This window comes from Cytophagales bacterium (assembly GCA_033344775.1).
GTDB lineage: Bacteria > Bacteroidota > Bacteroidia > Cytophagales > Cyclobacteriaceae > JAWPMT01.
Window position 1 is genome coordinate 1038086 of sequence record JAWPMT010000001.1, and the last position, 57671, is coordinate 1095756.

General features: G+C 43.6%; 54 protein-coding genes (2 of these 54 running past the window's edge). 12 read left to right on the forward strand and 42 right to left on the reverse strand.

Translation table 11 applies throughout. The features are described 5' to 3' along the window. Positions 1–124, reverse strand: partial view of a LytTR family DNA-binding domain-containing protein gene (locus R8G66_04280; GenBank protein MDW3191551.1) — the 5' portion only. Its footprint begins 632 nt before the window's first position; the window shows 124 of its 756 coding nt (coding positions 1–124); the start codon lies at positions 122–124; the stop codon falls past the left edge of the window. Then, on the reverse strand, positions 121–1134 hold the full coding sequence (locus tag R8G66_04285; protein ID MDW3191552.1) for a histidine kinase: 1014 nt from the start codon (positions 1132–1134) through the stop codon (positions 121–123). The genes R8G66_04280 and R8G66_04285 overlap by 4 nt, the downstream gene beginning before the upstream one ends. A gap of 269 nt (positions 1135–1403) precedes the next feature. On the opposite strand from R8G66_04285, the gene R8G66_04290 reads away from it, so the two are divergent. Both R8G66_04290 and R8G66_04295 read left to right on the forward strand, forming a co-directional pair. Beyond that, entirely contained in the window at positions 1404–2084 is a 681-nt protein-coding gene (locus R8G66_04290) for a type II CAAX endopeptidase family protein (protein ID MDW3191553.1), read from the forward strand. Positions 2085–2239: 155 nt separating this feature from the next. After that, positions 2240–2680 (forward strand): hypothetical protein, encoded by a 441-nt coding sequence (locus R8G66_04295; protein ID MDW3191554.1) that lies wholly within the window; start codon positions 2240–2242, stop codon positions 2678–2680. Between the two features lie 331 nt (positions 2681–3011). On the opposite strand, the gene R8G66_04300 is transcribed toward R8G66_04295, so the two are convergent. Next, the gene (locus R8G66_04300; protein ID MDW3191555.1) at positions 3012–4202 is read right to left on the reverse strand and encodes a VOC family protein; all 1191 of its coding nucleotides are present in this window, start codon (positions 4200–4202) and stop codon (positions 3012–3014) included. A 41-nt stretch (positions 4203–4243) separates the two neighbouring features. Here R8G66_04300 and R8G66_04305 point away from each other — a divergent pair, with 41 nt between their 5' ends. From R8G66_04305 to R8G66_04320, 4 genes are all read left to right on the forward strand, one after another. Further along, complete coding sequence (locus R8G66_04305) at positions 4244–4951, forward strand: outer membrane beta-barrel protein (GenBank protein MDW3191556.1); 708 nt, start codon at positions 4244–4246, stop codon at positions 4949–4951. A 69-nt stretch (positions 4952–5020) separates the two neighbouring features. Beyond that, positions 5021–5437: a PaaI family thioesterase gene (locus R8G66_04310; GenBank protein MDW3191557.1), complete on the forward strand. Its 417-nt coding sequence runs from the start codon at positions 5021–5023 to the stop codon at positions 5435–5437. A 135-nt stretch (positions 5438–5572) separates the two neighbouring features. Next, positions 5573–6439, forward strand: coding sequence for a hypothetical protein (locus R8G66_04315; protein ID MDW3191558.1), 867 nt, complete (start codon positions 5573–5575; stop codon positions 6437–6439). Next, complete coding sequence (locus R8G66_04320; protein ID MDW3191559.1) at positions 6432–7277, forward strand: hypothetical protein; 846 nt, start codon at positions 6432–6434, stop codon at positions 7275–7277. Before R8G66_04315 ends, R8G66_04320 begins: the two co-directional genes overlap by 8 nt. A gap of 82 nt (positions 7278–7359) precedes the next feature. Here R8G66_04320 and R8G66_04325 read toward each other — a convergent pair whose 3' ends face one another. The 7 genes from R8G66_04325 to R8G66_04355 form a co-directional block, all read right to left on the reverse strand. Beyond that, on the reverse strand, positions 7360–7941 hold the full coding sequence (locus tag R8G66_04325) for a hypothetical protein (protein ID MDW3191560.1): 582 nt from the start codon (positions 7939–7941) through the stop codon (positions 7360–7362). A 280-nt stretch (positions 7942–8221) separates the two neighbouring features. Continuing rightward, positions 8222–11671, reverse strand: a complete 3450-nt coding sequence (locus tag R8G66_04330) for a pyruvate carboxylase (protein MDW3191561.1) — start codon at positions 11669–11671, stop codon at positions 8222–8224. Between the two features lie 402 nt (positions 11672–12073). Then, positions 12074–12457 carry an HU family DNA-binding protein gene (locus R8G66_04335; protein MDW3191562.1) on the reverse strand — a complete coding sequence of 128 codons (384 nt, stop codon included), beginning with the start codon at positions 12455–12457 and terminating at the stop codon, positions 12074–12076. A gap of 219 nt (positions 12458–12676) precedes the next feature. Further along, a complete protein-coding gene (locus R8G66_04340; GenBank protein ID MDW3191563.1) occupies positions 12677–13459 on the reverse strand; it encodes a DNA-formamidopyrimidine glycosylase family protein in 783 nt (260 codons plus the stop codon). Between the two features lie 588 nt (positions 13460–14047). Next, positions 14048–14692 (reverse strand): tetratricopeptide repeat protein, encoded by a 645-nt coding sequence (locus tag R8G66_04345; GenBank protein ID MDW3191564.1) that lies wholly within the window; start codon positions 14690–14692, stop codon positions 14048–14050. Positions 14693–14721: 29 nt separating this feature from the next. After that, positions 14722–16881 (reverse strand): TonB-dependent receptor, encoded by a 2160-nt coding sequence (locus R8G66_04350; protein ID MDW3191565.1) that lies wholly within the window; start codon positions 16879–16881, stop codon positions 14722–14724. A 335-nt stretch (positions 16882–17216) separates the two neighbouring features. After that, positions 17217–17453, reverse strand: coding sequence for a hypothetical protein (locus tag R8G66_04355; GenBank protein ID MDW3191566.1), 237 nt, complete (start codon positions 17451–17453; stop codon positions 17217–17219). Between the two features lie 133 nt (positions 17454–17586). On the opposite strand from R8G66_04355, the gene R8G66_04360 reads away from it, so the two are divergent. Further along, the gene (locus tag R8G66_04360) at positions 17587–18222 is read left to right on the forward strand and encodes a hypothetical protein (protein ID MDW3191567.1); all 636 of its coding nucleotides are present in this window, start codon (positions 17587–17589) and stop codon (positions 18220–18222) included. Between the two features lie 197 nt (positions 18223–18419). Here the strand turns inward: R8G66_04360 and azu are convergent, their stop codons facing one another. From azu to R8G66_04425, 13 genes are all read right to left on the reverse strand, one after another. Next, positions 18420–18914, reverse strand: coding sequence for an azurin (azu, locus tag R8G66_04365; GenBank protein ID MDW3191568.1), 495 nt, complete (start codon positions 18912–18914; stop codon positions 18420–18422). 237 nt (positions 18915–19151) lie between these two features. Beyond that, entirely contained in the window at positions 19152–19841 is a 690-nt protein-coding gene (locus tag R8G66_04370; protein MDW3191569.1) for an ABC transporter ATP-binding protein, read from the reverse strand. Beyond that, complete coding sequence (locus R8G66_04375) at positions 19838–21082, reverse strand: FtsX-like permease family protein (protein MDW3191570.1); 1245 nt, start codon at positions 21080–21082, stop codon at positions 19838–19840. The genes R8G66_04370 and R8G66_04375 overlap by 4 nt, the downstream gene beginning before the upstream one ends. Then, on the reverse strand, positions 21079–22185 hold the full coding sequence (locus R8G66_04380; GenBank protein ID MDW3191571.1) for an HlyD family efflux transporter periplasmic adaptor subunit: 1107 nt from the start codon (positions 22183–22185) through the stop codon (positions 21079–21081). The genes R8G66_04375 and R8G66_04380 overlap by 4 nt, the downstream gene beginning before the upstream one ends. Continuing rightward, positions 22182–23492 carry a TolC family protein gene (locus tag R8G66_04385; GenBank protein MDW3191572.1) on the reverse strand — a complete coding sequence of 437 codons (1311 nt, stop codon included), beginning with the start codon at positions 23490–23492 and terminating at the stop codon, positions 22182–22184. Before R8G66_04385 ends, R8G66_04380 begins: the two co-directional genes overlap by 4 nt. A gap of 20 nt (positions 23493–23512) precedes the next feature. Beyond that, complete coding sequence (locus R8G66_04390; protein MDW3191573.1) at positions 23513–24283, reverse strand: hypothetical protein; 771 nt, start codon at positions 24281–24283, stop codon at positions 23513–23515. Then, a complete protein-coding gene (locus tag R8G66_04395) occupies positions 24283–24702 on the reverse strand; it encodes a DUF2147 domain-containing protein (protein ID MDW3191574.1) in 420 nt (139 codons plus the stop codon). The genes R8G66_04390 and R8G66_04395 overlap by 1 nt, the downstream gene beginning before the upstream one ends. 251 nt (positions 24703–24953) lie before the next feature. Further along, positions 24954–27704 carry a TonB-dependent receptor gene (locus R8G66_04400; GenBank protein MDW3191575.1) on the reverse strand — a complete coding sequence of 917 codons (2751 nt, stop codon included), beginning with the start codon at positions 27702–27704 and terminating at the stop codon, positions 24954–24956. 170 nt (positions 27705–27874) lie between these two features. Further along, on the reverse strand, positions 27875–28663 hold the full coding sequence (locus R8G66_04405; protein ID MDW3191576.1) for a DUF3667 domain-containing protein: 789 nt from the start codon (positions 28661–28663) through the stop codon (positions 27875–27877). A gap of 175 nt (positions 28664–28838) precedes the next feature. Continuing rightward, the gene (locus tag R8G66_04410) at positions 28839–29615 is read right to left on the reverse strand and encodes a LytTR family DNA-binding domain-containing protein (GenBank protein ID MDW3191577.1); all 777 of its coding nucleotides are present in this window, start codon (positions 29613–29615) and stop codon (positions 28839–28841) included. Then, entirely contained in the window at positions 29615–30610 is a 996-nt protein-coding gene (locus R8G66_04415; GenBank protein ID MDW3191578.1) for a histidine kinase, read from the reverse strand. The genes R8G66_04410 and R8G66_04415 overlap by 1 nt, the downstream gene beginning before the upstream one ends. A 624-nt stretch (positions 30611–31234) precedes the next feature. Then, complete coding sequence (locus R8G66_04420) at positions 31235–31438, reverse strand: hypothetical protein (protein ID MDW3191579.1); 204 nt, start codon at positions 31436–31438, stop codon at positions 31235–31237. A gap of 20 nt (positions 31439–31458) precedes the next feature. Further along, complete coding sequence (locus R8G66_04425; protein MDW3191580.1) at positions 31459–32619, reverse strand: cytochrome P450; 1161 nt, start codon at positions 32617–32619, stop codon at positions 31459–31461. Between the two features lie 398 nt (positions 32620–33017). Between R8G66_04425 and R8G66_04430 the strand changes: the two genes are divergently transcribed. Beyond that, positions 33018–33194: a hypothetical protein gene (locus R8G66_04430; GenBank protein ID MDW3191581.1), complete on the forward strand. Its 177-nt coding sequence runs from the start codon at positions 33018–33020 to the stop codon at positions 33192–33194. A gap of 7 nt (positions 33195–33201) precedes the next feature. On the opposite strand, the gene R8G66_04435 is transcribed toward R8G66_04430, so the two are convergent. The 7 genes from R8G66_04435 to R8G66_04465 all read right to left on the reverse strand — a co-directional run bounded on the left by R8G66_04435 (position 33202) and on the right by R8G66_04465 (position 41448). Then, positions 33202–34257, reverse strand: a complete 1056-nt coding sequence (locus tag R8G66_04435; protein MDW3191582.1) for an alkaline phosphatase — start codon at positions 34255–34257, stop codon at positions 33202–33204. A 70-nt stretch (positions 34258–34327) separates the two neighbouring features. Further along, on the reverse strand, positions 34328–36925 hold the full coding sequence (locus tag R8G66_04440; protein ID MDW3191583.1) for an ABC transporter permease: 2598 nt from the start codon (positions 36923–36925) through the stop codon (positions 34328–34330). Further along, entirely contained in the window at positions 36922–37257 is a 336-nt protein-coding gene (locus tag R8G66_04445) for a helix-turn-helix transcriptional regulator (protein MDW3191584.1), read from the reverse strand. Before R8G66_04445 ends, R8G66_04440 begins: the two co-directional genes overlap by 4 nt. A 229-nt stretch (positions 37258–37486) precedes the next feature. After that, positions 37487–37774: a hypothetical protein gene (locus R8G66_04450; GenBank protein ID MDW3191585.1), complete on the reverse strand. Its 288-nt coding sequence runs from the start codon at positions 37772–37774 to the stop codon at positions 37487–37489. Positions 37775–38542: 768 nt separating this feature from the next. Next, a complete protein-coding gene (locus R8G66_04455) occupies positions 38543–39862 on the reverse strand; it encodes a cytochrome P450 (protein MDW3191586.1) in 1320 nt (439 codons plus the stop codon). A gap of 107 nt (positions 39863–39969) precedes the next feature. After that, on the reverse strand, positions 39970–40467 hold the full coding sequence (locus R8G66_04460) for a hypothetical protein (protein ID MDW3191587.1): 498 nt from the start codon (positions 40465–40467) through the stop codon (positions 39970–39972). Between the two features lie 264 nt (positions 40468–40731). Continuing rightward, positions 40732–41448, reverse strand: a complete 717-nt coding sequence (locus R8G66_04465) for a hypothetical protein (protein MDW3191588.1) — start codon at positions 41446–41448, stop codon at positions 40732–40734. A gap of 386 nt (positions 41449–41834) precedes the next feature. Here R8G66_04465 and era point away from each other — a divergent pair, with 386 nt between their 5' ends. Beyond that, on the forward strand, positions 41835–42716 hold the full coding sequence (gene era / locus R8G66_04470) for a GTPase Era (GenBank protein MDW3191589.1): 882 nt from the start codon (positions 41835–41837) through the stop codon (positions 42714–42716). A 131-nt stretch (positions 42717–42847) separates the two neighbouring features. On the opposite strand, the gene R8G66_04475 is transcribed toward era, so the two are convergent. The 4 genes from R8G66_04475 to R8G66_04490 all read right to left on the reverse strand — a co-directional run bounded on the left by R8G66_04475 (position 42848) and on the right by R8G66_04490 (position 45021). Beyond that, complete coding sequence (locus R8G66_04475) at positions 42848–43459, reverse strand: hypothetical protein (protein ID MDW3191590.1); 612 nt, start codon at positions 43457–43459, stop codon at positions 42848–42850. Positions 43460–43570: 111 nt separating this feature from the next. Continuing rightward, complete coding sequence (locus tag R8G66_04480; protein ID MDW3191591.1) at positions 43571–44164, reverse strand: hypothetical protein; 594 nt, start codon at positions 44162–44164, stop codon at positions 43571–43573. A gap of 42 nt (positions 44165–44206) precedes the next feature. Beyond that, positions 44207–44809, reverse strand: coding sequence for a hypothetical protein (locus R8G66_04485; GenBank protein MDW3191592.1), 603 nt, complete (start codon positions 44807–44809; stop codon positions 44207–44209). 44 nt (positions 44810–44853) lie between these two features. Then, positions 44854–45021 (reverse strand): hypothetical protein, encoded by a 168-nt coding sequence (locus R8G66_04490; GenBank protein ID MDW3191593.1) that lies wholly within the window; start codon positions 45019–45021, stop codon positions 44854–44856. Positions 45022–45352: 331 nt separating this feature from the next. On the opposite strand from R8G66_04490, the gene der reads away from it, so the two are divergent. Next, positions 45353–46660, forward strand: coding sequence for a ribosome biogenesis GTPase Der (gene der / locus R8G66_04495; GenBank protein MDW3191594.1), 1308 nt, complete (start codon positions 45353–45355; stop codon positions 46658–46660). Positions 46661–46801: 141 nt separating this feature from the next. Continuing rightward, on the forward strand, positions 46802–47413 hold the full coding sequence (locus tag R8G66_04500) for a SprT-like domain-containing protein (protein MDW3191595.1): 612 nt from the start codon (positions 46802–46804) through the stop codon (positions 47411–47413). 79 nt (positions 47414–47492) lie between these two features. Here the strand turns inward: R8G66_04500 and R8G66_04505 are convergent, their stop codons facing one another. The 8 genes from R8G66_04505 to R8G66_04540 all read right to left on the reverse strand — a co-directional run bounded on the left by R8G66_04505 (position 47493) and on the right by R8G66_04540 (position 57013). After that, the gene (locus R8G66_04505) at positions 47493–48062 is read right to left on the reverse strand and encodes a hypothetical protein (protein ID MDW3191596.1); all 570 of its coding nucleotides are present in this window, start codon (positions 48060–48062) and stop codon (positions 47493–47495) included. Positions 48063–48119: 57 nt separating this feature from the next. Continuing rightward, positions 48120–48821, reverse strand: a complete 702-nt coding sequence (locus tag R8G66_04510) for a helix-hairpin-helix domain-containing protein (protein MDW3191597.1) — start codon at positions 48819–48821, stop codon at positions 48120–48122. Between the two features lie 15 nt (positions 48822–48836). After that, entirely contained in the window at positions 48837–49238 is a 402-nt protein-coding gene (locus tag R8G66_04515; protein ID MDW3191598.1) for a hypothetical protein, read from the reverse strand. A 147-nt stretch (positions 49239–49385) separates the two neighbouring features. After that, positions 49386–52745 (reverse strand): carboxypeptidase regulatory-like domain-containing protein, encoded by a 3360-nt coding sequence (locus R8G66_04520; protein MDW3191599.1) that lies wholly within the window; start codon positions 52743–52745, stop codon positions 49386–49388. A 224-nt stretch (positions 52746–52969) separates the two neighbouring features. Beyond that, the gene (locus tag R8G66_04525; GenBank protein ID MDW3191600.1) at positions 52970–53800 is read right to left on the reverse strand and encodes a hypothetical protein; all 831 of its coding nucleotides are present in this window, start codon (positions 53798–53800) and stop codon (positions 52970–52972) included. Between the two features lie 230 nt (positions 53801–54030). Further along, a complete protein-coding gene (locus tag R8G66_04530; GenBank protein MDW3191601.1) occupies positions 54031–54258 on the reverse strand; it encodes a cytochrome b5 domain-containing protein in 228 nt (75 codons plus the stop codon). Continuing rightward, on the reverse strand, positions 54255–56663 hold the full coding sequence (locus R8G66_04535) for an endonuclease MutS2 (GenBank protein MDW3191602.1): 2409 nt from the start codon (positions 56661–56663) through the stop codon (positions 54255–54257). Before R8G66_04535 ends, R8G66_04530 begins: the two co-directional genes overlap by 4 nt. After that, positions 56663–57013, reverse strand: coding sequence for a DUF4296 domain-containing protein (locus tag R8G66_04540; GenBank protein ID MDW3191603.1), 351 nt, complete (start codon positions 57011–57013; stop codon positions 56663–56665). Before R8G66_04540 ends, R8G66_04535 begins: the two co-directional genes overlap by 1 nt. Positions 57014–57135: 122 nt before the next feature. Here R8G66_04540 and R8G66_04545 point away from each other — a divergent pair, with 122 nt between their 5' ends. Further along, a protein-coding gene (locus tag R8G66_04545) for a DUF58 domain-containing protein (protein MDW3191604.1) crosses the window boundary here: on the forward strand, positions 57136–57671 show its 5' portion. It continues 349 nt past the right edge of the window; the window shows 536 of its 885 coding nt (coding positions 1–536); it begins with the start codon at positions 57136–57138; its stop codon lies off the right edge, out of view.

Sequence of the window (57671 nt, forward strand, 5' to 3'; positions counted from 1 at the left end):
GATTCAGGGTTTCCTTGACAGACCTGAACTTTCCCTGGATCTGAATACGGTTGTCTACCTTCCTCACTTCCGAGGCTAACTCCTCGGCCATTAATGGCTCGTCTTCAATGATGATCACGTTCATGGATGTATGACTTTAAGTTTGACATTGAATGCTTGTTGGTGTTGATCAATGGAAATATCCTGTCCACTCAGTATCCTGAATCGCTCCGATAAATTGACCAGACCAATTCCGGTAGAGGATGATTTACGATGGAAGGGAATCAAATTGTTGACAAAATGGATCTCCTCTCCCTTCTCCATAATATTGATGTGCAAGGGATGGTTTTGATCCAAAGCATTGTGTTTCAAGGCATTTTCAGCAAGTGCCTGAAAAGTGAATGCAGGTAAAAAACCTCGATTGATGGTCATTGGAGACAGGTTGATTTCATAAGTAATCGCATCAGGAAATCGGACCCGCTGCAATTCCATAAAGTCCTTGAATATCGAGAGTTCTTGTTGGATACACATTTTGTCTTCTAATCCCTGTGTCAGAGAAGCACGCAAAAACCGGGAAAGCCTTACGGTATATGTACTTGCTTCTACTTGACGTGACTTGATCAGCAATTTGAGCGTATTCAAGGCATTGAATAAAAAGTGCGGATGAATCTGCTGCTTGAGTTGTTCGTGTCTTGCTTTCAAGTTTGCGGCGACCAGGCCTGTTTTTTCGAGCTCGAGAGCGGCGCGTTTGCCCTGACTCTGGATCAGATCGATCATGATCAGAATAAAAACCGTATTGGCTACCATGCCCACAAAAGGATAGTATCTGAAATTTTCTAATTGTGCCGGAACTGGACGTAGCCATGCACTGAGAGAAGTCAAAGCGAATACTAGTATCACCGTAAACAATAAGGCTAAAACATAGCGCATACTTGATGTCAGGTTTCTTTTGGTCGATTCTCGTGCCAACCAGATATTGAAGTACCACAAGATGAGGGCATTGAAGGTAATCAAGCCAATTGGGATCAATATCTTAATGGAATGTTCGATTTCCCGAAAAGGTATTGACTCATACTCCAATACCCCCGAACTCATAAAAATCGAGATCGGTGCCACATTATAGATCGCTAATAAGGGAGACGTGATCCAGGCCATCCTGATTAATTTTTGCTTGTCTTTCTGCATGTTGAAGTATCAGCAATTCAAAATTGAAAGACCCTGAATGCAATTAGGCAGTCTTAAGAGATTTTAACCTTGGTTATAACATTTTTTAGGAAAAACAGGACCGATTGAGCGGAAATCGAACCCAATGAATCCTTTTGGTCCTCTACGATTGAGAGTAACTGATGATGAGTAATTACGAACCTGTGGATGGAATTCTGATTCCCATATTTTAACTTTATCTAAGCTTCAATGGTCAAGTCATGAAGAGGTTTACACGTGAACTCTTATTCTTGATAGTCATTAGTTTATTGCTGCAATGGCTGGTACCGACCTATATCTATCCGTTGATCGGTTTACCGTCGAATGGACCTGTTCCCATTCGTACCATCGTCCTTGTCGTAGTTATCTCTACTTACCTAAAACACTCAGGTGAAAAATGGTCCCAATTTGGTCTTTCCTGGCCATTTAAATGGTGGTGGTTGATTGTGGCGGTTGTTGGTTTATTCGCCTGCAAATTATTCATTATTCAACCCACTCAGGATTTGATACGATCAGGACTTGACTTACCTCGAAGTGATCATCGCTTTTTTGCGCACATTGAGGGGAATAGTCTGGCACTAACTATCTGGTTGTTGATCGCCTGGTTATCTGGTGGATTTGGAGAGGAAATGATCTTTCGGGGATATTTGATCGGTCGCATTTCACCCTTATTTCATAACGAGACCGTCGGATTTGCTATAGCCATCACGTTTCAGGCGGTCATCTTTGGTTTAGGACATGCGTATGCTGGATGGGGTACGGCATTGATGTCGATGACGAATGCCTTCCTTCTAGGACTCTTCCTGATTTTGGTAAAGAGAAGCATCTGGCCATTGATCATCGTTCATGGAATATGGGATACTTTAGGTGTATTGAATTTCTATCTGGAAGGCACACAATGACCAGAATAAAACTTAGAACAGATCAGCTGCTAAGATTAATCCTAGCCTGTCAGTTTGAATCTTGCATCCCATCTTATTTCGTAGATCTTTTGACTACAGCCGCGCAACCCTTTCACGATAACAAACATCTTTTCTAAAAAGGTCAAAAACTCATCATGAACACTACCCTAAACCACTCCACTGGCCAGGTGCCAAATTGGAGACAACACTTATTGCGAGTCGTTTTTGTACTCAACTTTATAGGACTGGCATTTGATAACTGGTCTACCGTATTGTATCCCGGAGAACAGCTCGATCCCTGGTCTGGAGTGGCCATCAGCTTCTACGCCGCCTTTTCGTTGTTGTGTCTACTTGGCATCCGCTTTCCGCTAAAATTCCTGCCCTTATTAATGATCCAATTGATCTATAAATCTGCCTGGATGGTGAGCACTTACTTACCTGCTTATCAGCTGAATCAAATGGATGAAAGCCTAAGTTCCTGGTTTTGGGTAATGGTGCCGGGTATCATCATCGATTTACTGGTGATTCCATGGGGCTTTGTCTACAGAGAATATCTGAAATACTTTTTTCGGAAAGAGGCACAGTCCTTCGGTTAGAGGAACGCTAATCCTCGTTTCCCAATGTTCTTAAGTTAAGGGAAATAGAACGTCATTGCGATGGCACCGCAGCGGCGGACCGTCGGCAACCGGCTTGCGAAGCAATCTCAATCATGGTTTCGAAGTAGAATTCTAGATTAGACTGCCGCTTCGGTCCGATTCATTTCATCGCTGTGACGAATCTTAACTTAAGAACATTGTCTTCGTTTCCGAACGAGGATTCTCAAATCAACATGTTTTGAACGTGTACTACATCCGAAACCAGGGCTTCATCAGGATAAACCTTATAGGTTTACTCCTATTGCATCAATAAAATCCTATAAGGTTTGCATCACCTTAACAAATACCGATATTTTTCCGGACCTTCAATCCAGCGACCCCCGCTTGCCCATCCACCTTGTTGCGAAAAGTAGCGCTCCGCTCCTTCCTGATCTTCCAAGCGCCACTCGATCTCGATGGCTTTGTCATCAGCATAATCCATCATACCACGGCGCTCATCCACCAGACCAATAAAGCCCGAAGGTGAAGTCTGGAAGATCTTGGTCCAACCCTGATCAGCTACCATCACATAGCCCAACGTCTCTTCATAGAAACTTTGCATTTTCAAAAGGTCATTGTGATAAGTCCAGGTAATGGAGCCAAAGAAATTCAGATCGTCTACAGCCGTATTTACCCGAGGCGCATTTTCCAATACCGCCATGAAAAGTTCATTCTCTGGATGTTGTTTGAACTGTTCAAATTCCAGTAAATACCCTCCCGGGTCAATGGCTACAAAACCATCGTGAGGCCCACCTACCCTTGGTTTATAGGTGTATTTGATTGGTACACCCAAGCCTTGAACATAAGTATACCATTGTGGCAACTGATTAGTCAGGAGTGCAATCGCAGTAGATTGGGGTTGTCCCATAGGGTGATCCTGATCGTGGGCATGTAGCACAATACTGGCGTCTGCACCGATGGCAAACTGTGTCTCCGTAATGGCTTTCAAGCCCAACACTTCCTTGTAAAAGGCTACCGCCTCTTCCAAATCCTCATAATACAAATGCGTCACCTGTTCTTTCACATCAAAACTTGTCAATGTCTTGAATGTTGTGTTTTTCATCAATAGTTCATTGATGCCTTGAGGAGAATAACCTAATAACCTTCCCATCCTCCTGGCAGCGACTTCCGGCGTTATTTCATCAAGGTCTTCTTTTAATTGCTGATATTGGATCAATCTGGCTCCTCGAGATATCACCACTACTTCTTTGTCCAATGTAACAGTTGCCGGGAATAGAGACGTCACCGCAAATGAGGTTTCCCGATACAGCTCGACTCCAAAATCCTTTGCTCGTTGCTGAAAAGCATTCCAGTATTGATCTACCTCTTCGGTGGTCATTGGTGGATTGAGGGCGATGGGTTTAGCATCATTGGCCACTTGTTCACAGTATGCATCGAATGCTGACATGATCGCCTGATCATTTTGATCGGAACAACCCATGAAAATAAGCATTGATAACAGTGTTAGAAAGAAGTATCTCATGGAAGTAAAGATAAAAGACTTCAGTTCTCAACAAATGATCAATGGAGTTCATCATAAAATTGATGACTTGGAACAATTATTGCTATCAGTCTTTCATGCGATCTATCCTACTAACCGTTTTTGTTTTAATTACTCAATTAGCTTTCGCTCAAAAAGATTTAATCGGCATTCGCGGAGGCCTGAATTGGACAGATGTGATCAATGATTCACCTTTCGAAAATAGCGATCCGTCCACCGGATTTATCGGGGGCATTAGCTACGAAAGACAATTAGAAAGTGGGGTCTACTGGGGTGCGGATTTCCTTTATGCCCAAAGAGGATTTGAGGACGACCTGTTTCCCGGGGCTTTTGATCCATGTATTGGTTGTCTGAGGGTGGCAGCTCCTGTAAACAATCAATTCAATTACGATTATGTGTCCGTTCCTATTCAGATCGGTTACACCTTTGGAAATGAGTTGAAGTTTTTTGCTGATGTAGCACTGGTTCCGTCCTGGCTGGTTCAATCCGATATAGAAGCCGGCGATTTTTTTAGTCAGGAAATCGAGGGTGTGGATTCATTCGACCTTGGTTCACAAATTGAACTTGGAACATCTTATGAGATTTCAGAAAATTGGCACTTGTTTGGCGCACTGGGATATTTCCATGGCCTGACCTCTATCACGAATGATCGCTACTTCCGAGATAATAAGATCATTCATCGAAGTATTGGTCTCTCTTTTGGTGTGAAATATGAGCTGAACAGAGGGTAACCTTTACTGGAATCCTTTCTGGTAAAGCTTAACTTGGCGGCGATATTAGCTAGAAACTAACCATCCAACATGTATCGCAGTAACCTCACCCCTGACTATTTTAACCTTCGAAGTTCAGGTCACTTCCCGGGAATGATGGGCATCCATATTTCCAATATTTCCAATGGTAGTATGTCTGGAGAAATGGAGATTAAGGCAGATTTCTTTGCTCCAAATGGCTTTTTACATGCCGGGAGCATCGTGACGTTCGCCGATACATTAGCAGGCTATGCGACGATCGCTCACTTACCTGAAAATGGCAAGTCCTTTACAACCATTGAGCTAAAAAGCAACTTTACCGGAGCTGCCAGGAAAGGCAAACTATTGGGTGAATGTATGGCTGAACATGTGGGCAGAACCACTCAAATATGGCGGGTAGAAGTCAGTGAATCGGAATCCAATAAACGGGTAGCGATTTTCTCCTGTACGCAGTTGATTTTGTACTAGAAATATGCAACAACCTTCGTGAAATGAGCGCGGCAAACCAAAAAAACCGTGCTGTTCAACTGAACAAAACTGCAAATCATCTAATTGATAATAGAAAGGTTGTTGGATTTACTGGATAATGCTTAGGTTCATTGTATGGAGGGCGAGAAAGACCTGTTCGAACGAAATCTGATCAAGACCGTCACATTGATTGGCCTGGTAAGATTCATGATAGCACTTTATGTAAATGAACCTAGCGTAGACGGATATCCTGATTTATTTCTCGATATTGGAGCTTGTCTGATCTTCGCTACTGGTTTCGTTCTTGTCCTCAAAAATGTTGCCTATCAATGGCTGATCGCTTTTTTTTATGGTCCGCTGATCGCCATGCTGTTAATTAGCTTCTACGTACACAATGGGCTTCATAGTTCTGCAGAAGTAAATTCATTTGCACTCGTCATTATTTTTTGCCTGACCTCCCGGAGGTGGTGGCCATTGATACTAACCTCAACTTTCCTACTGGGCATCTTTTTCGTGCTTTATCTGGTGGAAGCCGATAATCTCAATGGCTCAGATCATTCGGAATACTACACCTCCACCTTTTCTTTGCTTGTAATTTCTCTCGCGATCGTATGGATTACCTACCATGCGAAGAAGACCTTTAGCTACAGTCATCAGGAGCTACGTTCCACTCATTCGGAGTTGTCAAATAGATCGGAAACACTCCAATCTCAAAATGAACTCCTCAATCAACAGCATCAGCGCCTTACCCGACTCAAAGAAGAATTGGAAGAAAAGGTATTGGATCGTACGGACGCATTGAAAGCACAACAATCAACGATTCAAGCTTACATGCAATTGACCTTAAATGAGTTAATGGAACCGTATGAAAAGACCGCTAATAAAATCCGCGCTCTTGAATCAGAGCAGCAGGATGAATTAGACCAACTGATCATTGCTTCAGGCAAACAATTAAAACTCGAAATCGACAAAATCAGAGAACGACTCATATCAAATGAATAAATCGTGGAACATACCAAGTCTCGAACAACGGATCTTTGTCATCATTCTCATCGCGACCATTCTTTACCTGATTACCAATCTTATTTTTGAGGTTTTCTCAGCCGGTGTAGATTCTTTTTTGTTCAAAGTATATGTCCTGGTACTGATCATCTGTATTATCCTGCTTTTTCCAGTATTCAATCAAAATATCAAAACCTATCAAATTAATTTTTTTGCCCTATTCCTCATTTCCATATTCACGTATTATGCCCCAAACTCCGCAGGGCCTACCGGTGGCACTGGTTATACTTTGCAGAACCTGATCGTCATATTGATCCTCATGACCAATGGGCGGATGCTAACCTTCATGACCTTATGTTTAGCAGGATTGGTATTGGTTCTTTTCACCGACGTGATCACTTACAGTGGAAAACTCAATTATCTGCAACTGGTCATTGACTATGGTGTCAATTTGTTGTTTTTAGGCGTATTCATGGTGATTTTCAAACGCATGTTTGACCAGGAAAGAGAAAAACTAGAGCACAATAACAACAAAATAGCCAGTATCAATACCCAACTCGCTGAAAAAGCCAGAGATCTTAAAAAAACCAACGAAGACATCCAGCAGATCAGAGATAATCTCCAACAAAAGGTATTGGAACGGACCAAAGAGTTAGAAGAAGAAAATCAAAAACTGATTGAATACTCATTCATCAATGCTCATTTGATCCGTGCACCATTGACCAATATTGCCGGAGCGACACAATTGAAGGAGGATGATCCAAAATTCAGAGAAATTCAAAGAGGCATTCAGGAAATGGATATGGTGCTCAAGAAAATAGCTCAGGTGCTTAAGTAAAATCCTCTGACGTCTTGAAAAGAGAAAAAAGCGCAAGCTGCTAAGTCACCTGTTCGTCGGTAGACTTTTAAACGTTGATTAATTAAATTCTAGAATATTTACACTCAGCGATGGCCGTACATCCGGGCTCAGTTGGATCAAAGTTTTCTTCAATCAAAGTCCAGGAATCCATCTTGTACTTACATACATGCAAAATACCATCAGCTCCTCCTGAAAATGACCCTAGAATGAAATCCAACACATCCAGGTGCGACTTAAATTCCTCATTGAAGGTGTATTTCACTCTTACAAAACCAAAGTCATTCTGAAGCATTTCTGCCTCACTGTAGTTGGAGTAGGATTTTAACATACGGGGAGATTTGGCCAATACGGAAACCACACCGGCTCCTCGCATGAATAGTTTGTATATGCCATTCAGGTCTTCGACCAGCGTATACGCCGCTGAGGCATAGCCCAAATCCCTGGGGGTAGTTTTCAACTCTTTCGCTGCCAATACATGTAGCTGATACACGGTTTCAATTTTGATCCAGCTGGATGAAACCACTTTAGGAGGTAATCCTACTTCATCGGCTAATTCATTGAATTTTTCCTCTCCCATCTTATGAATGAGATATTTACGCGTATTGATCACGGAGGTCCCTTTAGACTTGCAGTCATCAAGCATGGTTAGGAGGCTTATTTCTGGTTTATAGTGGTGTTAAAATTAGCGCAAGACTGAAGTGCTCCCAATTAAATAAGCTGATCGTGGAAAGGCCCATCGCGAATCGGCATTTACAGGGGTTTATCGGCCCTATCTGGAAAGGTGTCAGCTAGACACTAACACCAGCTTCCTACAGGCTTCAGTTTGTAACTGAAGTCTCTTTATAACTAAAAGTCTTAGACTTTTTGAGTCCTACAAATCCTCCTCAGAGTCATTCAACGAAGACGCTGAGGATAACTACACCCTACTCCAACTCCAATACCAAATCATCCTGTTCTACCAGCTTACCCGCATTCAGATGTATTTTAGCAACTTTCCCGTCTCCATGGGCAGTCACTGTAGTCTCCATTTTCATGGCTTCAATGACAAACAAAGGCTGGTTTTTATGGACCTCATCGCCCACTTTCACTTTCACTTCTGCGATTTTGCCTTGCAATGGAGAGCCAATTTCATTGGCTAATTCCGCTTTTCGATTGCTGACCTGCTCAACGGCAATATTCCTGTCTTTGATCCCGATTCGACGGATCTGACCATTCAGACGGAAAGCTACCGCGCGTATACCTGCCACATCCGGCTCCGTGATGGCTACCAATTCAATGATGATGGTTTTACCCTTCGCAATGTCAACAAGGATCTCCTCTCCTGGCTTCATGCCATAGAAGAATGTCGGCGTAGGGAGGTATCCTACTTTATCGTACTCTTCGCGGTGGTCATAATACTCACGGAAGACTTTTGGGTAGAGTTTGTACGATAGGAAGTCTTCGAAAGTGCTTCTGGGGAACTCGACCTGAAAAGCCTCAAATTCCTGATCAAAGTCGATGGGCTCCATGTCATCATTCAACCTGCCTTTGATCGGTTGTTGATCTTTCAGTACTAACCTCGAAAGCGCTTCCGGAAACCCTCCGAAAGGTTGTCCCAAATTTCCTTTGAACAAACCAACCACTGATTCTGGAAAGGACAAGGAATCCCCTTTGGCCAGGACATCCTCTGCAGTAAGGTCATTGGACGCCATGAACAATGCCATATCACCAACTACCTTTGAAGAAGGGGTCACTTTCACGATATCTCCAAACATCTTATTGACGACTGCATAGTTCTTTTTGATCTCCTCGAACTTATGTTCCAATCCCAACGCAATGGCTTGAGGGCGAAGGTTAGAATATTGTCCACCGGGAATTTCATGCTCATATACCTCCGCGGTTCCTGCTCTCAAACCTGATTCAAAAGGGTAATAGAACTCCCTGACATCTTCATAGTACGTACTCAGCGCATTCAAAGAAGATAAATTCATTTTCCTTCCTCGTTCATGTCCTTCCAATGCCTGCACAAGCGAATTGAAGTTTGGCTGAGAAGTCAAACCGGAAACTGAAGCCAGGGCCACATCAATGATGTCCACTCCTGCCTCGACGGCTTTGAGGTACATCCCCGATTGTATGGAGGAGGTATCATGTGTATGTAAATGAATCGGTAGGTCAACTGCTTTTTTGAGTTCTGTGACCAGCTTTTCGGCACTATAAGGCTTCAGCAAACCAGCCATGTCTTTGATGGCTAGCATGTGTGCCCCCTCATCCTCCAACTGGCGCGCCATGTCGAGGTAATACTGTAGCGTGTATTTCTTCTGATCAGGATTGAGGATATCACCCGTGTAGCAAATACAAGCCTCCGCCAATGATTCTGTACGTTCTCTTACGGCACGGATGCTGACCTTCATGTTCTCGATCCAGTTAAGAGAATCGAAAATCCGGAACAAGTCCATGCCATTCTCCGCTGATTTCTCAATGAACTTCTCAATCAGGTTGTCCGGATAGGCTGTATATCCCACACCATTGGAACCTCTGAAGAGCATCTGAAACAGGATATTCGGAATGGCCTCCCGCAACAATTGCAGTCGGCGCCAGGGATTTTCTTTCAAAAACCGCATGGCCACATCAAACGTGGCACCACCCCACATTTCCAACGAAAATATCTCGGGGTTGTCTTTCGCGTACATTTCTGCCACCTCAAGCATATCTATCGTGCGAAAACGAGTCGCCAAAAGTGACTGGTGCGCATCACGCATGGTTGTATCCGTAAAATGAACCTTGGGATCATCCTTGATGGACTGAATGAAGCCATCTCTTCCCAACGCCTTCAATCGATCTCTACTCCCCTCGGGGATTGCCTTCCCCGGCGTTTCCGAAGGAATCAGTGGTTTTCTGAAGACCCGATCTTTATCGAATTGCTTGACATCCGGATTGCCATTGACAGACACTTCTCCAATGAACTTGAGGTTTTTCGTTCCCCGGTCAAAGCTTTTCTGGATCTTGAACAGATCTGGGTGGCTTTCAATGAAATTCACGGTCGCCTTACCACTAGAAAAATCCTTGTCCTGAATTACATTTTCGAGGAAACCAATATTGGTCTTTACGCCGCGAATACGGAACTCACGTAATGCTCTATCCAATCGCTGAGCGGCACCTTTTAGGGTTCGCCCTTTTGCGGTGACCTTTACCAGCAGCGAATCAAAGAATGGTGAAATCTTTACACCCTGATAGACATTACCAGCGTCCAGTCGGATTCCAAACCCACTTGCACTCCGATAAGCGATGATCGTTCCATAATCAGGCTTGAAGCCATTTTCCGGATCTTCTGTCGTCACCCGGCACTGTATCGCAAATCCCCGGTATTCAATATCTTCCTGTGACCTGATAAATATCTGTGGGTCGGCCAATTCGCAACCTGAGGCAATCAGGATCTGTGAACGAACAATGTCTATACCTGTAATTTCTTCCGTGATCGTATGCTCTACCTGCACCCTCGGGTTCACTTCAATGAAGTAGATATTTTCTTCAGGGTCCACGAGAAATTCAACGGTACCAGCGTTATTGTAATTGACCTCTTCCGCAATTTTCAACGCATATGCATACAGCTTGTCACGGGTTTCTTGTTTCAGTCCATAACTAGGAGCTACTTCTACTACTTTTTGAAAACGGCGCTGAATTGAGCAATCCCGCTCAAACAGATGCACCACATTACCGTGCGTATCCGCAAGAATCTGGACCTCAATGTGTTTGGGGTTCTCTACGTACTTTTCAAGGAAGATCGTGTCATCACCAAACGCCTTACCCGCTTCTGATTTTGCTTCGTTGAAAAGCTTGATCAACTGAGGCTCATCGCGCACGACTCGCATCCCTCTACCCCCACCTCCGGCAGCGGCTTTGATGATCACCGGATATCCGATGCGATTGGCTTCCTGGATCGCTACCTGCTCATCTGTAAGCTCTTCCTGATTGTCTTCAATGATTGGAACCTCCGCCTGTTTGGCAACTTTCTTCGCCATCACCTTGTCTCCCAGTTGGCTCATGACCTCTGGCTTAGGGCCGATGAACGTAATGTTTTCCTCACGGCACCGTGTAGCAAACCTTACATTTTCTGACAGGAATCCATAACCTGGGTGGATCGCATCCACATCATTGTCCTTCGCTACCTGTATGATCGCTTCTATATCCAGGTAGGGCTTGAGCGGATCATCTTCTGCTCCAATTTTATAAGCTTCATCCGCTTTGTACCTGTGCAGGGAATAGCGGTCTTCATGGGTGTAAATGGCCACAGAACGGATGTGCAATTCGGAGATGGCACGAAGTACACGGATGGCAATTTCGCCGCGATTCGCGACCATGATTTTCTGGAAGATCTTCTGGTTCTCTGAAGGCATTTGTTGAGGTTAGTCTTAAGCTTTAAAAAAGTAGTGCAAACGATTTCGAATTGCAAGGATAGCTGATTTTATGGAATGCCAAAGGTGGCAAGTGTAAGAGTTCTCAGAATATTTTGAAGTTTAAAAACAAGGGTTAGCACAGAACAAATCATGATTAGTTCATACAAATCATCCATTAGCAAAACTTGCCTTAGCCAGGATAAAAACCTGGAGGACATTAGAGGGTAAATTCAATGATCAAAAACACCTACAACCCAATGAAAGCCAGGATAATTCTAGCAAGAATAGACCCAGTTCCATAGAAATGATCATTCAGCCATTTTTCTAGTTTGTTGTAAATGAATATAAAAGTTCAACTGCGAGCATCTATCACAATGCTGTATTCCTCAAAAAGTACCTTTATCATTTCTTCTTCTCCACCTTCAAAGTTTTCAATGCTTCTTTGATCTGCTTACTAGGTAGAAAGGCCATCTTCAGCGATTTGATATCGCGGACAGTCACTTTGGTCGGATCTTCTTTCCCTTCCGACCTGGCATGTAAACTGAAAGTACCCAGGTCTTCTAATTTGACATTATACCCATCTTCTAAAAGTTCAGGGATCAGATCGGTCAGGGCCGTTATCACTGCTAACACATCTGAACGAGTCAAGGACGATCCCGCACTGATATGGTCACAAATCAATCGGGTATCAGCAACCTTCCGGCCTGTTAGCACCGGATAGTATTTTGCTGGCTGATCTCTGGAGAGTCCTGGTCGTTTTGATTTCACTTCGTATTGTAAGGCCATTCGTCAAGTAGTTTTATCTGTAAGGTAAGCATCAACCACCCAAAACATCACGATGTTTTAAGTAAAAGATATATATCATTTTATAAAAAAATATATATCTTAATACAAAAAGACTTATATCTTTTTATCGAAACATGGTGTCTTATCAAGGAAAACACCAGCATAATCATACCTCTGAGACTCGCCTTGCAAAAGGAGTTGTAATCAAGGCTTCAGATCTTATTTCACCTGCCAATCCGGGCTGAAGTATGTAGACCTTCCTCCAACGGTTAGTTTTTCAATCGGGCATCCAGTATGATGGCAAGCCGCTCCGAGTTTGCGGATGTGGATAAAGAAATCTTCAGGAAATGAATCGTAATGTGCTTCCTTTTCGATGGCAGTTTCTAGCGTCATCATCAGGGCATCATATAATGCCTTCAATTGATCGTCAGATAGCGCTCCTACTTTCTTTTCCGGGTGTATGCGGGCCTGATATAACATTTCATCTGCAATCCAATTACCAATCCCTGCAGCAATGGATTGATGCATGATCACCGCTTTGATGTAAGTTTTACGTCTTCGTACGGAGGTGGTGAACTCCTCGAGTGATATCGCACGCGCGTCTTTCCCTAACCCTCTTTGCTCCAAATACGCAGGAATGTTATCAGTCAGATCATTCCAACCAAACTTGCGCCGATTGAGGAAGCCCAGGTGATATCCACTGGCAAAGTGATATACAATGTGCGCAAAGCGCGGCCTTGCCTCCATATCCGCAAAGTATTCAGCCCTTCCCGTCATACCGAAATGCATGACCAGCGTTTGTTTTCCAGTCGTCTTTAAAAAGAGGTACTTCCCCACCCGTTCCGTTTCGGTAAACTCCTGACCAACTAAAGCTTCTTCAAAAATCAACTGGTCTTGTTTGAGCAATCGGGTATCGGCACAGTCTATTTTGGTGATTCGCTGATTGAGTGCGGTTCGGTCAATGTATCGCCGAAAGGTTTCTACTTCGGGAAGTTCGGGCATTTGAATGGTGTTTAACAAAAAACACGTTGAGCCATCACTTGGTTAGACTATCTTCCCGGAAAGATAAAAAAAGCCCAAGGAGGGCTTAAGAAAAGGGTTATATCTTCATTGCTCACTTTTCGTCACTTTGGGTGGGACCATTACAGCTGGTCCTCCTTTTACAGTTTTGGCCTGTGCTTTAGTCAATTTCTTCATGATCATTGATTTTGTATATGGTAAACGGATGAATTATAAAGTGGCTTCTTCTTAATTCTCAGGAGGAATTCTAACATCCAGCCCTACTTTCACAGATTGGGCTTGTGATCTATTAAGTTTTTCATGATCCATTTGGCTATGTTTCAAGGAAGATAACAAATATCTCAAGTCAAGAAATACAAGGGCATAAAAAAAGCAACGCACCTAGAGATGCGCTGCTCTCATTAAGAACCAGCTATGGAAAATACTGACCTGTCGCGTGACAGGGATACTCACATTTTCTGTAACGAAAGTAGCGTAATCAGTTATTAAACATACTAGTCTTTCGATGAACGGCGATTATTTGGGGATTTTCAAAGAAAATTGCCAACTGAACCGAGATAGCCGATTCAATTATTGTCCACAGGCACGGGTTTGCATCCCTACAGCATCTTGTTTCCCCCAGGTTGGTGCGAATGGGTTATCTGACGCTTCCTGCTGATCAAACAGCTCGATGGCTTTTGCAATACTGGCACATGCTTCTGACGTATCACCACCCATGAATTGGGCCGTACCAAATTGCATTTGACCCAATAAGTAATGCGCACGTGGATTTTCAGGGTTCAAGGCAACTGCCTTCTGAAATGAAGCCATGGCCAATGGACTATGGGTCATTCCACGTGTTCCCGGATCTACGGTCAACTGGATCATGATGATAAAACCTCGCATGGCCTCCAATTCTGAATCATTGGGCAATATCGATTCAGCTTGTTCTACCGATTGAAGGGCCAGATCCAGGTACTTGTCCTTTTCTGCCGCCTCTTGCATCATCTGACTCATGCGCAGATAACCAAAAGCGACATAATAATGTGGTTCCCAGCGATCCTTTTCCGCGGCACCAATTCGATTCAGTTTATTGATTACCGGAGTAAGATCCGCTGGTGTATTAGAGGAGAATACCAAGGGCACATTGGTACCCATGGCTTTTTCGAACGGACCATTGGCCAATAATGAGGTAGACAAAAACGCAATTAGAAGGATGAAACTGTACTTTTTCATGATATAAGGAATAAAAAGTTGGAATTCGATTAAAGATTAGGCAATTGATTGATGCCCTTGTTTTTAGATAAAGTGATGAACACTCCGAGGAAAATGAATCGCGGTGCCGCTGGACGTATGGGTCGACTGGCGTAGACACCATTGGCATCCGGCTCATCCGCAAATTCATATCCGAAAATATTGTTGATGCCCAGGGCATTGTTGACCATTGCGTGGACAATAACCTGACTATTAAGCAAGTAGCTCCAGTTGAAGCTGAGGTCATGATAGGCTGGCGTTCTTCCTGTCATAAATCCCTCATCATTGGGATCATCATAAGTTCGAGGACTTGCAAAAGAATAAGTCCAACCGACCTGGCTCTTCAGGTCACTGATGAATGTCTTGACTACCCAGGAGAAATTATGCGTGGATGCGAAATTGGGCACAAAAGATCCCGGAAAGTCACGGTAAAATCGCTCTGTATCGAGGTAAGAATAGCTCACCCAATAGTCCGTATTCTTGAAGGTTTTGTTGTCTCTCCAAAACAAGTCCAGTCCTCGGGCATGGCCGTTGCCATCGAATTGAAAGGAAGTTGGATCGAATGGACTGGTGAAACGAGAAAGCTGATCGTATTGCTTTTCATATAATTCTATTCGAAAGCTCTGACCCTTTCGCACCCATTGATAATTGGCAATGAAATGCTCGGCCTTCTCATTCAAGGCTCCCTGGTCACCGAATAAGATCTGTCTTGAAGCAGCTTGTTGAAACTGACCATAAGCCAGAGATACCTGACTGTTCTCTCCTGTTTTATATGCCGCAGACAAGCGAGGACCGATATGAGCATCATTGTTCAGGTTACTGTGAGCCCCTCTTAAGCCAAGTTTGAAACCCAACGAACTGGACGCGAATATCTCAGCCTCTACAAATCCGGCACTGATCTGCTCGTTAAAGTCCTGAACAAAGGACTCTCCGTCTATTAAAGTTTGAGACAAATCCCGACCGATGACTTCTGCACCCACCAACACGGAAACTCGATCGGAGTGCTCATAATCAAAAGCCAGCTTGCCATGAAAGCCTGTCAGATCCACGTCCCGGCTCTGCTGATTGAAAGCAACAAAATCATTGCTTTTGGTGAATGAAACCCCGGTACGGAATCCCCACTGCTCACCAATCAAATCACGGTAAGAGGTATTCACATGGGCATAATCATTGGTCACCTGAACATCATTCGATAATTCAGGATTAGCAATATCCGGTTCTACGAGCGCCATGTCGGATTTACTCAAATTGGTGTACACCTTGAGCATTCCGGTCTCCCCGGTTTGCTGCCGAAAAGCGAAGTTACCATCCCACTGTTCTGGTGCTTTGTTCCATTCTAGGTTTTGGTTAACCAGTCCGAAATAGGGTCCCAGGTTGGTATACTGGACTTTTCCCGCAACGGAACTCTTATTGAAAGTACGTGTGGTAGAAATATCAGTCCCCACCGTCATGAAAGACAAGTCCGTGCGATCATTTTCAGCCAGGTCCTTTGACTCCAGCACAAGTGCTGAAGACAAAGCCTGACCATATTCGGCAGAGTAGCCTCCGGTTGAAAAATTAGTTCCTTTAAACATGAAGGGTGAGAAACGACTTCTGCTTGGTGTGTTGGGCGCGGCAGCTCCGTATTCGTTGTGTACGAGCATGCCATCAATGAATGTCTTGGTTTCTCGGCCATCTCCTCCTCGCACAAACAATCTACCGGTCTCCCCTACGGTCTGTGTACCGGGTAATGTATTGAGTGCTCCAGGGATGTCCGCGGTGGTTCCTGCAGTTGTTACTACATCGAGGGGTTTGAGTACTTCTTGTTTGCTTCCACCAGAAGCATTGAACGATCCAGCTGTAATGACCACTGCATTGAGTTCACTGATCTTCTCTCGAAGCTTGATGGTGATCTCCTGATCCTTGGCAGTCACTGGATAAGTACCGTCGTGGTAGCCAATGAAGGCCGCAATCAGGATCTGATCTCCGGTTTCGTATGACTCAAAAGAGAACTTGCCTTCCAGGTCTGTGGTGGCTCCGTCGTACGTCCCTTCCAGGTAGACATTTACTCCAAGAAGGGCTTCTCCTTTATGATCGGTGACCTGCCCCGAGATGGTAAACTGCCCCAACAATGGGACAGAGAACAGAAAAAGTAAAAAAGTAAAAAAGTACGTCGTGGCTTGAGTTTTCATGCTCCAAAAGTCTATTTGGAGTACCCCACCTTATAATTAAAGACGCTGAGTTGTTGAGTTTTTGAGATGGATTGTAGGAGCTGGAAGCTGTTTCTGGGTTTTGGTTGATGGTTTTTGGTTATGACTCAAACCTTTCTTAATCCGTCATTCCCAGCTGTAGTATCATGAATCTTTAAACAGCGCATCATCAGCGTCGGGAATCTCTTTACGGATTATAGCATGTACATTCTAGCATCGAGGCAAATCAAAATTGTCCGAGGAAAATGCCGGGACTTATACCAAAGTATGTCGGTCTTCGACAACTTCAGACTGATATCAGGAATAAAATTCAAGAATCACTTACAAACGTACAAAGCCTGCCTCAGTGAATCAGTCAACACTTCCTGTTGTCTTAGTCGTTCGGTCATGGCTTCGGCAATTCGCTTTTGCTCCTCTGCACTCCTTTGTGCTTCCTTGACCTGCATTTCCAATTGCTCATTCACACTCAATGCTTCCAGTGACTGAGATTGCGCAAACACAACTGAAGCTACAATAATGATTGCAAGTACAGCGATGATGATGTTCTTTACCATAGGAGTAGATAGTAGGAGTATGTAGATTGGTTTGTTCTTTTTCAAATTAAGAAAAAACATGAGACGAACCTAATCTATCTATTGGTAACAGATTGTTTTGGTTTAATATCATTATATGCTTTAACATTATCAGATGAATAAAGTCACTATTGTCCTCGTCTCAATATTTACAGTATATCCGCTGTTCCTTCCTCAGCTACATGCCCAATCCAATTGTGAAACAATCACTACAAGCCTGGAGAAAGCTGCACAAAAACATGAGAAATTGGGTGCACTCACTGCCCATGGGAATTACGAATCAAGGTCCAGGATGATGGGCAACTCATATGCACGAAATCAAGCAATGGAATTGATGGCGGAGGCCGTTACTGGCTACATGCGAAACCACTTAACAGAAACGCTTTCCTTCTCTAGTGAAGAACAGCAAGACAGGTTCGCAGCACAGCTACTTGGAGAATCAGAACAAGGAGTTGCCACCATTGGAGGCCAGCAATATAATTCTTCCAGCTCCTTTGTGAGTCTTACCCTTCATGGTGTTCGAGAAGTCACGTCGAATGAATGTCCTTTGAAAAACGGGGGCTCCAGTATCTATTATAAGCTCCTCGCCATTTCGCCAGAAGGCATCATCCAAACCATCGATGAAGCGATCGTGTCATTCGCCGAAAATGAGGAAATTTCTGGTGAGGCTTTAATTGATTCCTGGGAGAAATCAGCGTTGAAGGCGTCTTTGCTGGAACAGCAAAAGAAGTATGAGAAGAAGATGAATTAGGAATATAACCAAACTGGGTTTTGTGTAACAACCCTAACAGCGTTAGTTGGTCTATCCACAACGCTGTTAGAAGTTGGGACTCTTTATGGGTCAGCTGCTACTTAAAGTGTCAGAAGAGATACCGGTCTTCTGCGTACTTCCTTCGGAATTTAAGTCATCAAAAACCCTTGCCGGGTGCCCGGCATGAACGATTAAATCTATTCAACAATAAAATTCCCTTGCATCGCGAAGAAGTGACCAGGGAATGTACACACAAACTGATATGTTCCTGCAGCTGGTGCATCGAAAGTAATGGTGGTTGACTCTCCTCCACCAATGATGATGGTGGCTGCAATGATCTCATCACCTTCAATTACATAATTGCTCGCTGATTCGCTCATGGCACGCTGTGCATAGTCATTCAAATCAACACCCTGACTCAGGATGACCAGGTTGTGTCCCATTGATTCTTTAGGGAAAGATCCGGTATGATTCAAAGTCAGTTCTACTTTGCTTCCTGCAGGTACTTTGATCTCATCCGTATCAAATTTCATTTGGTCGTCGCTATTTACCACAACCTTGACGAGTTCTCCTGTCGCTTTAGTTTCGGTTTTAGCAGCAGTTTCATTCTCTCCGGAACCGGAACTTTCACCGCCACCTCCACAAGCTGCTAAAAAGACCATCACCAGGATTACTGCAAAATATTTTGTCATTGAACTTAGGTTTATGCTTTGCATGTCTATCGATTCATTAGGATTCGCTGCAAATCTAAGTCGGTTTTTTAAGTGGTCGTCAAATTGGGAGAATGCACCTACTTATTTGGGACTTTTGTCAGGTGTGATGAATCCTTATGATCGGAATTCGGAGACTCCCCTACGATTACAATTAAATAAGTATAAATCGAAACTTCGAATTCATGTCATCCGTGGAGTGACGAATTCCTTTATCAATCAACTCACCAAAACACCGTCACTCAGTTCGAGGACCCGATCACTATTCGCAGCGAACTGGTCATCATGGGTAACAGCAATGATGGTCTGGCCCCGTTCCTCTGCCAATTGCCGGAAAATATCGAAAACAATATCGGTGTTCTTAGAGTCCAGATTTCCCGTTGGCTCATCGCCCATGATGATCTCCGGTTCATTGATCAATGCCCTGGCAATCGCCACCCGCTGCTGCTGACCTCCGGATAATTTACTGGTTCGTTTCAAGGCCTGCTCTGGTAATCCCAATATTTTGAGATTTTCATAGGCTGACTCCCTGATCTCTTCTTTCGACTTTTTCCCCAACTTCAAGGCAGGCAACATTACATTTTCCAAGGAGGTGAATTCTGGCAAGAGATAATGGAACTGAAAAACAAACCCTATATGGGCATTCCTGAATGCCGCCAGTTGGTTTTGAGGTTTCCCATTGAGGTTTTCACCTTTGATCACTAATTGTCCTTCAAAGTCCGTGTCCATGGTTGATAACACATACAACAGCGTGGACTTACCTGATCCTGATTTCCCGACCAGGGAAAGGAACTCTCCTTTTTTGACTTGAAAGTTGATGTCTTTTAGAACCTGAAAGGTCTGCGGTTCATGGAAATATTTGGTCAATCCGGCAACTGATAGTACGGATTCCTGACTTTGTATGTTCATCCTCTTATGATTTCTACCGGGTCTACTTTTGAAGCTTTCTTTGCTGGCAGGTAACCCGCCAAAAAGGTCGTGATCAAACCAAAAAGAAACGCCATTGCGTAATCTTGCACCTCATAGGCGATTGGAAGGGTCTCCAGCATGGCAATATTGAAGCTGGTGTGATCTACGATCACTGAGATCACATATCCCAAAATAACCCCCACGATCCCACCACAAATACCAATAATGACTGATTGCGTCAAAAAGATCTCTACAATGTCTCGTCCTTCAAATCCCATGGCTTTCAAGATGGCAATGTCCTTGATCTTTTCATTGACCGTCATGTTCATGATGTTGTAAATCCCAAATCCTGCCACTAACAGAATCGTGAGAGATACAGCAATCGCAATGATGTTTCTTAGTTCATTACCAGCATCCAATTGACCATTTGCAGTTTTCCAGGACTCCACCTTATATGGAATCAGTCGATCATATTGGGTTGCAAAAGCATTTGAGGCTTCAAAATCTTTCAAATTGACCTGAATGTCTGTTGCATAGCCATGATGTTGTGAAATCAGTTGTCGTGCTGAATTGATATGTAGATAGGCTTTACTGTTATCTACTCCCGCAATGGATGTCTCTATCAATCCCAGAACTTCAAAACTTCTACTGACTCCTTCAGATGTCTGTACCTGAACACGATCACCTTGCTTAACGCTCAACCTTTTGGCAAGGCCGGTTCCTATGATCATCCCATCTCCTCGACTGTGTATATCATTCCAATTCCCAATAGTCATGTAAGTAGAAGTTTCAAAGAGTTGATCTTCCCGATAAGCTTCCACACCGGACATGGTCCCATTGATTTTGGTTGCACCATTTCGGAAAAAGACATTGATATTCACCTGTGGAGCAATTCCATACAAAGCAGGGTCGTTTTCAAGGATTTGGATGATCTCTGCAGCATTCCTAATGCCCTCTGTGTACTGGATGACACGTGCATTTCGAATATTTATGGCTGTTCCTGTCTTATGTGCCTGTGCCAATAAATTGGATTGGTCTTCGGGCAAATCATTGTAAACCCGAACATGAGCCAGGGTACTGAACGCCATCTCCGTCTGAATGTCATTCACACCAGTCATGAAGCTGTTCATGAAAATGTACATGGAGATACCAAATGTCACACTCAACATGGCTACCAGCGCTTGTTTAACCCTTGAAGTAAGGTGCACACCGGCTACCCTGAGGTTCGTTCCGGAAATCATAATTCCTTGAAGTTTGGTAGAAGCAGAGTCTGATCTACAGATAATCCTTGCACAACTTCCACCCAATCCGGATTCCGAATACCTACCTCTACGGCTACTTTCTTCTTATCCTTCAATAAAACGCTATCTCCTTTTAACAAGAAGGTAGTGGGAACGGTGATCACGTCCTTTTTCTCCGCTACGACAATGTTGGCCTGAAGCTGGGTGTTGGAAAACAACTTCGATGGCTTTTCCACAAACTGTGCTTCTGCCAAAAAAGATTGCTCTTGTTCATCAAAGGACGGAAATACCCTGGAAATTTCAGCTTGATACAAATTGGCTTTATCCGTATTCAACGAAATGTAAGTTGTTTGGCCAGTTTCAAGGAGATTGACATCTTCTTCAGCGACAAAAAGCTTTACCATGTGCAATCCCCCTCCTATTTTGGCGACAGGACTCCCTCTTCGAACCAGTGCTCCTTCCTGTTCGTGTACGGAGATGACCATTCCATCGATCGCAGCCGTCAGGACATAATCACCATTTTTTTCCTGCTCGACTATTAATTGAGTCCTGGCATTATCGAGGTTCAATTGCAGATTAGCCAACAAGTCCTCATGTGACTTCTGAGCAATAGCCACATTGCGTCTGGCATTTTCGTATTGCACCTCTACCCGATCAAATTCTACTTGGGATACGGCGCCTGTTTTTACCAACTGCTGGTAGCGCTTATAATTCTTCTCATCCGACTCCAGCTGCCACTGAGACTGTTCCCACCTCAATTGTGATTGTTGGATTTCCGGCGAATTGGGCTGCAATCGATCTTTGGCAAATTCGTAGTTAGCCTGTGCATTCTGCAATTGCTCGGTCTGGACATTGTTTGAAATGACAAACAATTGGTCTCCCTTCTTCACCTGATCGCCCTCCTCTACCAAAGCAGTTAATAAAAAACCTTCTGCATTGGCTGTCACGAGGTACTCATGTGCTGTTGTCACATAGCCGCTGGCGAAAACTGCATCAATCAGGTCCTGGCTCACCGGCTGAGTCGTCTCATTGGGCTGACAGCCGATGAAGAAGGTCCCCAATATGGCCGAAATAAGAAAGTGAAATCTATTTAAAGTATTCATGATTTTCTGGAACGTATGGTGGCATAATAACTATAGAAAGTGGTCAATGCATTTAGGTAATGCTGCTCGGCTTTCAAAAGGTCTTCAACCTTAGACAGGTGCTCATCCAGGCCAATTAACCCCTGCTCGAATTGCTGTAGTGACAACCCTACTGACTCTTGATACAATTCAAAGTTTTCCTCTGCAAAGACAACCCGGTCTTTGCTTGCGATGAAGTTTTGCAACAGCATCTTGTCTTGAAATGCGGTGGTTTGTTCCTGATTTTCAAAGCGTTTAGTAGCGATTTGGGCAGCTAACTGAGCGCTTTTCAGGTTGTTTTTGTTTTTAAACCCTGTAAACAATGGTACTTGTAAACTGATCCCCAGGTAGCTGTAGGCTGACCAGTCATCCGCACGCATCGACAGACCAAATTCCTCGCGAAATTGTTGTTGCCCAAAATAGGATTCCAGGGTAAGCTTAGGAAGGAATGCCGTTTTGCTTTGCCGGACCCGAAGGTCAGCTAATTCCACTTCTGCCTTGGTGGTCATAAGCTCCTGATCTTGCCCCATCTCCGCGCTTACCTGATTAATGGACTGAACATCCAATTCCTCCTCTAGCTGCAGTTGTACATGGTCAGATTGCCCTAACAATAATTTCAATTGCAGCGCATATTCTTGCTGACGGGCGTGCGAACTGCTTAGGTTTTCTCTGGCTGTATTGGCCAAAATTTTTGCTTGTAAAAAGCTTGTTTGATTGATCAGTCCTTTTTCTCGTTTTTGTCGAGAAATAGCCAAAATACTGTCCATCAGTGCCGTATCCTGCTGATTCAACTGTGTTGCTTTATTGGTAATCAACAGCAGATAATAGTAATAAGCTGTCTGATAAGTTAGTTTTTGTTCGTACGCGCCTTGCTCAAGTTGTTGCAAATCATGCGCTGCTGTAGCCACCTTCGCTTCGACCCGGTTACCCATATCCAAAACAGACTTAGAGACCGTGATACCTGCATTGTAGTTGTAGGGCTGCCCAAACTGTGCGTTTACTACTTCCCCTGGTTGGCCGAATATTTCTCCCGGCAATGGTGTTGTTGCCAATGACCGGTTATTTTGACCCGAGAAACTGGCGTTGACGGTGGGTAATCGGTGTTTTTTTGCTGCTTGCATGTCCACCCTTGATTGTTTCACCTGTAACTTAAATACTTCCAGGTCCGGATTCTTCGAAGCTGCCAATTCAAGGGCATCTTCTACGGTATGCAGCTGCTTGACTTCCTGAGCCAGTCCCCACGAACAACAGCCGAGAAGAAGCAATCCAATTTTAATGAGTCTTATCATTTGTTAGCAGTGTTATGTATTTATTTATTGCTCCCAAAAACAAAGTGGAAGCCAATGGATGCCGTAATTCCTCCGGGAGAGGTGATCCCTCCGATGTTTCTGGACCGATCTGCAGAAATCAGGTAACTTAAGTTGAATTCCAGCATCGCTTGTCGCGCCATTCGGTGAGCAAAACCTATTCCTGGCTGTAGATAGCGATAAGATTCTCTCAACTCCCTTTGGTTTTGGAATTGACCCTGTCCTACAGAAAAACCTCCTTCTCCGCCTACGGCAAGTGCCCTAATAAATCCAGCCTCCAGTTTCACATAAGGCCTGGAAAGCTCTTTTTCCTTGAAAATATACCGACCTTCAATACCTATCGTGATCATCGCTCCACCACTTCCCTCACCTTCAATGGATATCCCATTACCACCAAACTGCACGGAACTGATCTCTTGCTCCTTGGGTAACATCAACAAGTCCCCTGACATGGAAATCTGTAGTTGATCTTTCAAAAAGTATCCAATTTCCAACCCAATGAACCCTCTACGATCACTGAAATCTGTGAAAGTGATGGTGTCTGGCCGTTCAGTTTTGTTACTCCCTGAGATAAATCGCTGCCCGAAAGTGAAGCCCAAAGTGACCCGATCTATGTAAATGCGCTTAAGGGAATCCTTAATGATCGGCTCTTGCTCAAGCATTCGAATGGCATTGGTCGCTTCACTGAATGGTACATATTCGCGACTTTGAGCTACACTGAATAAGCCAGCCATTAGTAGCAAAGTAAAAAGCAACGATCTAATGGATGCCATCACAAAGTGTCTCGCGACCATTGCTGTGTTCGACTAAATCCCCGAACAGATACTTCCAGGTCCAACACGTCAGTACTTCGGGTTCGAATGGCAACATCCAGGGTACGTCCTTTCCGTGCTGCATAAATCTTCCCGCGCCAGGCACCTTGTTCATACTTCAATTCCGTCAACATATCACTTCCTAATATCTCGCGGCCTCTCAGTGACTTATCCGGATTGTTCTGATCTGTTTTTGGGTTTCCTTTTCGGTCATTGGGCTCCTTCAGCCAAACAATCTTGCCAAAGCACTGGCCTTCTTTTTCATAGATCTCTATCTTACTGTTGGCCTCCTGGGTCATCCAAATGCCTTTGATATCATCCTGTGCCTGGATTTGGGTACCAAGCACCAATAAAAAGGGAATCATCAATAATTTTCTCATGTGTTAACTTTTAACTTTGATTATTACTCGAAGAAACGTGTGTTATACACCTACATAAATGGAAGATTGGCCGAGACCGATAAATCGAAAACTGAGACCTTCTCTCAACTACTGAACCGATAAGGCATTCTTAACTATCCGGTATGAAAAAATGAAGCAGGCCCGTTTAAATACAGACCTGCTAACACAACCTTAACTATAAAAAAGTCTTATATGAACTTCTTAATCATAAGGTCCGGAACCACCTGTACTTAGTTGCGCATGAATTGGTCAAAAGTGATTGATACATAATACAAGGCACCGACTGTGGGATTCCCCAAGGCCTGTTCGTACCGATTATTAGACAGATTGGACCCTCCTACTTTTAACACCGATTTCAGATCTGGCAATCGGTAGGTCACTTGCGCATCCAACGTGCTGTAAGCAGGTATATCCCCTTGCGCGAAGGTACTTTCCCAGTAAAAGGCATCTTGCCACCTCCATGTGATGTTGAAGCCTAACCGATCGGAGACTTTGCGATTAGCAAGCGTAAAGTTCAGTTTATGCTCCGGTGTATTGAACCCAGCCTGAAACCCTTCAGGAAGTGCTTCTACATCAATCAACTCATTCCAGGCATAATTACCTCCCAAAGTATAATTACCTCCCAATGCAACTGAAACGCCTAAAGCAGCACCCTGGGATTTGACTTCCTGATCTAAGGTGACGGCAGCCTGATAAACCGTGGGACTTAGCAAACCCAGCGGGTCACCAGGTGTGGTACTTGATTGGAATAAGTTTAGTCCTCCTCCAAAATTGTTGAATGTGCTGTGATAGTAGTATCCATCCACCATCACTTTATTCTGAATCAAGCTTTTATAACCTATTTCGATTGTACTGTTTTGTTCTAATTCCAGCTCATAATTACTTGGATCATCTGCTGCATCTAAAATGGGTGTAGCAGCCGTGCTTGCAGCAACGAAAGCTTGTTCTTGCGTCTGTCCTTCAGCCAATGACTGCCCCTGAACCGTCAGGAAGGTGCTTACATATTGATTGAAATCTTCCTGTGAATAAACGGGGTTTGTTTCAAAACCATATCGGTCTTTGAAAAATGACAATCCACCAATTAAACGAGCTTGCGGCGTTTGTAAGTCAATGTATTGATTCTGGGTCGTGGGCATACGAAATCCCGTTTGATAAGACGCCCTGATGAAATGATTATTCAAGAATTCATAAACCGCTGAAATTCTAGGCGTGGTTCGTCCATCAAAGTTTTCATTTTTATCATATCGCAGTGAGCCGGTCAATCGAAGACGATCATCTAATAGCCTCTTAGAAGCCTGAATAAATCCACCGTACTCTCCAATATTGAACTCGTCTCCATTGTTATCCAGCGCAAAAAGCGTCGCTTCCGAGTTCAGGTCATATTGTCGATAGTTCATGCCGACGATTACATCCGCAAAACCAATCAGATCGCTTAGATTATAGGTACCCTCAATTGCATATAAACCTGTTTTATCCAAGAATTTGGCACCTCCTTCAGAAAGTGGCGTATCGATAATCTGGTCACGCACTGCATTAAACGCTTCGGAACCAGGTGCTGCGACATCTCGATCCGCAAAACTTCTTGCTACGGCATGACTCAATGGCTCTGTCCCCGGAATCAGTCCTGCATACGCCGCAGCGTATTCCTCGAACCATGTACCACTAGGTTTCAAGGCTTCGTTCATGGCCAGGCCTAAGGTTCCAATGGCATAAGAGTCTCCTGAATTTTCTTGTGTTGAATAAGCGCGTACATTGAAGTTTTCACCGCGCAATTCCAATTTATATTGGCTGAGTTCGAAATCCTGCAGTGAATAACGATCAATCCCTGTATAAACCGTCTGGCCGGTGCCATAGTTTACCTGAAGGATGCCTTCCAATCGATCATTGAACTTGTAATGCATCGCGCCGGAAAGTTTGACACTCCTGGCCGTATAATCCACCAGTTCTTCCTCACTAAATCCGGTACGACTGACCAGAATATCTTCTCCATTGGGTCCTAGCGACAAAAAAGTTGAAGTCTCGTCACCAAAGATATTGATGGCTTCATAACCGGGACTGGATTCCCTGGTAACAGATGCATCTAACGATCGATCTCTGAAATCACTGGCGCGCCAGTCTTCTGCATCCAGAAAGGTCCCGTTCAATTTAAAAGCAAATTTCTCCCCTATTTTACCTGCGTATCGCAGAGAAGTCTCTATAAAAGGGCTGGGATCTTCATCAGTGCCATCCACATGATTGACGCCCGTTTTCACCACAGCACTTAACCCAGGGTAATCAAATGGACTCTTGCTATTCATAAGGATAATCCCATTGATCGCATTGGGACCATAAAGCGCTGAAGCAGCACCTGGCAATAACTCCACACTCTCAAGGTCCAATTCGGAGATACCGACAATGTTTCCTACGGCAAAATTTAGTCCGGGGGCCTGATTGTCCATACCATCTACCAGTTGGACCAATCGCGTATTCCCATTCGCATTAAATCCGCGTAAGGCAAGTGAACGAAAAGTAAAACTCTGGGTACTCATGTCCACATTTTTCTGGTTGACCAGTGCTCCATAAAAGTCCTGCGTGGGTGCTTGCTGAATATCCAGGATATTCATTTTCTCAATAGCGACTGGAGATTCCAGTATACTTTCCTCCACTCTGGAAGCTGACACCACAATTTCCTGAGCCAGCAAAATATCTTCCTCAAGGATGACATCTATCGATCCGGTAACTGCCGTATTGATGTCCACTTCTTTGGTTTCAAATCCTACCATGGAAATCACCAGCGTGATGGGTAATGGTTGATCAACTGACAGGGCAAAAGATCCTTCCACATCAGTCGTTGTTCCAATCAACTGATTCTTCAATTTGATATTAACGCCTATCAGCGGTTGCCCCCGATCATCGGAGACCTTACCTTTCAATTGATTAGTTTGTGCATGCATTGTGATAGCAAAACACAACAGGCAGAGACCTGTAAACAATGTTTTCATATAGTTTGGGTTTGTGTTTCAAACCCGAAATATGAAGCCTCAAATCAGTCAAATAGAGGATTTTCAAGTTGAAGCCGCCTTATTTCTGCCGGAAGCGGCTCAGGTATTATTTGAATTTTTTGCTACTTCTTGTCTACCCTGTGATTCTCATTGATCAATGATCCTGACATTTAGCTTACATTGAATATTGCCCACAACAATAAGACATTGATGTAAGCCAAAAACAAGATAAAAAACCCTGCCGTCATACCCATAGATTTCAATAAGCAGATGAACCAATGTCCAGTTCCTAACCGCCGAAACGAGATGACCAAATGTAAGATGAGCCATACAAACACACTGATCATGGAAATCGGGAAAAGCCACCTGTTAAGGTTTGGAAATTGATCCGAAAGCATCCAGGAAGTGATATTGGTCACCCCCGCCACAACAAGAAATAATAGAAGAAAAAAGGTCATGAAATGAAAGGCATGTACCGTATGGAAGACCAGCCTTTCACCACGTTTTAATTCTATCAGCCAGATCAACAAAGCCATGAAAGGAATCATGATGAATATCAGAGCCGGTTGATGAAAGGATATGAACGCATCAAGTTTTATTTCATAGATCAATTCTGAAAGACCCGATTCGGCCATGCCTGATTCAATCCACTCCTTATGCCTGCCTTCATTAGCAACGAAGCCCTTGTATCTAAAATTCAGTAATTGAATCCTTCCCGAATTAATAAGCGGTTGCAGGAGAAAGAACAAGAAATTGACGGAGAAATACAGCGTTGTAGGGGCAGTGAATTGAGATTGACCTTCGTACAGATAAGCTTTGGTCAGTTTTCCAGGATAAAAGAGCAAGAGTTTAAGCGTTCCCCAAAGTCTGCGATCCAACCCAAACATACTGGAAGCATTGTCTTTAACAAATGACTTGAAAGTGATATTGGAGGACTTATCTTGTTTTTCAGGTTCCATTTTCGAAGGAATACCGCAGTTGGATTGGCATGTTCGAAATTAGTCGATTTATTAAAACCCTGCTTTGTCAAGGGTTATAAAAAGATAGACGCACCTGCCGGCAAGGCATGGCTTCGACAGGCTCAGTGTGACTATCTCTTTCTGAATGACAAAGTAGACGGATAGTTTATACCAATCAATAGTCTGCCCAACGTTTGAAATCTGTGGCTTTTTCTTTGCTTATGATAATCGGTGTAGGTGGCTCTGGTTTGGCACTGAGCAATAGCCTGCCGGTGAAGTATGGTTCAATCTCTGCGATGGCCGTACGAGCAACCAGAAACTGTCGATTGGCCCGATAGAACTGGGCAGGATTCAATTGTTTTTCTAACTCATCCAAAAAGAATTCTACCACGAATTCCGTATTGTCTTTTCGTTTTAAAAACACACCCCGCTCCTTGATGTACAGATAGGCCACTTCACTCACATCAATGAGCAGCATTTTTTGTTTGAAGTTCACCAAAAAACTGGAGCGGTAATTTTCTTTTTTAAACTCACTGGTCAATTTCATCAATTGGCTCATGTAAGTTTCCCGGGTGAATTGTTCACTTTGCGCCAGGTACCGATCCATGGCCACGTTCAACTCCTTGGGATCAACTGGTTTCAACAAATAATCAAGGCTATTGACTTTGAAAGCCTTGAGCGCATACTCGTCGTAGGCCGTTGTGAATATTACCGGACAATTGATCACCACTTGATTGAAAATCTCAAAACTCAGTCCGTCAGCTAATTGGATGTCCATGAAAATCAGCTCGACCTGTGGTTGATCATGCAGCCACGCCACCGCCTCGCTTACTCTATTGTGGGTACACTCGATCTGAAAATCAAAACGATCCAACTTACGCAGTTCTTTGGTCAGTCGCTTTACCGCAACTTCCTCGTCTTCAATGATTGCAATTCGTATAGGAATGGCCATTACACAGGTTTTAAGGGGAGTTTAATCACAAACAAATCCGCTTCCACACCAAAAGATATGGGTTTCAATAACAATGAAAAACGTTTCTGCAAATTCTTAAGCCCTACTCCTTCGCCTGCAACTTCAAAGGCCTTTGGATTGACCTTGTTGCTGATCACTAATTCATCGTCTCGTGCCTCAATCGTGACCACTAATTGTTCCTTGGGTGTGGCAATGTTATGTTTCACTGCATTCTCCACCAGCAGTTGTAAGGACAATGGAGGAATCCAATAATTTTTTATCTCCTCTGGAATAGACACCACCATATCGACCGCACTATTAAAGCGCATTTTGATCAAATGCCAATAATCCTCCAGGAAGATCAGTTCATCTTCCAAAGAAATGAAATCACGTTGACTGCTTTGCAAGACAACCCGGTAAAGGTTGGAAAAGGAGCGAACAAATTCCGTGGCTTTTTCCTGATCCTCCTCGATCAGGTCCAGTAGAGAATTCAGGCTATTGAACAGAAAATGTGGATTGATCTGTTGCTTCATGGCCTCCAGTTGCGAGGTAAGGTTCTCAGCCTGTAAAGACAGGTTCTGCACGCGCAGCGCTTCTCGTTGCTTGATGGCGTTGAGGGCTTGTTGAATAAAGGTGAATACCACTGATGCGACAATCATTCGGAGAACAACCAGTCCAAGAGGAATCTGTGGCAAGTTCTTCCAGATGATCGGTTGTAACATGACATTTACTGAAAGGAAAATGATGATGGATCCGGAATTGATCACCGCCCAAAGCGCAGTTTGACTTAATCGCGCAAATAAAGGAATTGATTTGAGCCGTTCCCCCATTACATTGCCGTACCATAGAAAAACAAGAAAAAAAGTCCCAACCAGATACTGGGAAATCACAGATGACCATGGTAATGGGCCCTCTATGTGAGTCTGATTGATCAATCCCAGTGCAGGAATCAACAGAGCGAGGATTACAGGTAGGTACTTCTCAATATTGCGCATGCGAGTTCAATATTAAATTTTTGGCTACAAATCAGAAACTGCAATCTGGTTGAAGGTGCATTTATCGCATTTAAAACCTGAAATAGCTTACTAAAGCAGTCCAATCAGGTCAATTGCCGATACTGTCTGCGAAAGTTTGGTGGAGAATGTCTCTTGAATTTGCGGAACTGCTGATAGAAAAACGGCAAACTCTCATAGCCACACTGATATCCAATTTCGGCCACTTGCAGATCGGTTTCAAGCAGTAGCCTACTGGCAACATTGCACCGGTATTCATTGAGAAAAACGAAAAAGGGCCGGTCCATAACCTTACTAAAAACCGGGAAAAGAATTGTTCGGTCATGTGAAGGTGTGATGCCACTTTTGATAAGGTCACTTTTGTCCGGTAATTCTGCTTCACAAATTGCTGGATGGCCTGGATACGATCGTTGGTTGATGTGCTAAAATCCCTCGATCTTCGCAATATGCTCGATCTTGTCTTTTATGGCCTGTGTCGACTTAAAATGTAATCCCCGTTGCGCATCTTGTTGGAGTTTCCTGATACACGAAAATTCAGGAACCTGCTGAAACAGATCATTGTGCCACTGAATCACAAATGCATGCGCCGGCTCTGTGTTCGATTCATCATTGATCCAACAATGTGGAAGATTTAGCCCTGAAATCAGAAATGTGATTACCGACATATCTGATCCCATGACTGCTGATGATATAGGTGAGTTCAAATTCAGGGTGAAAATGCCATGGGGCATCAAATCGCTCTCCTCCGGTCTTGAAAGCCGTTACGGAACTCCCCTCTTCAAAACTTACCTTCTCGTACTTTGCCTTCATACCTTTAGTCGGATAACAGTTTACCTTCGAATCAGCCGCACGTTCAGTTCATCAAAACCTACCTTCCGGGAAATATCCCCTAACCCTTCATGATTCTCCTGATAATCTAAAATTTCAATGGATTTTACCTTATTCGCTAATTGGGTCAGCATCAATCGGATGACTTGACGCGCATGGGTTGCTCCTAAACATTTGTGATGACCAAAACCAAACCCAACATGTGGATTTTGCCTTCGATCCAGCTGTACTTCATCCGGATGATCGAATACAGACTCGTCACGATTGGCTGCTGCCCAACACAAGGAGATTTTCTGATCTTGCTGAATGGCATGTTCACAAACCGTCGTTTGCTTCGTGCTGATGCGGCCAAGGTGCGTCAATGGAGCAAAATAGCGCACGAGCTCTTCTACCGCTAAAGCTGCCATTCTAGGTGATTGGTGCAGTTGTTCGAGGTGTTGGGGATTTTCTGCGAGGTAAGCGAACGTATTGGTGATCACATTGATCACCGTGTCTCTCCCTCCGGCAAAAGTGAGGTTCGAAATGCCATGAACTTCTTCTCGAGTCAGTTTCCGCCCATCTACCTCGGCAGCCAGAAGCTGAGAATAAATATCCTTACCGGGAGTTTTTATGGCCTGATCAATTTGCCGGGCTATGTAATCGTCCAATACCGCGGATTTATCTTTATCCAGGGAAGTAGCTTCACTTCTGAATACGTGGGTTCCCCAGGATATCCAGGTGGTTGCTTCCTCACATGGAACATTGAGCAGTAAAGTCAACGCGTGCGACTGAAGTTTCAGTGCAAAATCCGAAACCACTTCCAAACGATCCATTTGAAGCACTTCATCCAATAATTCATCGATCATTTTCTCCAATACTTCCTGATAAGCTTTATCCAAAGGACGTTTAAACCACACATCCAACAGCTTGCGAAAAGCAGCGTGAACCGGAGGATCTGTTTCTACCGGAATTTGTCTTACCTCCCGAATATCTTCCTCAGAGGGCACTACAATGCGACCAGGGATAGCCGTACCGGAACTGAATGTTTCCCAATTTTTAGCACATGCCCGAAGGTCATCCATCCGCAGCACCATATGCACGGACTCCCCATGGTCAGTCATTTGAAGTACGCCATCTGTTGTTCGGGCTGTCTTAAAAGGATCGGGAAATTCACTCGCTTTCATGCCTGTGTTCGGTTAAAGTAACCTCAAATTACTGGACAAACCCTTGAATATTCATCTGCTATTTTACCCAATTTATACTTTATTCTATCATATAAACGATAAGTAACATCCGTATGACTTACATAATACATAACAGAGACATGAACCCACAAGTCTGCATCTTAGGAGAACAATCCGAATGGAATGAATATGGAGAGAAAATGGTAAAACAAAGTGGTGCCTATGCGGCTGTTGGCATACAGACGCCATTGAGCAATTGGCGCTTTCCAATCAACAGGTTGATAAAAACTCGATGTAGATCCATTATCAAAAACTCATCAGGATTAGGCAAACCCACGAGGCTTTGCAGATAGGCACCTATCACCTCCTCTTCAAGGATCAATCAGCAGTGTTAACCTTTGAGAGATCCTTTTGGAACAGAGTCGATTCAAGTGATCATCAATACTACTGAAACCGCTATTTCAATCCAACGAGTGGACATAGGAACGATCATGTATCAGGAAAATGTGACATTGATCGATCAGTTTTTAACGCTTGATCCTTACGGTATTTACATTTCCAATAAGCGCCAATAAAATCTAATCATTCTCCCCTGACTACTTCCATCATTTTATGGAAGATCTCATTGTTTTCATATATGCCATTGAACTTCTCGCTGCCTTTGCCAAAGGCGAATACAGGGATCAGCGTAGCGGTGTGGCCTCCCGTTGAGAATTTATAATCGATCTCGACATAACCTTCTCCACCGGCAAGGGCCAGGCCTCCGGTTTCGTGATCGGCAGTTACGATCACCAGGGTATTTTCATTCTTTTCAGCAAAATTCAACGCCATTTCCAACACCTCATTGAAGTCCAGCAATTCCGTCACCACATAGTCCAGCTCATTCGCATGCCCACCCCAATCGATTTGCGAACCTTCAACCATCAGGAAAAATGGATTTTCTTTTTTCTCCATGTATCGCAGTGCATTTCGGGTAGCATTTTCAAGAAACTCTCCCCTGCCATCCAACATTCGAGGCATCGCATCAGCAGCCATCAGGTTCAAATATTTACGATTAGGTGACACCCTTCTGAATCTGGCCAAAGTATCCGTATTGACCTCATAACCTTGTTTCCTCATTTTTTCTATCAGGTCCTGGCCATCTTCCCGGGCATTGAAATGATTCAGGCCTCCACCTGCGATGTAGTCCACATTTGCATCTGATAAGTGTAGGGCAATTTCCTCATACATCCTTCTGGCAGGTACGTGGGCATAAAAAGAAGCAGGTGTCGCATGAGTGATGGTAGAAGTCGCCACCACACCTGTCGTATAGCCTTGTTCTCTGTAGTATTCCAAAATGGTCGGTTGACTGACCGTATCTGCATCTACTCCAATGGCACCATTATAGGATTTGACACCACTTGCAAAAGCCGTCGCTCCTGCCGCCGAATCGGTTACTTTCTGCCTGGCAGATTGCGTTTTGATAAACCCATAGGATTGAAATCGCTCAAAATTCAAAGGTTCCTCTGCATGGTACATCGCTGCGGAAATCTGGGAAAGTCCCATTCCATCACCAATGAGTAAAATAATGTTTGGGGTATCCTGGGCTAAACCAATTTTGGCCACAAGAAAGGCAAGGATCAACGTGCAAACTCTCATGTGGCCAAAATAAAGGTGCCCAAGTCGGAAAACCTAAGTCATGATGTTATGAAGGGTTTAATTCTTCATTTTATTCACTCCTCAAAATCGTCGCAGGGTTTACTTTGATGGCTTTCAACACCTGACCTGTTACGGTTAAAGCCAACGTTACAACAATCATAAAAAGTGCCACTATAAATGGTGCAGCAGATACGGGCTTAGGTTCACTAAAAACGTCCTTGATCAATTCCAAAATACCCATGGCCCCAATGGGAGCACCTATGGCAAAAGAGATCAATATGACCCAGGAGTACTGCTTGCTGGCAATGGATGCGATGGCTTTAGGTGCCGCGCCAAGTACTTTGCGAACACTGAACTCCTTCAATTTGGCCTGAATATGAAAAGAGATTAATCCATAGAGCCCCAGACATGCTAGAATGATAGCTACCGTTGAAAGCACGATTACGATAGAAATGTTTGCATCTGTTTCCTGATAAAAATCATCGAAAACATCTGTTTGAAACTGTCTTCGGTACATATCATTAGGGTTGACTTCCTTCCAGAGGGCCATAAGCTGACTATCAATATCCAGGAGTTTACCTTCGGCTACCTTCATTGAAAAGTACCTGACATCTGCGGGTTCTCTAAGTCCGCGAATCATGACTGGATCTAGCGCATTAAAGAAATCACTGTGGTAGAAGTCTTCCAACACTCCTACTACCGTGAGTTTTGTCCCATCATGTACGACCGACTGGCCGATAGGCTGTTGCCAATTCATTCGCTTCACAAAGGTCGCATTGACCATTATCCCCGATTGCTGATCTTGTTCCCGATCGGTAAGAAACCGTCCTGACTTGAGTTTGAATCCCATCACTTCTGAATAACCCTCGGTTACTTCATATACACGAATGGAAAATTGATGATCGAGGTAATCAAATGACTGCTTCGGGTTAGCCCAACCAACCTGGCCAGTAGAACCTGAAAGAGCTCTAACATCCTCATGATGAATAAAGTCATTTCTTAATCGCTCAAAAGTGGCCTGATCTCTCACACTCACGAACAGGATGTTTTCTGGGTTATACCCCCATGCCTTGTTTTTCAGATGAATGCTCTGATCCGTGAATACGAAGCAGGCGACGATGGTCGCGAAGGCCATGAAAAACTGGAATCCCAGCAAGATCTTTGAAAAGAGATTCTTCCCTTTCAACTTATTGGTTCCTCGAAGAATACTTATCGGCTCAAACCTCGACACATAAATCGCAGGATAAGCTCCGGAAACCAACCCAACAACAACCAGCAAAGTGACATAGAAAGTGACCATGTCCTGCCAGTCATGCGCCCTGAATTGAATATCGAGCTCAGGAATAAGCATATCAAATCCAGGTGTGAATAAGAAATATGAGATCAGGGTACCAACTGCCAATGCAAACATGGTTTGGATCAGGTTTTCAACAAGAAACTGATAGATGATCTGTTTTCTGACACCTCCCATAACTTTACGCAATCCAATTTCCTTTAGTCTTTTCGACACCCCTGTAATAGAAATATTCATGAAGTTGAAACAAGCCATAGATAACAGAAACAAGGCAATGATGGATAATGCAACCTTACCCGCAGGATGTGATGAAGGAATAACGGAAGAATAAATCTCATACCCTTTCATAGGAATGTCGGTCAGCCCCATTGGTATAAAACTCAAGATTTCCCATTCCGGATCGGAGCCATTATAGGCCTCTCTGTAGCTATCAAATGAAGCAGAAATACTGCGAATGTCCTGCCCCTCCCGCATCATGATGAAAGTGGCATCAATCAACGAACCCAGGGCATGCTTCCTTTCACGAAAACCCAGGTCGTATATTTCATTGAATGGCAAGTGAATCCCTAGCCGCAATCCGGCATTATAGGGATAGTCCTGCAGTACCGCTCCGACGGTATATCGTTTGATTCGATTGTTCCCAAATTTGATTTCCAGATCTTTCCCAATTGCAGAAACATCTCCAAAATATTTTCTAGCTACATCGTAACTTAAAACGATCTGATCATTGTTCTTGAGGGCATTGACATCCCCATCTTGCAAGGCAAAGTCGAAAATATCCAGATAAGCATCATCGACAAAGGCCATGAGTTCATCAAGGACCTTGTCCTTGTACCTCACATTACCTCGAACGTACTCTATTCGCGTGAACGCCTCAACAGAGGGATGATCTTTCAACAAGTCCGGCCCTAATGTAACCGGAGAATCGCCCCATATTCGATCCTCGCCTTCATCATCCACCTCGTTGACAATTTGATAGATCCGATCTTTGTGGGTGTGAAATTGATCAAAATTCAGCTGTAGATCCACAAAAATGTAAGTAGTGAGACCAACACCAATGGCAATGGCTAATCCGAATATATTGATGGCGGAGATCAATACATTGCGTTGAATGCTCCTGAAACCAAGTTTCAGGTAATTTCTAAAGAGTCCTAATTGATTCATTTTATTTGAGTTTGACCTTTGTATGTTGGACCATCGAAAGAAGCGGAACACATCCCAGCCGAATTTCCTTCGGGCGCTTTTCAAGCCTTCCGTTTCTACTCTCCGGTCAAATAATTCGTAGATATCCCCTTCAATCTCTTCAAGAAATTGGGGCTTACAGTACCACTGCAAAAACCTCACGGCCCATTTGGGTGGTTCCGGCAGGCTCATGAGGAGAAGTTGAAACGGAGATCGGGAATGCTCTGATACAATGAACTCCTGACTGACATGGAGGTGTCCAGGGCGCCTTTGCCTTCTTTGGTCAGATTGAACAATCGCTTGCGACGACCACCCCGTTCATTGGTGGCCCCTCCCATTCTGGAGCTGAGAAATTTCTTCTCTTCCAACCGACGTAGCACCGCATGAACGGCACTCACATTCAGGTCTCGACCCGTCCGCTCCTTGATCTCATCCATGATGGCAACTCCGTAGGCTTCATCATAAAGTGAGCCCACCGTGAGTAGTACCAATTCTTCTAATTCTCCCAAATGAATTCCTTTCATCTGCTCAATTGATTTGTTGTAGAAAACGTGAAACTAATCAGATTAGTTGTATAAAAAGTGAAACAAATAAGAAAAGTTCAGTTTTTAAGCCTAATAAAACCCTTTCCACAAAAAAATCAATTGTATTCAAAGGAAATCACAAAAGAGATACCCTTGTCGGGTGCCCAAAATGTGGATGACATCATGTCGATTTCACTTAATCAAATCGACATGATGATGCAATTAGCAATCAAAAATCCTTAAAACGATTAAAGAAACGTTCCAGCAACCTAAGGTCATGCGTAATGACTTTCGCAGCACCGGTGATCTCATGACGGAATTCGATGGGTTCATTATGAGAAGTAACCAACTTATTGGGTAAACTGACATCCAGTAAATAGGCTTGCTGATCTCCGGAGATGGTCGGAGGTGCAGTTACTTTTCCGGATAGCACGCCATATTCCGCTTTGGGGTAAGATGATAAAGACGAAGAAAAATGGTTGGCCATTGCAGGAAGGCCAGCTGATAATGATAACATCGATGTACTACAGACCCATTTCAATTGGTGCAAAAATTTCTGCTTTCGCTTTACTGAGATAAAAAAAAGCTTGATCTGGGTGTTCTTTTGCCTTGTACAATAATTGCTCAATACATGTATCGTCTTTTCATTAAATCTTGTCCCAGAACAAAAAAAGCAAGATCAAAGACAAAGTGATCGCTGAGTATTTCATACGGTTCTTAATGTGCAAGTAGCTTAATAGTTGATACTAAGTGTTTTGTCTTGTAAAGGTTGAAGGGTACCAAGGTAAGCGGTCTCGAAAAACCTGCCTTTACAAACCATCAAAACCATTAGGAAATCCGGATCATCGTTGTGTAAGAACCCGGGACCTGGAAAAAAAATAAAGGCCTGAACCTCAGAAGGTCAGGCCAAACTTTGTGGTGTTCTTAGACGATCAAAAAGAAGCTTAATGAACGCTTAAAATAACTTTTTGATCGTCTTGTCGGTGTAACAGGATCTTGTTTAATCGGAAAGATTACCTTGATTGCTTTCCCATCTTGCAAAGAGATACATAGCAACCATGACACCTAAAACAATAAAAATCCCCATAACAATGCTTAATATTTAAGTAATACCAAATTAGGGTTCACGTAAAGTGAACAGCAAGCTCTAGACTTAAAATTAGAAACATTACAAAGTAAATTTCAAGAGTTGCCCCCCATTTGTCGCCCAAAAAATCAAAAAAATTTTGAACTGGAAAAAAGAGGAATTGAACGGGGAAAAGAGGAACTTTTATCAGTAATTAAATCAATTTCTAAGCTTGATCTCCATTGGCATTGATCCTCTGGGGTTTAATGTAATCAAAGGGTTAATTTCCACTTTTTGCTTCAGGCTTTGAAAGTCAAAACGTTCCAAAAAATGTTTCAGTACCAATTCCATCTCCATCAAAGCGAATTGCATGCCGATACACAATCTGGGTCCGCCACCAAACGGCAAATAACTAAATGGTAAATGCTGTTTGGACTGCTCTTCGGTAAATCTAGCCGGGTCAAACTTTTCCGGATCTGACCACCAATCCGGGTGATGATGAGTTCCATAGATATAACTCACGACAATTGACCCTTTAGGTATGCGAATACCACCCACTTCGTCCTCTTCCAATGCCTTCCTATCTGTGATCCAGGCCGGAGGATAAAGCCGCATGGCTTCCTGAATGACCTGACGAATGTATGTGGTTTGTTGCTCTCCTGTCAAACTCCGGATCTTTTCTAATTCTTCAGGATGCTTAGATAAGAGATGGAGGCACCAGCTGAGGGCGTTGGCAGAAGTCTCATGTCCGGCGACAAACATGATCAATAGCTCAAAGAGGAGCTGCTGATCGGACATACTTTCCCCTGTATCTTCGTATTTCGCATGCAAGAGCATGTCAAGCAGATCATCATGTGAGTCTTCGGATTGTCTGCGTCGCTTTACGTGCTCCATGATCCTGGCGTTCGTTTCATCCACCAGCCGGTAAGCTTTCCCCAAACGGCCGTTCAATCGATAATACCAGGTTAGGAATGGCAAACGAATGAGTCGGATCAACATGTATTGAGATGCATCCACCGATTCCCGAATTTGAGAAATATCCCGATGATCAATTTCAGTACCTAACAATGATCTGGCCACAATATGAAAAGCCATGTTCATCATTTCAGCATGCATATCCACGACCTTGCTCCCTTGACCGAACGCTATCATACTGTCAAGGTGTTCATGAATGGTCTGATCCATCAGCGACTTTAAGTTCTCGATCTTCTGTTTATGGAATCCCGGTTGGATCAGCCTGCGTTGCTGCAACCACTCCTCTCCTTCCAGGGTCAACAAGCCTCGGCCCAGAAAAGCAGCCAGGTGTTTGGTCTGGATGTCCGACTTCTCATAGTTCCGATGATTTTTCTGGAGTACATGGCGGATGATCTCAGGCCTGGAGGTTAATATCCCAAGATTGCCGTCTGCCATATAGACGCCATAAGGATTTCCATACTCCTTGAGGTTTTGGTCAAAGACCGGTACAGGGTTTTTCATGACACGTGGTAATCGGGAAAGAATCACGTGTTTGGGAATAGTTTTGAAGCCGAGATCGCTCATTACCAGTCAAATTTATTGTGTAGAGGACAAGAACACCCGAACAAAAAGGGTAATTTTTGTATTCCTAGGTGTATCACATTTGAAGAAAACCTTGGTTAATAAAGAAGTTACTTATTCGCTTGAAGGTATTTCTTCCGTTCTCTTTTACTCATTTCCTGCAAGATCAATTCCTCAGATCGAGCAACAATGTAGTATTTCTGCGGCATCAACACAGTTTGACCTTTATTTGTCGCAAATTCAGGAGAAATGAATTCATTTGCCGAGGATTGTTGGTCATAATCGAAACCGACCAGAAAATAAGCCATGAAATGGAGGGCTCCCCGGGTTTCTCCATCCCTGATCGTACCTAATGCTGTATTGACTTCCACCTTATCCCCTACCTTCGGAAAGACACCATTTCTGGCAAACCCCTGATACCCGGCGAGCGTACCATCATTATGTTCGATCATGATGCTATTCCGGTTACGTTGAAAATGGCTCGTAGTATCAACACCAAACTCCTTCACAACTTCAACAACCAGGCCTCTTCTGGCTGCAAAGACCGTATCTGCTTGCTTTGATTCGAATTGATAGGCTTTCCATTTTCGAGGAAGCGCTTTGCCCATAAACATCAGTGACGCAAGAGCAAAATGATCAGCTTGATGTCCTCATGGAAGGAAAATATCATTCACTATTCCGATCTTCCCCCTATGAGAAGCGGGACATTGCCAGGGAGCTACTATCCTCCATCCTTATTGATTCAAGAGTTGTTGATATAATCAGGCTGAATTGATGGTCTTGGTTGCCTTTGCTCTTGATCATCTTGGAAAAAAAAGCTCTCCTAAAAGGAGAGCTCTTTGAATTTACTACTTAGTTTGTGATTTAGTTTCTTAATCATTTGCAGCTACAGAAGTAGATCCTGCATTAGTTAACTCGGCATAGTAGCTGATCAATTGTACCAATTCAGCTTCATTTTTGAGTTTGATTTTATTTTTCTTCATGTAAATCTCAACCTTACTGTGATCGAGTGCAGACAATACCTTTTTCTTATTCATACCAACTGACTTGGTCTCATCTCCTACTTGCAGGTAATAATTGAAACGAGGCGCAAATGTCTCGATGTTCACTACCCCTCTCGCAGGATCATTGAATTCCTTTTTGTTGATAGTTGCAACAAAATCCTTGAATAGCACAATGTTTTCATCCTCGTACACCACCAGGCTAAAAGACTTGGGCTTCTTAGGGTTTAAACCTTTCATGAATTTGATGGTAGAGGAAGCAAATTTTGCCGGATAATGCTCACTGGGTGTGTAATCAGTTACTTCGATGACATCATAATAACCCGCATCCATTTCTGACTTTACATCTTTATGAATGAATTCAAATTCTTTGGAATGACCATTGTAGTTGATCAGGTATTCAACTGTTTCACCTTTCTTTAGGTTAGTGGCCTTAGCTGTTGCAAATTCCTGAAATAGATAAGGGTTCTTTTGTTTACCCTCATAGCGGCTATCATCAATAGCCGTCTGACCCATGACGATGCTTTTTTGTGCAAATGAAAAAGTGGCTACGCACAGGGCAATACAATAAATAACGAACGATTTCATAGTTCTTCTCTTTGAGTTTTTGACTTTGTTTTTTTGACCTTTTGAGTACTAATACTAACGTACTAATGACTCCCTTCGGATGTCCAGGATGCATAATCCGTGCCGAAATGGACTTTTACACGACTCAATCGGGATATTTAACAGATCGAACGGTCATTGTCTTGGATGTTAGAAGTTTCAGTCAATTTCATTAACGTACGATTCCGTACAAATGATGCATATAAACGTGTTATTTCGAACACTTTCAGCCAAAAAGCTCCATATAGAATGAAAGCCCGAAAAGGGATATTAAGGAACCGAATCGGGAAAACATTAACTCAATCGGATGATCACTGGTTTCAAACGGACGTAGGTCAAGGTGAAGGATACTGCATATTTTTGCGCCTGTGAATGATTTAAACTTCAAATCCGGATTCATCTCTATCCTGGGCAAACCCAATGTGGGCAAATCCACCTTGATGAATGCATTGACCGGCGAGCGCCTATCGATCATTACTTCTAAAGCCCAGACTACCCGTCATCGAATCTTTGGCATCATGTCAGGTGAGGACTACCAGATGGTTTACAGTGACACGCCAGGAGTGATCGATCCTCAATACAAGTTGCAGGAAAGCATGATGCGCTTCGTACGGGCTTCTCTGGAGGATGCAGACATTGTCTTGTTTGTTGTGGAGCTTGGTGAGAAATATGATTCAACGGATTTTGTACAACAAGTATTATCCGGTCCTTTCAAGACCATTCTTGTACTCAACAAAATTGACCTGGCTCAGGGCACCCAATTGCAGGATAAGATCACCTACTGGCAAGAAATTCTACCTGACGTAGAAATTGTCCCCGTATCTGCACTGGACAAAACCAACCTGGATTTACTCTTTGACAAAATCAAAACTCATCTACCTGTACATCCACCCTTTTTCCCACTGGACGCACTCACAGATAAACCTGAAAAATTCTTTGCCTCCGAGATCATCCGTGAAAAAATCTTCCTGACCTATAAGAAGGAAGTACCTTATAGCTGTGAGGTCGTGATCACAGAATTTAAAGAAGAAGAAAAGATCATTCGGATGCGTGCTGAGATCTTTGTGGAACGCGACAGCCAAAAAGGCATCATCATTGGCCATAAAGGACAAAGTCTGAAAAAAGTAGGCATTGAGTCAAGAAAAGACATGGAATCGTTCTTTCAAAAACAAGTCCATCTGGAGACGTACGTGAAGGTTGAAAAAGACTGGCGAAAGAAAGACAAGCAGTTAAAAAAATTCGGGTACTGATCAATAGACCAGGAATTCCGGAGTATCGGCCTGAAGGACGGGCAACTGTCTGGAAACTAAAATACAATCAGAATCAATGAGGCCCTGGTTAATCGTTTAGCTCGATGATTAGTGAACATCTATCCCACCATTCAATGCACCCGGTACTCTGGTGTAGCTGTTTGGTGAATGACCTCATCTTTGAAAGTGATAGACACATTGAAATTGGCCCTGATGGGATCGGTCACGGTTCCATCTAGTTGCAAGAAGAGATCGGACCCTATCTCACCAAAAAAGGCAGGGTAGGAATTTTGCTCAGCGATGAAATCATTCAGGGAGGCTGATTCGAAATTCCTTACCCGAAAGATATGGTTCACAGTATCTCCTGCCTGAAATTCCAAACCAAGAAAAGTAAAGGCATCCTCAGCCACGATGGCTATTTCATCAATCTGTTGCTCGAAAATCACATTTGGAGCTGGGGAACAGGCATAGGCTCCTGAAATCAGGCTAAAAGACCAGTTGTTGGCCACTGGAATGTAATTTAGATCTTCAACATAGATCCGGAGCGCGGCATCGGTATGCAATAAAGTCGCGGTACCTGTATGTTCACGATGACCATTAATATCACTGAAGTAAACAAATTCAGAATCGATCGCGGTGATCTCAGCATTCACCGGATCATCATCATCTTTACAATTGATGATACAGCTCATTGGGAACTGCGTCAAAACAAACAAAAATGTGATTTTATAGAGCTGTTTCATGGTTCAAATCAACATTATTCCTCTTTTTAAAGCAAATCATTTCTAGCTCCTGTTGATGACTATATCAGATACATTACAAATGTGCTTCATCATCATGTCAGACAACAAGGGCTAGAAAATAGAAATATCAGGTGTTTGCGTGACAAGCGTCACTTCGTCTTCAAAGGTGACAACCACACGAAAATTGGTTTCCAGCGTTTCTCCCGGGGCTTCATTCCATTGGAAAACCATTTCTCCAAAATCCGCAATTGGCAAATATCTGGCAGTTTCAGGCTCGCTGAAGTTCAAAACAGGTGATCCCTCCTCACTGGCAATATTGAACAAATGGCTAACCGTATCTCCTACGGCATATACGTCTCCGGCAAAGACGAATGCCGATGAGACGATCATATCAACCCGCGTCACCAATGGATATTCAGGAAAAGGTGGATCACAGGCCATCGCAAATGAACTCAAGGAGAGATTCCTTTCAGGTTCATGAGTGGCAAAGGTTACCTCGTCGATATATACCCTGATGGCGCTTTCCTGCCAGGGAATAGGTCTTAACAATCGCCATTGATTGAATTGTTCATTAAAGAAGGTGCCTATCTCTGAAAGCAGCAATGATGGTCTTCCTAATCGTTGAGGGAATGGGCCGCATTCCACTAAACAACTCGTAGGAACGTGCAATAATGAAATTATTAATAAAGCTAGTATTTTTTTCATTACAGTTGTTCTACAGTAAAACCAAGTAGCAATGAATTATCGTCAATAAACCCTATAAACAGGGGTCTGAGTTTGGTGTGTTGTTCCGTCTGCCAATTCAATGGCCACACTGAAACTGGATTCCAGCGTATCGGTAGGTGCATCTCTCAATCCCAAAATGATTGATGTTCCAAAATCACCAAATAAATAAGAATCCCTGTTTTGCTCCTCGATGTACCCGGCAATTGATAAGTTGCCTGAATTTCGAACCCGAAACAGATGATTGACCAGATCTCCCTCGTTTATTTGTTGATTATTGTGAATGAAGGCAGTATCTGATACAATAGAAATTTCTTCTATCAAGGGAAATTCCGGAGCTGGAGGACTGCAGGCATATGCCAATGAAGTCAATGAAAATACAGGTACGACATTAGAAAAGTATTCAATATCTTCCGGGAATACCCGAAGATAAAATTCCTCATAAGATCGTGGTGTTTCCCTGGTCCAGGTTCTGAACCCTAATTCCTCAAAATAGGTACCAAGATCTGAATCGATTCCTGCATAGCGGCCTTTATCATCAAACGTACCACATTCACCATCGTCATATTGGCAAGCAAAAGGGAAATGTAATAAGACAATGACGAAAAAAGCCAATGATTTTTTCATGACAGTTGTTTTGTAGTAAAGTTAATCAGGACTTACAGAATAAGTCAGGGCATCTTAAAAAGGAGGTCGAATGCCGAATCCAATAGCAGCGCTCCTCCATAAAGTACACCTACCAATAATCCCAGGCCGATCAAGCTCCGAGAAAAACTCACAGCGAATGATAGAATAGAATCGTACGCGAAGTACTTCGTTTTATTGTCTAAGCTTTTCATGTAAATAGCGGTTTACAATGATGAATTTCGCTTAGGACAACCAAATATCAAACCAAAACTGGCCGAAGCCCTTCCTTTCTTCGATCAACACACCGAAAGTTCGGTTAAGTGAAATTCTCACCACCGGAAAGCGGCAACAAAAATTCAGCTAGCTGTTAAAGCGAATCATTAGGTTTTGATGAACCATTTTGACATACTTCGCATTAATGGGTTCTTCCGGCCATCAATTCATCGGATGATTTCCTGTTGATGTTCGGCTAAAAATCATAGGATCAGAAAGTAGTGGTACTTTTGCGCTTTGTAATTGTAGCACCGCAAGAAGAGGAAAGAGTTGGCAAATATATTAGCAATCGTAGGTCGCCCGAATGTAGGCAAATCCACTTTATTCAATAGACTGATTGAAAAGAAGCAGGCGATCATGGACAATGAGCCCGGAGTGACCAGAGATCGGCATTACGGGATGAGTGAGTGGAATGGTAAACATTTTACGGTTATTGATACTGGAGGATACGTAGAAGGTTCCGAAGACATCTTTGAGGGTGCCATCCGAACCCAGGTGAAAGAAGCATTGCAAGAAGCGACTGCTATTCTGTTCATGGTAGATTGTCACGATGGTCTTCATGGACTCGATCAGGACTTTGCCAATGTGGTCCGGGAGGTGAATAAGCCAGTATTTCTGGTGGCCAATAAAGCCGATAATCAGGAAAAGTCTTTTGTTGCCAATGAGTTCTATGCCTTAGGACTGACGGATACCATATTTCCATTGTCCTCGATGACAGGTTCAGGCACCGGCGAACTACTGGATGAAGTCGTCAACCACATGGAAGATGAAGAGGAAATCGAAGGATCAGACCTTCCCAAGATTGCTATCCTGGGACGTCCCAACGTAGGTAAATCCTCCTTTGTGAATGCCTTACTAGGTGAAGAGAGAAGCATTGTTACAGACATTGCAGGAACCACACGAGATGCAATCAACAGTCGCTACAACCTATTTGGCAAAGATTTCTTACTGACGGACACAGCTGGTATTCGTAAGAAGGCCAAGGTCAAAGAAGACATTGAATTCTATTCAGTATTGAGGGCCATTCAGGCGCTGCAAGACAGTGATGTATCTATCATCATGATTGACGCAGAGCGTGGCTTGGAATCCCAGGACATGAACATCATCTCCCTGGCACACAAATACCGTCGGGGAGCAGTGATTTTCGTCAATAAATGGGATTTGGCAGAGCGTGAAACCAATACGGCGAAAAAGATCACCGATGAGATCAAGGAGAAACTCGGTCCCATGCAATACATCCCGATTATCTTCGGAAGTGTGTTGACAAAGCAGCGGATCTTCAAGGTGATAGAAACAGCCATCCAAGTTTACGAAAATAAGGCCAAGAAAATATCTACTTCCAAACTTAACGAGGCGATGCTCCCAGAGATTGAGCATTACCCCCCTCCTGCGGTTCGTGGCAAGTACATCAAGATCAAGTACATCACGCAATTGCCGACGAGGAACCCAACGTTTGCGTTCTTCTGTAACCATCCCAAGGATATCAAAGAGTCCTATGAGCGATTTCTGGTCAATAAGCTTCGAGAGAAGTTCGATTATCAGGGAGTGCCCTTGAAAGCAGTGTTTAGGAAGAAGTAATCTTTGTGTATTCTTTTTTGACATTTTAAATTTATATCCGTCATTCCTGTGAATACAGGAATCTCAAAATTAGACAGTAGAAATAAGAATGAGATTCCTGAACTACGCCAGGAATGACGTCAAAAAAGAATTGAACCTGCTTTGTCCACCACGTCAAAACAAGTATTCCAACGTTTCGTACCCTCGCCGGCTGTAGACTACTGCGACCAGCTCTACAATCAGCTCAACTTTGAATTCAAGATCAAAAAGAGTCGAAAAACGAAGATGGGAGACTTCCGACTGGACCATCGGACAGGGCACCAGACCATTACCATCAACAACGACCTGAACCCATACAGTTTCCTGATCACCTACCTCCACGAAGTGGCTCACTTACTCACCTTTGAGCAATACGGACGAAAAGTAGCTCCCCATGGACAGGAATGGAAGAATATGTTCAAGAAGACCCTTCAACCGGTCCTCAACGAACAGAACTTCCCCCCTGACATCTTACAGGCACTGACCCAACACTTTGCGAGCCCCAAAGCCACCAGTTGCTCTGATCCCGCACTGTATCAAATACTCAGAAAGTACGATGAAGACAAAGGCGAGATCCTTCTCAAAGAAGTACCCATCGGCGGCCTATTCGAATTCAATGGCAAAACCTACCAAAAGCTGGAAGTCCGCCGCACCCGCGCCATCTGTCAGGAATTAAAATCCAAGCGCAAGTATTTGATTGCTTTGATTGCTGGGGTGGTTGAAGAAACCTCTTAAACCTTATAGGTTAATTTTTACTATTTGTCATACTTTCTGCGGAGACGGCAAGCTGGCGACAAACTCAGCATGACCAAGTCTACACCGTCAAACGCCTCGTTATCAGCTGGTCTACTTTCATAAAGAAGGCCATGGGTGTGACTGTACGCCAGTTGCTAATTTGGAGGGTACCTCCGACGTTGAGGTACATGTCGATATTGTAGTTGCGCATTTCATCAATGACATGGTCGGTAAAATTGACCAGGGCGATCCAGCCATCTTCAACCTCCTCAAACCACTCTTCATAGTAGCAATCATCGCTTCCGTGAAAGTTCATCACATTTTCACCAACAAGGATGAATTTTGAAATGCCCATGTGTAGGAAATGCTCGATGATATTACGCTTGAATATCATGATGTCGTTATTGATGGCATCATTCCACTCCCCGATCATTTCAAGGATCACATAGCCTTCATTGTAGCTGGCGTAAAGCACTTTCATGTAGAGGGTCTCCGAACCCATAAAATCCCATCCCGGATCAATGAAGTACCCATAAATGGTCTCTGAATACAAATCATAGTTGTATTCCTTTCCATGAAATGGGCTTTGATCATCCAGGCTGGAATCGTAATAATTCAACCAGCCATGATAGGGTTCTATCGTATGCATATATGGTATTTAGTAAGGGGTAATTGGTATCAGGGACAAACTACCCAATACCAGTATCTATTCTCCTAAGGTCACGAAACGTTCCAATCGTGCTACTTCGTTCTCGTCTACGTATTTACCAATTTCGCGACGAAATTGTTCCATCGAGCTGTAAGGACGATACTCTTCAAACTCATGCGCCATCTTATCTCCTACACCAGGGATCATTTTGAATTGCTCTTCAGGGGTCGTGTTCAGATTCAGGGGTACGAATACAAATTGCTCATAATCCAACACCTGAGCCTCATCGACGTATTTTCCGATCTCTCTTCTAAACTGTTCTACTGAGGTATATGGGCGGTACTCTTCAAACTCATGAGCCATTTTATTCCCTACTCCTGGTACTAGTTTGAAATCATCTTCATCCGTCGTGTTGAGGTTCATCGGTAAGAAAACTCGACTGGCGGTGGCCTCATAATCTTCTTCACTAACCATGTCTTTTATCCATTTGGCAAAAACTGCGCCATTCAAGTGGGGTCTACCAGCAATGATCTGATCTACCTGTGCTTCATTAAGGCCAGCCACAGTCATTAATTGCTCTTTTGAAGCGAGATTCGGGTTAAGTACATCTTCGCTTCCCTCTTCAGCAGCAACTTCTTGAGTGCTCTCTTCTGTCGTTTCAGGTGCTTCAGTTGCAGCTTGTTCAGAATTTCCTCCTGATCCACATGACCAAAGTAAGCCAGCAAAAGCCAGCATCATGAATGCATATTTAATTTTCATTAGTGCGAATTATTATCAGTTAGTATATTCATTTTTGATTTGATCAGCGACATATAACCCCAACATGGCGATAGGGATCAAAAAACCCGGTGAGATCACCGGAATGGCTCCGGTGGCTACTTCTGTGATCAGGTCCCAACCTTTCAGATTGGACCTTAGCTCTATCGCAAATTCCCAATTGTTCTTGACATGCATGTAAATTCCTACAACTCCTGCGAGCATGCCGACATACATCCAAACACGAAACAAAGACAATCCGGTTCCTTTCAAGATCATGAAGTAACCTATTCCTGTAACCACCAGAAAAATGACTGGCACAAACTGCCAGAAGCTTTCAAAATGTTCAATCAACAGCAGATCGGCCAGCATGCCGAAGACCATGATCAGAAATATAAGACCTATGCGCTGTTTAGCCATAACAGCTCGCAAAGCTAGTGATGGCCAGCTGAAAAATATCACAGCCTTGAAAATCTTAACAGCCAAAAATATTAGATACCAAAAAGGGCATAAAAAAAGAGACTGCCTTTTCGGGCAGCCTCTCCTCTATATTTTGATCAAATGATCTTAGTTGAAGATGTATCTGATACCAAATTGCATTCTCCATCGAGCGCTGAATAATCCAGCGTCATCGAAGTTTCCGAAATTCGCTTCGTTAGGCTCAAAATCGTTGAAAGGCTGAAATGAGTATGTAGGGATGTTTGTTCCATCCTGGAATCCTTCGAACTCCAACAATTCAACACCTCTTTGAACTCTGTATCTCTTACCCCAGCTGCTACTGATGAAGTTAGTGAAGTTGAAGATATCCAAAGAAAGCTGAATGGTGTTTCTCTTACCGTTTCCAGTCTCCAGGTAGAAATCCTGCAAGAATTTCAAGTCAATGACATTCTCAAAAGGAGTTCTGTTTGTGTTTCTCTCTGCGTACTGTCCTCTGTTTTCACTCAAATAAGGATCATTCTCAATGAAGCTATTCAAGGCAGTCCATTGCTCAGCAGAAGACAATCCGTTAGCACCATCCACCAAAACAATTTCACTTTCGTTAGCAGGAATGTAAACCAAAGCTCTGCTTCGAGAATCTTCGTTCTGGATGTTCTGTCCACCGCCATAGATATAGCTATATGTGTTTCCAGATCGGCCTTCGTAGAACAAAGTGATTTGTGAGCCCAGGAATCCAGCATATTCCTTTCTGTAAGTCACAGAAGCAAGTACTCTATGTGCTTGAGAAAAGTCAGATCTCCATGCTTCGTTGAAGGTATTTCTTCCGTCTACTGTGTATATACCTCTCCACTGAGAAGAGTTCTGAGAAGATGTTCCATCATAGACAGAGAAAGCATCGCCATAAGAATATGAGAAGTTAGCTGCCAATCCATTTTCCATAGGCTTAGTCAAGCTGGCAGTCACATTGTATGCATAACCCTGGTCATTATTTGACGCAAGAATGATTCGTCCGTAAGTATCATCTACCTCATCTCTTCTGTTGAAGATTGGTCGATCATCCGGAGTTCCTTCCAGGAATCCAACAGGATCAGCTCTCAAATTGACGTTTTGGTAGTAAACCTGATTGATCGTTTTAGTGAACAGACCTTCAACGGTACCGATCAACCCTGTGCTTCCGATTTTTTGATCAACAGCGAGGTTAGCTTTCCATACTTGAGGAATTTTGAAGTCTTCTACAAACAGGTCGATATCACCTGAAGGAGAAACGCTATTAGGATCGATCTGAGTGATCACGTTGCCGCTAGCATCCAAGCCGTCTCCATCAGGTCCACCGCCTACTGGCTGATCGTCCCAATCTCTAAGTCTTCTTGCATCATCCGCCAATTGGAAGTCAAGCACCGTACCACGGTTCACACCATTGTTGTTGAATGCGCCACCAGGCCATACCAAAGGAATTCTTGAAGTAAAGATTCCCCATCCACCTCGAACCTGCGTTCTTTGGTCATTGTTCACATCCCAGTTGAAACCGAATCTAGGAGAGAAATAGAACTGAGACTTAATGAATTGTCCAGTTTGTGCACCACCAAGGTCATAGCCCTGTGCAGAAATCAAAGGAAGCGTCTCGTTATTGAAAGTGGTGTTAACCGGAGTATCATCAAATGATTGAATGTCTCCTCGGATACCGAATGTCAATTTCAAGTTGTCCATTGCCTGAAACTCATCCTGTACGTAGAAGCCAAACAAAGCACCACCAAATTCCACACCTGAAGCAGTACCATCACCGGTAATATTATCTCTCAAAGAGAAAGATCGGATATAATCATCCGCAGCCTCTCCTGCAATGAAGTCATCCAGGTTAGAACCTCCATCTGCATCACCAGCAGTGTTAATAGGAGTGCTTCTCTCCCATCCATAATCTCCGTAGTTGAAAGGAATGAACAGGTTGGTTACTGTATAGAATTCTGCGTTGAATCCAGCAAGGAACGTGTGCTTGCCTTTGTAATACTCAAAATTGTTAGTGATTGTGATCACATCTTGATCCAGCAAGTTGGCAGTAGAGAAAGTCTCAGAACCAAACTGGAACCCACCTCGACCATCGTCGATGAATACCGCAGGGAAAGGAATAGAAGGACCATCGTTAGAAGTATCGTAAGGATCTCTATCATCACGAACAATTGTCGCACCTACAGTCAGGTGATTTGACATGTTTGCACCGATAGTACTCTTCAATTCCAGCGCAGTGGTGTTAGTAGTGGAGTTGAAGAACTCAGAACCATTCTGGAACCTCAAACCACTGTTGCTTGAATTTCTTGCCTCCAGGTTTCTAGCCTCGGTATAGGAGTGACGAATCGAAACCTTGTGATTATCGTTCACATTCCAATCTAATTTGATCAGAAATTTATCACTATCAAGGAAAGTGGTATTGTCGGTATAAGTTCCTGGATCGTAACCTAAAGTACCCAGGTGAGAAACCAATCGGTTCACATCATCAAGAGTAGCGTTTCCATCATATCTTGAAAACTCAAAAGGCTGAGGGATTTCATCGCGCTGCAATTCAGCATTAGCGAAGAAAAACAGTTTGTTTTTAATGATTGGACCACCAACTCTAAAACCATAAGTTTGAGAAGTAAAGTCAGGAAGTCTTGTTTCTTCCAAATCTTCTCCGTCTTCCTGAGGAGTTACACCCGCCATTTTTTCATTCTGGGTATAGAAGTAAGCAGAACCTTCTACTTCATTGCTACCACTTCGAGTTACCGCAGAAACGGAACCACCAGCGAAACCTGACTGTCTTACATCAAAAGGAGCGATAGATACATTAAACTGCTCGATCGCGTCCAATGAAATAGGCGTCACACCTGTTTGCCCACCGTTTGTACCAGAACCAGCCAATCCGAAAACATCGTTACTTACTGCACCATCAATGTAGATCGCGTTGTACCGGTTGTTCTGACCACCGATAGACAAAGAAAGACCATCGTTACCTTCAGAGATTTGCGCCTGAGGAGTCAATCTTACAAAGTCGCCGATAGATCTACCTACCGTTGGTAAACCTTCGATCGTCTCTTTTCCAATGAAAGTAGAAGCTCCTGTTCTGTTACCATCAATGATTTCACCTTGGTTGGCAGATACTACGATTGCTTCCAGCTCAGTTACATTTTCTCGCAATGTCTCATTCAACTTGAATGTCTGACCCAAAGTCAAGAAAATATTGTTTCTTTCGATCGTCTCGAATCCAATGTAAGAAACTGAAACAGTGTAAGGACCTCCTACGTTCATATTAGGAAGTCGGAAATAACCATCAAGATCGGTTACGTTGCCCCACTCAGAACCGGTGGGAGTATGCGTAGCGCGCACAGTTGCGCCTGGAAGGCCTTCTCCGTTAGCATCGGTAATTCTACCTCTCATAGAGGCAGTAGTACTTCCCTGAGCGAAAACATCGCCGAGGAAAATTACCATCGCAACAGAAAATAATAGTAGAGTTTTTTTCATCGCTTTAAGTGATAGGTTTTTTTACTGCCGCAAAGCTAAACCTTCCACTGGCGAACGACTTTGCGACAAAATTAAGTTTCGCAAAAAAGACTTAACATTCCCTTAATTTAGAACGAATGCATAATTAACATTTAGGTAACAATAAATAATTCGGCGACCTGGGCTTTTTTACAAAAACGTCCGTTACGACGCAGAATCGAACAAAAACCAATTAATACGTTGTATTATCTCACCTCGTGATACAAAAGCAGTCCCGCTATTGGAGATTGTACAATTCGTCCGATTGACAAGTGCTTTTCGATCGCTACTTCACGAAGAATTCCATTGAAATGGAAAGCAATAGACCCAGTGAATTGAATTGGTGAAGAAATATCACCTGGTGCAAAGGCGTCGAAGAAAGCTCTAAAGGCATTTCTAATCAACTGATCAACATACGGGTGGGTCAAATGCGGAGCAATTAAAGCCGCTAACCGGGCCAAATGTGCATTCCCTTGTTTTGTTCGATAGATCTTTCCCAGCTCTGTGCCCAGGTCTTCAAAATGCGGTTTGAGTGCTTTCGCTAAACCTTCAGGCATCTGTCCGCGGTAATAGTCTCTGGTCAGGATCTTTCCAAGGTACGCACCACTCCCCTCATCTCCGAGAATGAACCCCAAAGAATCGATTTGCTTAGAAATGGCCTTTCCATCATAATAAACCATGCCGGAGCCTGTACCTAAAAAACCGATCCAGCCTGCCGATTTACCACATAAACCACGCGCAGCAGCTAATGCATCATTCTGTACTTCTACCTGAGCTTGCGGAAACAGTCGTTGGAAGGCATGCCTGGTATCCAGAAAATGATCCACTGTAATCAATCCGGCAGCATAGAAGTATAGGTGGTCAATGATTTGCGTATCCGTCAATTGTTGCTGCAACTCATGCAACAGATCGTCTATTGCATTGTTTTGTGGATTATAGCCGACAGTAACAAACTGGTCTACTTTGGAGTCGCCCTTTGAAAGCCGCCATTGGGTACCTGATCCGCCTGCTTCTCCGATTAATATTTGTTTTGACATCCTAATATCTATTTACTAATCTTAGGTCCATTTGAAGTGCACGAAAAAACGCCTTTAGCGCGTGATGTTAGAATATTTTCTGATTGAAAATTCAGCAAAAGTTAGAAAATTTCAGGGTGTCTGACCAAGGAAACTCTTCATACGCGCTGTGGAGATTCCCGACAAAATGCTCTCACCTGAATAATATGGAGCCCATTTTTCGAGAATGACGTTTTTTCTTGAAGTTACATTTAAGCTAAAACCCCCACTTGCTCCATTCGCTCAAAAACCTGAGCAGTATGTGGTGCGTCAGCCAATTCATCCGTCAAGTCCTGTCCTGCCCAGTGCTCATAGTGCTTTCCGTTCTTCCATAGTCGGCTGTTACTTACATCGTAGATCCGATTCTGAAAGGCCACCCAAATCTCCTCTTTATCCTGGCCATTACGCAACGCCAACTGTTGTCGTGTGTAGGTTTTCATTCGGCCAGCGTCACAATGGTAATGCCCGTACCACCACGATCCGCGTGCTCGTCTTCGGTACTCAGAATATTGTTATCGCTTCGCAGGTGATTACGGATCACATCTTTCAGAATACCATGACCTTTTCCGTGAAGGATTCTCAATTGTTTCACTCCAAGCATCAGGGCATCATCGACGATGCGGTCCACCATCGGCAGCACTTCTTCTGCCCGTTTTCCACGAACATCCAACTCAGATGAAAAGGACGTCATTTTCTGATCCCAGTTCATATTGGAGACCGTAGCTTTTTGTTGTGTTTTGGCTTGACGATTGGAAATCTTTTCCAGCTTAGTCAACGTCACAAATGACTTCAGACTACCAAAAGTCACTTCCGCTTGTTTGCCTTTGATAGAAACCACATCTCCTACCGTTCCCTGGTCCTTCAAACGTACCTTGTCCCCTGCCTGGATTGGTCCTTGCTCTACTTTTGGTGGTGGTGCCGGAACTGGCCGAGCCTGTTTCTTTGCAGGTTTTCGGGCCTTTGTTTCAATCTTCCCTGCATATTCTTCCAGCGATTGACGGGAAGCTTTGGTTCGTTCTTTATCAGCCTTGGCCTCTTTGATCTCCCGAATAGTGCGTTCAATCTGTTTGTTAGCCGCCGCAATCAATTGTACTGCTTCTTGCTTGGCATCTTTCAGGATCTTCTTACGGTCTTTGTCTAGTTGCGTTCTTAAAGCTTCGTAATCATCGCGCAGAGAAGTCAATTCTTCTTTCTCCCCTTTCAATTTTCGATTGGCTTTTTCAAACTTGGCTTTCTCAGAATCAAGTTTTCCGAGCATGCGATCGTAGTTCACCTGATCGAACCCGACGATCTTCTTGGCTTCTTTCAAAATGGCCTTGTTAAGGCCCATCTTCTGTGCGATCTCGAACGCGAAAGAGCTTCCAGGCTTGCCTTGTTCCAACTCAAACAAAGGTTCCAGCTTCTCCGAGTCATAGCGCATGGCTGCGTTTTGAAGTCCCTCCGTCTTTTCCGCAAAGTCTTTCAAATTGCCATAGTGTGTAGTGATCACCCCAAAACAGCCTGTCTTTGCGAGGTTTTGCAAAATGGACTCGGCAATGGCTGCTCCAAACTGTGGTTCCGTTCCGGTACCAAACTCATCGATCAATACCAGCGAACGTTTATCTGCGAAATCAGTAAAGTAACGCATGGCTGCCAGGTGCGAACTGTACGTACTCAGATCGTTTTCCAAGGATTGTGAATCTCCAATATCCGCGAAATAGTTTCGGAAGAATCCCATTTTGGACTCTTCGTGAACGGGAATCGGAAATCCGCATTGCACCATGTACTGCAACATCCCCACCGTTTTCAAAGACACGGATTTACCACCGGCATTAGGTCCTGAAATGACCATAACCCGTTCCTTTCTGTTCAAAGAGAGGTTAAGTGGAACCACGTTTTTGCCCTGATCCTTGTGTTTCTTCCACAACAAAGGGTGACGCCCTTCTTTGATCAGGATATCTGGTTTATCCTCCACTACGGGAACCAACCCTTCGTAATCAATCGCGAATCGAGCTTTTGCATGGACAAAATCCATTTTCACCAAGAACTCCGCACCTTTTTGAAGATCAGGCAATTGTTCCCGGATCTGATCGGCTAGTGCCGTTAATATACGAATGATTTCACGCCTTTCCCGGTATTGCAGCTCTCTTACTTCATTATTCAAGTCCAATACTTCGGTTGGCTCCATGAACACCGTCTGGCCTGTGGAAGATTCATCATGTACGAAACCACGGAGTTTTCGTTTGAATTCCGCCTTGACAGGGATCACCAAACGTCCAGAGCGGACGGTCACCGCACCATCATCCTCTGTAAACTCACTTTTCTTGGAACGTTCCAATATGGTCTGGATGGTTTTTCGTACCTGGCGCTCGGCTTTACCAATCCTGCCTCTGATCTCCGAAAGCTCTTCGGAAGCATTGTCCCTGACCTCTCCCCGTTCGTCGATTCGGGCATCAATTTCGCGAACCAACTCCATGTCAGAAATAAATCCATGGGTCAATCGGGAAAGTGTAGGGTATTCCTCATTTTGCTTTTTCAGGAATTGAGACCAGTGATAAAGTGTCTCTAAAGCACTTTTTAGCACCGAAAAGTCCGCGGCATCTAAATAGGTACCTCCAGTTTTTACCCGTTTCAGCAAAGGGAAAATATCTTCAAATTGCCCACCAGGAAGAGAAGCACCACCGGTAATGGCCTTATACATTTCCCTGGTTTGGTCCAGAAAAACCTGTAACTGGCTGAACTTCGTGACCGGTTGTGCTTTATCTACCCGATCCTGCGCCAGCTGGCTTTTGCAATATTTTTTAAGGATCGACCGAACCTGATCGATCTCCAATTTCTCTTCTAAATTTTCCGGATAGAAAAGCATTAGTCTATGTTCCTGTTTTTCGCCCGCAAGGCAAGGCTATCCACCACGGCCTGATATATGGACGTAAGTTCTTCGGGGTATTCCAAATAATAATTCATGCTGCTTCGGTAACTGGCTGAATCTATGTTCATCTCCTCGAAGAGCAGGTTTTGATAGTGATTGTAGAGAAAATGGGCAGAATCGCCTTGACGCTTCGGCACCTTATTGATCTTTGCTTCCAGCAAATGCACCTGGATCAATACATCTACCATCTCGGACTTTCCTATCAAGTCCACCGGCTTTTCAGGTTCAGCCACACATCCCATCAATAGTAGCAATCCTACCACAGGTATGACAATTCGTTTTCTCATATGTCCGATTATCCGCTTCAAATGTTAATTTTTGTTATATCGAATCCGGTACTGGAAAAAGCACGTGACTCACGGCTTATTTTCTCAAAGTACATATAATTTTGATGCGCAAAATTACCTTGATGAAGGAAATCCTCAAAAAGCTTCGCAAATACGAAATCAAGGTCCGAAAGGCCATCAACTCTCAAATGCAAGGTGATTTCCAATCCATCTTCAAGGGATCGGGTCTGGAATTTGATGACGTACGGACTTACCAGTACGGTGATGATGTACGCACAATTGACTGGAATGTTAGTGCCAAAGGCCATGGAACGTTCGTAAAAACGTTCAAAGAAGAGAAAGAACAGACCGTATTCTTCGTACTGGATGTTTCTGCCTCGCAGGAGATTGGTAAGGATGGCAACCAGAAAATAGATGTGGGTAAAGAAATTACCGCATTACTTTCTTTCTCTGCCATCAAAGAAAGCAGTCAGGTTGGGTTGTTGTGTTACTCCGATCAGCGAGAGAAATACATCAAACCTGCTAAAGGAAGTCGGCATGCCTATGAGATTTTCAATGGAATCTTCTCTTTGAAGCCTACCTCCAAGAAGACGGATTTGAATAAAGCTTTAAAATTCACACTGGACCTACTGAAAAGGAGAAGCATCGTTTTTGTCAT

Bases quoted from the DNA above. Each gene is read 5' to 3' on its own strand.
- R8G66_04285 (MDW3191552.1), bottom strand. From the start codon at position 1,134: ATGGCCTGGATCACGTCTCCCTTATTAGCGATCTATAATGTGGCACCG.
- R8G66_04290 (MDW3191553.1), top strand. From the start codon at position 1,404: ATGAAGAGGTTTACACGTGAACTCTTATTCTTGATAGTCATTAGTTTA.
- R8G66_04295 (MDW3191554.1), top strand. From the start codon at position 2,240: ATGAACACTACCCTAAACCACTCCACTGGCCAGGTGCCAAATTGGAGA.
- R8G66_04300 (MDW3191555.1), bottom strand. From the start codon at position 4,202: ATGAGATACTTCTTTCTAACACTGTTATCAATGCTTATTTTCATGGGT.
- R8G66_04305 (MDW3191556.1), top strand. From the start codon at position 4,244: ATGGAGTTCATCATAAAATTGATGACTTGGAACAATTATTGCTATCAG.
- R8G66_04310 (MDW3191557.1), top strand. From the start codon at position 5,021: ATGTATCGCAGTAACCTCACCCCTGACTATTTTAACCTTCGAAGTTCA.
- R8G66_04315 (MDW3191558.1), top strand. From the start codon at position 5,573: ATGGAGGGCGAGAAAGACCTGTTCGAACGAAATCTGATCAAGACCGTC.
- R8G66_04320 (MDW3191559.1), top strand. From the start codon at position 6,432: ATGAATAAATCGTGGAACATACCAAGTCTCGAACAACGGATCTTTGTC.
- R8G66_04325 (MDW3191560.1), bottom strand. From the start codon at position 7,941: ATGCTTGATGACTGCAAGTCTAAAGGGACCTCCGTGATCAATACGCGT.
- R8G66_04330 (MDW3191561.1), bottom strand. From the start codon at position 11,671: ATGCCTTCAGAGAACCAGAAGATCTTCCAGAAAATCATGGTCGCGAAT.
- R8G66_04335 (MDW3191562.1), bottom strand. From the start codon at position 12,457: ATGGCCTTACAATACGAAGTGAAATCAAAACGACCAGGACTCTCCAGA.
- R8G66_04340 (MDW3191563.1), bottom strand. From the start codon at position 13,459: ATGCCCGAACTTCCCGAAGTAGAAACCTTTCGGCGATACATTGACCGA.
- R8G66_04345 (MDW3191564.1), bottom strand. From the start codon at position 14,692: ATGAAAAAGTACAGTTTCATCCTTCTAATTGCGTTTTTGTCTACCTCA.
- R8G66_04350 (MDW3191565.1), bottom strand. From the start codon at position 16,881: ATGAAAACTCAAGCCACGACGTACTTTTTTACTTTTTTACTTTTTCTG.
- R8G66_04355 (MDW3191566.1), bottom strand. From the start codon at position 17,453: ATGGTAAAGAACATCATCATCGCTGTACTTGCAATCATTATTGTAGCT.
- R8G66_04360 (MDW3191567.1), top strand. From the start codon at position 17,587: ATGAATAAAGTCACTATTGTCCTCGTCTCAATATTTACAGTATATCCG.
- azu (MDW3191568.1), bottom strand. From the start codon at position 18,914: ATGACAAAATATTTTGCAGTAATCCTGGTGATGGTCTTTTTAGCAGCT.
- R8G66_04370 (MDW3191569.1), bottom strand. From the start codon at position 19,841: ATGAACATACAAAGTCAGGAATCCGTACTATCAGTTGCCGGATTGACC.
- R8G66_04375 (MDW3191570.1), bottom strand. From the start codon at position 21,082: ATGATTTCCGGAACGAACCTCAGGGTAGCCGGTGTGCACCTTACTTCA.
- R8G66_04380 (MDW3191571.1), bottom strand. From the start codon at position 22,185: ATGAATACTTTAAATAGATTTCACTTTCTTATTTCGGCCATATTGGGG.
- R8G66_04385 (MDW3191572.1), bottom strand. From the start codon at position 23,492: ATGATAAGACTCATTAAAATTGGATTGCTTCTTCTCGGCTGTTGTTCG.
- R8G66_04390 (MDW3191573.1), bottom strand. From the start codon at position 24,283: ATGGCATCCATTAGATCGTTGCTTTTTACTTTGCTACTAATGGCTGGC.
- R8G66_04395 (MDW3191574.1), bottom strand. From the start codon at position 24,702: ATGAGAAAATTATTGATGATTCCCTTTTTATTGGTGCTTGGTACCCAA.
- R8G66_04400 (MDW3191575.1), bottom strand. From the start codon at position 27,704: ATGAAAACATTGTTTACAGGTCTCTGCCTGTTGTGTTTTGCTATCACA.
- R8G66_04405 (MDW3191576.1), bottom strand. From the start codon at position 28,663: ATGGAACCTGAAAAACAAGATAAGTCCTCCAATATCACTTTCAAGTCA.
- R8G66_04410 (MDW3191577.1), bottom strand. From the start codon at position 29,615: ATGGCCATTCCTATACGAATTGCAATCATTGAAGACGAGGAAGTTGCG.
- R8G66_04415 (MDW3191578.1), bottom strand. From the start codon at position 30,610: ATGCGCAATATTGAGAAGTACCTACCTGTAATCCTCGCTCTGTTGATT.
- R8G66_04420 (MDW3191579.1), bottom strand. From the start codon at position 31,438: ATGAAGGCAAAGTACGAGAAGGTAAGTTTTGAAGAGGGGAGTTCCGTA.
- R8G66_04425 (MDW3191580.1), bottom strand. From the start codon at position 32,619: ATGAAAGCGAGTGAATTTCCCGATCCTTTTAAGACAGCCCGAACAACA.
- R8G66_04435 (MDW3191582.1), bottom strand. From the start codon at position 34,257: ATGAGAGTTTGCACGTTGATCCTTGCCTTTCTTGTGGCCAAAATTGGT.
- R8G66_04440 (MDW3191583.1), bottom strand. From the start codon at position 36,925: ATGAGCCTGCCGGAACCACCCAAATGGGCCGTGAGGTTTTTGCAGTGG.
- R8G66_04445 (MDW3191584.1), bottom strand. From the start codon at position 37,257: ATGAAAGGAATTCATTTGGGAGAATTAGAAGAATTGGTACTACTCACG.
- R8G66_04450 (MDW3191585.1), bottom strand. From the start codon at position 37,774: ATGTTATCATTATCAGCTGGCCTTCCTGCAATGGCCAACCATTTTTCT.
- R8G66_04455 (MDW3191586.1), bottom strand. From the start codon at position 39,862: ATGAGCGATCTCGGCTTCAAAACTATTCCCAAACACGTGATTCTTTCC.
- R8G66_04460 (MDW3191587.1), bottom strand. From the start codon at position 40,467: ATGGGCAAAGCGCTTCCTCGAAAATGGAAAGCCTATCAATTCGAATCA.
- R8G66_04465 (MDW3191588.1), bottom strand. From the start codon at position 41,448: ATGAAATCGTTCGTTATTTATTGTATTGCCCTGTGCGTAGCCACTTTT.
- R8G66_04475 (MDW3191590.1), bottom strand. From the start codon at position 43,459: ATGAAACAGCTCTATAAAATCACATTTTTGTTTGTTTTGACGCAGTTC.
- R8G66_04480 (MDW3191591.1), bottom strand. From the start codon at position 44,164: ATGAAAAAAATACTAGCTTTATTAATAATTTCATTATTGCACGTTCCT.
- R8G66_04485 (MDW3191592.1), bottom strand. From the start codon at position 44,809: ATGAAAAAATCATTGGCTTTTTTCGTCATTGTCTTATTACATTTCCCT.
- R8G66_04490 (MDW3191593.1), bottom strand. From the start codon at position 45,021: ATGAAAAGCTTAGACAATAAAACGAAGTACTTCGCGTACGATTCTATT.
- R8G66_04505 (MDW3191596.1), bottom strand. From the start codon at position 48,062: ATGCATACGATAGAACCCTATCATGGCTGGTTGAATTATTACGATTCC.
- R8G66_04510 (MDW3191597.1), bottom strand. From the start codon at position 48,821: ATGAAAATTAAATATGCATTCATGATGCTGGCTTTTGCTGGCTTACTT.
- R8G66_04515 (MDW3191598.1), bottom strand. From the start codon at position 49,238: ATGGCTAAACAGCGCATAGGTCTTATATTTCTGATCATGGTCTTCGGC.
- R8G66_04520 (MDW3191599.1), bottom strand. From the start codon at position 52,745: ATGAAAAAAACTCTACTATTATTTTCTGTTGCGATGGTAATTTTCCTC.
- R8G66_04525 (MDW3191600.1), bottom strand. From the start codon at position 53,800: ATGTCAAAACAAATATTAATCGGAGAAGCAGGCGGATCAGGTACCCAA.
- R8G66_04530 (MDW3191601.1), bottom strand. From the start codon at position 54,258: ATGAAAACCTACACACGACAACAGTTGGCGTTGCGTAATGGCCAGGAT.
- R8G66_04535 (MDW3191602.1), bottom strand. From the start codon at position 56,663: ATGCTTTTCTATCCGGAAAATTTAGAAGAGAAATTGGAGATCGATCAG.
- R8G66_04540 (MDW3191603.1), bottom strand. From the start codon at position 57,013: ATGAGAAAACGAATTGTCATACCTGTGGTAGGATTGCTACTATTGATG.